This window comes from Pseudomonas sp. R38(2017) (genome assembly GCF_002112395.1).
GTDB lineage: Bacteria > Pseudomonadota > Gammaproteobacteria > Pseudomonadales > Pseudomonadaceae > Aquipseudomonas.
In genome coordinates this window covers 115,343-172,527 of the sequence record NZ_NEHN01000006.1, presented here as the reverse complement: position 1 = coordinate 172,527, position 57,185 = coordinate 115,343, and the positions used below count along the sequence as shown (strand labels likewise).

Annotated in this window: 55 protein-coding genes (2 of these 55 running past the window's edge); 17 read left to right on the top strand and 38 right to left on the bottom strand. The window is 60.8% G+C overall.

Annotated features, from left to right (window positions below; all coding sequences use genetic code 11):
- The 6 genes from odhB to sdhC all read right to left on the bottom strand — a co-directional run.
- On the bottom strand, nt 1-1,098 hold the 5' portion of the coding sequence (odhB, locus tag CAF87_RS16840; protein ID WP_085732275.1) for a 2-oxoglutarate dehydrogenase complex dihydrolipoyllysine-residue succinyltransferase. The gene continues 123 nt to the left of window position 1, outside the view; the window shows 1,098 of its 1,221 coding nt (coding positions 1-1,098); its start codon is at nt 1,096-1,098; its stop codon lies off the left edge, out of view.
- Nucleotides 1,099-1,140: 42 nt separating this feature from the next.
- A complete protein-coding gene (locus CAF87_RS16835; RefSeq protein WP_085732274.1) occupies nt 1,141-3,972 on the bottom strand; it encodes a 2-oxoglutarate dehydrogenase E1 component in 2,832 nt (943 codons plus the stop codon).
- A gap of 274 nt (nt 3,973-4,246) precedes the next feature.
- Complete coding sequence (locus CAF87_RS16830; protein WP_065260469.1) at nt 4,247-4,951, bottom strand: succinate dehydrogenase iron-sulfur subunit; 705 nt, start codon at nt 4,949-4,951, stop codon at nt 4,247-4,249.
- Between the two features lie 11 nt (nt 4,952-4,962).
- On the bottom strand, nt 4,963-6,735 hold the full coding sequence (sdhA, locus tag CAF87_RS16825) for a succinate dehydrogenase flavoprotein subunit (RefSeq protein ID WP_085710547.1): 1,773 nt from the start codon (nt 6,733-6,735) through the stop codon (nt 4,963-4,965).
- A 3-nt stretch (nt 6,736-6,738) separates the two neighbouring features.
- Nucleotides 6,739-7,107 (bottom strand): succinate dehydrogenase, hydrophobic membrane anchor protein, encoded by a 369-nt coding sequence (sdhD, locus tag CAF87_RS16820; protein ID WP_085710546.1) that lies wholly within the window; start codon nt 7,105-7,107, stop codon nt 6,739-6,741.
- Nucleotides 7,101-7,475, bottom strand: coding sequence for a succinate dehydrogenase, cytochrome b556 subunit (sdhC, locus tag CAF87_RS16815; protein WP_011333113.1), 375 nt, complete (start codon nt 7,473-7,475; stop codon nt 7,101-7,103). Before sdhC ends, sdhD begins: the two co-directional genes overlap by 7 nt.
- A gap of 364 nt (nt 7,476-7,839) precedes the next feature.
- Between sdhC and gltA the strand changes: the two genes are divergently transcribed.
- Nucleotides 7,840-9,129, top strand: coding sequence for a citrate synthase (gene gltA / locus CAF87_RS16810; RefSeq protein ID WP_007959044.1), 1,290 nt, complete (start codon nt 7,840-7,842; stop codon nt 9,127-9,129).
- 916 nt (nt 9,130-10,045) lie between these two features.
- Here gltA and CAF87_RS16805 read toward each other — a convergent pair.
- From CAF87_RS16805 to CAF87_RS16795, 3 genes are all read right to left on the bottom strand, one after another.
- Nucleotides 10,046-11,704: a cation acetate symporter gene (locus CAF87_RS16805; RefSeq protein WP_085733703.1), complete on the bottom strand. Its 1,659-nt coding sequence runs from the start codon at nt 11,702-11,704 to the stop codon at nt 10,046-10,048.
- Nucleotides 11,701-12,012, bottom strand: a complete 312-nt coding sequence (locus CAF87_RS16800; protein WP_085733704.1) for a DUF485 domain-containing protein — start codon at nt 12,010-12,012, stop codon at nt 11,701-11,703. The genes CAF87_RS16805 and CAF87_RS16800 overlap by 4 nt, the downstream gene beginning before the upstream one ends.
- A 230-nt stretch (nt 12,013-12,242) precedes the next feature.
- The gene (locus CAF87_RS16795) at nt 12,243-13,094 is read right to left on the bottom strand and encodes a glycine betaine ABC transporter substrate-binding protein (protein WP_085733705.1); all 852 of its coding nucleotides are present in this window, start codon (nt 13,092-13,094) and stop codon (nt 12,243-12,245) included.
- A gap of 287 nt (nt 13,095-13,381) precedes the next feature.
- Here CAF87_RS16795 and CAF87_RS16785 point away from each other — a divergent pair, with 287 nt between their 5' ends.
- Nucleotides 13,382-14,977 carry a beta (1-6) glucans synthase gene (locus CAF87_RS16785; protein ID WP_085733706.1) on the top strand — a complete coding sequence of 532 codons (1,596 nt, stop codon included), beginning with the start codon at nt 13,382-13,384 and terminating at the stop codon, nt 14,975-14,977.
- A 51-nt stretch (nt 14,978-15,028) separates the two neighbouring features.
- On the opposite strand, the gene CAF87_RS16780 is transcribed toward CAF87_RS16785, so the two are convergent.
- Complete coding sequence (locus CAF87_RS16780) at nt 15,029-15,400, bottom strand: hypothetical protein (protein ID WP_085733707.1); 372 nt, start codon at nt 15,398-15,400, stop codon at nt 15,029-15,031.
- 223 nt (nt 15,401-15,623) lie between these two features.
- Between CAF87_RS16780 and CAF87_RS16775 the strand changes: the two genes are divergently transcribed.
- Both CAF87_RS16775 and CAF87_RS16770 read left to right on the top strand, forming a co-directional pair.
- Complete coding sequence (locus tag CAF87_RS16775) at nt 15,624-16,922, top strand: serine/threonine protein kinase (RefSeq protein ID WP_085710535.1); 1,299 nt, start codon at nt 15,624-15,626, stop codon at nt 16,920-16,922.
- The gene (locus tag CAF87_RS16770) at nt 16,915-17,703 is read left to right on the top strand and encodes a VacJ family lipoprotein (protein WP_085733708.1); all 789 of its coding nucleotides are present in this window, start codon (nt 16,915-16,917) and stop codon (nt 17,701-17,703) included. The genes CAF87_RS16775 and CAF87_RS16770 overlap by 8 nt, the downstream gene beginning before the upstream one ends.
- A 64-nt stretch (nt 17,704-17,767) precedes the next feature.
- On the opposite strand, the gene CAF87_RS16765 is transcribed toward CAF87_RS16770, so the two are convergent.
- The gene (locus CAF87_RS16765; RefSeq protein ID WP_085733709.1) at nt 17,768-18,682 is read right to left on the bottom strand and encodes a DUF808 domain-containing protein; all 915 of its coding nucleotides are present in this window, start codon (nt 18,680-18,682) and stop codon (nt 17,768-17,770) included.
- A gap of 134 nt (nt 18,683-18,816) precedes the next feature.
- Here CAF87_RS16765 and CAF87_RS16760 point away from each other — a divergent pair, with 134 nt between their 5' ends.
- Complete coding sequence (locus tag CAF87_RS16760) at nt 18,817-19,422, top strand: TetR/AcrR family transcriptional regulator (protein ID WP_085733710.1); 606 nt, start codon at nt 18,817-18,819, stop codon at nt 19,420-19,422.
- Nucleotides 19,423-19,503: 81 nt separating this feature from the next.
- Here the strand turns inward: CAF87_RS16760 and CAF87_RS16755 are convergent, their stop codons facing one another.
- Nucleotides 19,504-20,574, bottom strand: a complete 1,071-nt coding sequence (locus CAF87_RS16755; protein ID WP_085733711.1) for an alpha/beta hydrolase-fold protein — start codon at nt 20,572-20,574, stop codon at nt 19,504-19,506.
- Nucleotides 20,575-20,669: 95 nt separating this feature from the next.
- Nucleotides 20,670-21,110: a heme-binding protein gene (locus CAF87_RS16750; RefSeq protein WP_085710524.1), complete on the bottom strand. Its 441-nt coding sequence runs from the start codon at nt 21,108-21,110 to the stop codon at nt 20,670-20,672.
- A gap of 281 nt (nt 21,111-21,391) precedes the next feature.
- Here CAF87_RS16750 and gcl point away from each other — a divergent pair, with 281 nt between their 5' ends.
- The 8 genes from gcl to CAF87_RS16710 all read left to right on the top strand — a co-directional run bounded on the left by gcl (nt 21,392) and on the right by CAF87_RS16710 (nt 30,734).
- On the top strand, nt 21,392-23,167 hold the full coding sequence (gene gcl / locus CAF87_RS16745; protein ID WP_085733712.1) for a glyoxylate carboligase: 1,776 nt from the start codon (nt 21,392-21,394) through the stop codon (nt 23,165-23,167).
- Between the two features lie 61 nt (nt 23,168-23,228).
- Entirely contained in the window at nt 23,229-24,011 is a 783-nt protein-coding gene (gene hyi, locus CAF87_RS16740) for a hydroxypyruvate isomerase (protein WP_085733713.1), read from the top strand.
- A 43-nt stretch (nt 24,012-24,054) separates the two neighbouring features.
- Nucleotides 24,055-24,948, top strand: coding sequence for a 2-hydroxy-3-oxopropionate reductase (locus CAF87_RS16735; RefSeq protein ID WP_085733714.1), 894 nt, complete (start codon nt 24,055-24,057; stop codon nt 24,946-24,948).
- Nucleotides 24,949-25,036: 88 nt separating this feature from the next.
- A complete protein-coding gene (locus CAF87_RS16730) occupies nt 25,037-26,311 on the top strand; it encodes a glycerate kinase (RefSeq protein WP_085733715.1) in 1,275 nt (424 codons plus the stop codon).
- A complete protein-coding gene (gene pyk, locus CAF87_RS16725) occupies nt 26,308-27,723 on the top strand; it encodes a pyruvate kinase (protein WP_085710519.1) in 1,416 nt (471 codons plus the stop codon). The genes CAF87_RS16730 and pyk overlap by 4 nt, the downstream gene beginning before the upstream one ends.
- 145 nt (nt 27,724-27,868) lie before the next feature.
- A complete protein-coding gene (locus CAF87_RS16720; protein WP_085733716.1) occupies nt 27,869-28,783 on the top strand; it encodes an urea transporter in 915 nt (304 codons plus the stop codon).
- Nucleotides 28,784-28,804: 21 nt separating this feature from the next.
- On the top strand, nt 28,805-29,629 hold the full coding sequence (locus tag CAF87_RS16715) for an ion transporter (RefSeq protein WP_085733717.1): 825 nt from the start codon (nt 28,805-28,807) through the stop codon (nt 29,627-29,629).
- Between the two features lie 106 nt (nt 29,630-29,735).
- Nucleotides 29,736-30,734: a sulfate ABC transporter substrate-binding protein gene (locus CAF87_RS16710; RefSeq protein ID WP_085733718.1), complete on the top strand. Its 999-nt coding sequence runs from the start codon at nt 29,736-29,738 to the stop codon at nt 30,732-30,734.
- A gap of 55 nt (nt 30,735-30,789) precedes the next feature.
- Here the strand turns inward: CAF87_RS16710 and CAF87_RS16705 are convergent, their stop codons facing one another.
- The gene (locus CAF87_RS16705) at nt 30,790-31,410 is read right to left on the bottom strand and encodes a DUF5666 domain-containing protein (RefSeq protein WP_085733719.1); all 621 of its coding nucleotides are present in this window, start codon (nt 31,408-31,410) and stop codon (nt 30,790-30,792) included.
- Between the two features lie 243 nt (nt 31,411-31,653).
- Here CAF87_RS16705 and CAF87_RS16700 point away from each other — a divergent pair, with 243 nt between their 5' ends.
- Entirely contained in the window at nt 31,654-32,841 is a 1,188-nt protein-coding gene (locus CAF87_RS16700; protein WP_085733720.1) for an MFS transporter, read from the top strand.
- A 70-nt stretch (nt 32,842-32,911) separates the two neighbouring features.
- Nucleotides 32,912-33,799, top strand: coding sequence for a LysR family transcriptional regulator (locus CAF87_RS16695; RefSeq protein ID WP_085733721.1), 888 nt, complete (start codon nt 32,912-32,914; stop codon nt 33,797-33,799).
- A 44-nt stretch (nt 33,800-33,843) separates the two neighbouring features.
- Here CAF87_RS16695 and CAF87_RS16690 read toward each other — a convergent pair whose 3' ends face one another.
- The 10 genes from CAF87_RS16690 to ccmA form a co-directional block, all read right to left on the bottom strand.
- Nucleotides 33,844-34,251, bottom strand: coding sequence for a hypothetical protein (locus CAF87_RS16690; RefSeq protein WP_085733722.1), 408 nt, complete (start codon nt 34,249-34,251; stop codon nt 33,844-33,846).
- Nucleotides 34,252-34,276: 25 nt separating this feature from the next.
- Entirely contained in the window at nt 34,277-35,476 is a 1,200-nt protein-coding gene (gene ccmI, locus CAF87_RS16685) for a c-type cytochrome biogenesis protein CcmI (RefSeq protein WP_085733723.1), read from the bottom strand.
- Nucleotides 35,473-35,943 (bottom strand): cytochrome c-type biogenesis protein, encoded by a 471-nt coding sequence (locus CAF87_RS16680; RefSeq protein ID WP_011333089.1) that lies wholly within the window; start codon nt 35,941-35,943, stop codon nt 35,473-35,475. Before CAF87_RS16680 ends, ccmI begins: the two co-directional genes overlap by 4 nt.
- Nucleotides 35,940-36,476, bottom strand: coding sequence for a DsbE family thiol:disulfide interchange protein (locus tag CAF87_RS16675; protein ID WP_007959246.1), 537 nt, complete (start codon nt 36,474-36,476; stop codon nt 35,940-35,942). Before CAF87_RS16675 ends, CAF87_RS16680 begins: the two co-directional genes overlap by 4 nt.
- Complete coding sequence (locus CAF87_RS16670) at nt 36,473-38,461, bottom strand: heme lyase CcmF/NrfE family subunit (RefSeq protein WP_085733724.1); 1,989 nt, start codon at nt 38,459-38,461, stop codon at nt 36,473-36,475. The genes CAF87_RS16675 and CAF87_RS16670 overlap by 4 nt, the downstream gene beginning before the upstream one ends.
- Nucleotides 38,462-38,464: 3 nt before the next feature.
- On the bottom strand, nt 38,465-38,920 hold the full coding sequence (gene ccmE / locus CAF87_RS16665) for a cytochrome c maturation protein CcmE (RefSeq protein WP_065261104.1): 456 nt from the start codon (nt 38,918-38,920) through the stop codon (nt 38,465-38,467).
- A complete protein-coding gene (gene ccmD / locus CAF87_RS16660; RefSeq protein ID WP_011333085.1) occupies nt 38,917-39,093 on the bottom strand; it encodes a heme exporter protein CcmD in 177 nt (58 codons plus the stop codon). The genes ccmE and ccmD overlap by 4 nt, the downstream gene beginning before the upstream one ends.
- Nucleotides 39,090-39,845 carry a heme ABC transporter permease gene (locus tag CAF87_RS16655; protein WP_085733725.1) on the bottom strand — a complete coding sequence of 252 codons (756 nt, stop codon included), beginning with the start codon at nt 39,843-39,845 and terminating at the stop codon, nt 39,090-39,092. Before CAF87_RS16655 ends, ccmD begins: the two co-directional genes overlap by 4 nt.
- A 78-nt stretch (nt 39,846-39,923) precedes the next feature.
- Nucleotides 39,924-40,592: a heme exporter protein CcmB gene (gene ccmB / locus CAF87_RS16650; protein ID WP_007959235.1), complete on the bottom strand. Its 669-nt coding sequence runs from the start codon at nt 40,590-40,592 to the stop codon at nt 39,924-39,926.
- Nucleotides 40,589-41,224: a cytochrome c biogenesis heme-transporting ATPase CcmA gene (gene ccmA, locus CAF87_RS16645; protein WP_085733726.1), complete on the bottom strand. Its 636-nt coding sequence runs from the start codon at nt 41,222-41,224 to the stop codon at nt 40,589-40,591. The genes ccmB and ccmA overlap by 4 nt, the downstream gene beginning before the upstream one ends.
- 197 nt (nt 41,225-41,421) lie before the next feature.
- Between ccmA and CAF87_RS16640 the strand changes: the two genes are divergently transcribed.
- On the top strand, nt 41,422-42,996 hold the full coding sequence (locus CAF87_RS16640) for a flagellar hook-length control protein FliK (RefSeq protein WP_085733727.1): 1,575 nt from the start codon (nt 41,422-41,424) through the stop codon (nt 42,994-42,996).
- Complete coding sequence (locus CAF87_RS16635; protein ID WP_085733728.1) at nt 42,993-43,322, top strand: EscU/YscU/HrcU family type III secretion system export apparatus switch protein; 330 nt, start codon at nt 42,993-42,995, stop codon at nt 43,320-43,322. Before CAF87_RS16640 ends, CAF87_RS16635 begins: the two co-directional genes overlap by 4 nt.
- A gap of 68 nt (nt 43,323-43,390) precedes the next feature.
- On the opposite strand, the gene CAF87_RS16630 is transcribed toward CAF87_RS16635, so the two are convergent.
- From CAF87_RS16630 to flhA, 14 genes are all read right to left on the bottom strand, one after another.
- Entirely contained in the window at nt 43,391-43,786 is a 396-nt protein-coding gene (locus tag CAF87_RS16630; RefSeq protein ID WP_085710496.1) for a DUF2802 domain-containing protein, read from the bottom strand.
- Entirely contained in the window at nt 43,787-44,272 is a 486-nt protein-coding gene (locus CAF87_RS16625; protein WP_007959223.1) for a chemotaxis protein CheW, read from the bottom strand.
- An 85-nt stretch (nt 44,273-44,357) separates the two neighbouring features.
- Entirely contained in the window at nt 44,358-45,311 is a 954-nt protein-coding gene (locus tag CAF87_RS16620; protein ID WP_085733729.1) for a CheW domain-containing protein, read from the bottom strand.
- A gap of 2 nt (nt 45,312-45,313) precedes the next feature.
- Nucleotides 45,314-46,102 carry a ParA family protein gene (locus CAF87_RS16615; RefSeq protein WP_007959220.1) on the bottom strand — a complete coding sequence of 263 codons (789 nt, stop codon included), beginning with the start codon at nt 46,100-46,102 and terminating at the stop codon, nt 45,314-45,316.
- A gap of 43 nt (nt 46,103-46,145) precedes the next feature.
- Nucleotides 46,146-47,036, bottom strand: coding sequence for a flagellar motor protein MotD (gene motD, locus CAF87_RS16610; RefSeq protein WP_085710492.1), 891 nt, complete (start codon nt 47,034-47,036; stop codon nt 46,146-46,148).
- A 12-nt stretch (nt 47,037-47,048) separates the two neighbouring features.
- Entirely contained in the window at nt 47,049-47,789 is a 741-nt protein-coding gene (locus CAF87_RS16605; RefSeq protein WP_085710490.1) for a flagellar motor protein, read from the bottom strand.
- Nucleotides 47,789-48,925 (bottom strand): chemotaxis response regulator protein-glutamate methylesterase, encoded by a 1,137-nt coding sequence (locus CAF87_RS16600; protein WP_085733730.1) that lies wholly within the window; start codon nt 48,923-48,925, stop codon nt 47,789-47,791. The genes CAF87_RS16605 and CAF87_RS16600 overlap by 1 nt, the downstream gene beginning before the upstream one ends.
- A 49-nt stretch (nt 48,926-48,974) precedes the next feature.
- The gene (locus CAF87_RS16595; protein WP_085733731.1) at nt 48,975-51,248 is read right to left on the bottom strand and encodes a chemotaxis protein CheA; all 2,274 of its coding nucleotides are present in this window, start codon (nt 51,246-51,248) and stop codon (nt 48,975-48,977) included.
- 37 nt (nt 51,249-51,285) lie between these two features.
- The gene (locus CAF87_RS16590) at nt 51,286-52,074 is read right to left on the bottom strand and encodes a protein phosphatase CheZ (protein ID WP_085733732.1); all 789 of its coding nucleotides are present in this window, start codon (nt 52,072-52,074) and stop codon (nt 51,286-51,288) included.
- A 17-nt stretch (nt 52,075-52,091) separates the two neighbouring features.
- Entirely contained in the window at nt 52,092-52,463 is a 372-nt protein-coding gene (locus CAF87_RS16585) for a chemotaxis response regulator CheY (RefSeq protein WP_003183998.1), read from the bottom strand.
- Between the two features lie 167 nt (nt 52,464-52,630).
- Nucleotides 52,631-53,371 (bottom strand): RNA polymerase sigma factor FliA, encoded by a 741-nt coding sequence (gene fliA, locus CAF87_RS16580; RefSeq protein ID WP_011333070.1) that lies wholly within the window; start codon nt 53,369-53,371, stop codon nt 52,631-52,633.
- On the bottom strand, nt 53,368-54,198 hold the full coding sequence (gene fleN, locus CAF87_RS16575) for a flagellar synthesis regulator FleN (protein ID WP_003222917.1): 831 nt from the start codon (nt 54,196-54,198) through the stop codon (nt 53,368-53,370). The genes fliA and fleN overlap by 4 nt, the downstream gene beginning before the upstream one ends.
- Nucleotides 54,199-54,311: 113 nt before the next feature.
- The gene (gene flhF / locus CAF87_RS16570) at nt 54,312-55,652 is read right to left on the bottom strand and encodes a flagellar biosynthesis protein FlhF (RefSeq protein ID WP_085710485.1); all 1,341 of its coding nucleotides are present in this window, start codon (nt 55,650-55,652) and stop codon (nt 54,312-54,314) included.
- Nucleotides 55,653-55,663: 11 nt separating this feature from the next.
- Nucleotides 55,664-57,185, bottom strand: partial view of a flagellar biosynthesis protein FlhA gene (gene flhA / locus CAF87_RS16565; protein ID WP_085733733.1) — the 3' portion only. It continues 608 nt past the right edge of the window; only the last 1,522 of its 2,130 coding nucleotides appear in the window; its start codon lies beyond the right edge, outside the window — the gene reads right to left on this strand; the stop codon is at nt 55,664-55,666.

Here is a 57,185-nt window from a genome sequence, read left to right as displayed (position 1 = left end):
ACGGATAACGACCTGACCGTTGATGGCCATCGGACGCTGGATGATGTTGTGCATGCCCAGAATCGCTGCCTGCGGCGGGTTGACGATCGGGGTCGACATCATCGAACCGAAGGTACCACCGTTGGTGATGGTGAAGGTACCACCGGTCATTTCGTCCATCGACAGTTTGCCGTCACGGGCTTTCTTGCCGAAGGTGGCGATGCCGCCTTCGATTTCAGCCAGGCTCATGTGTTCGGCGTTACGCAGAACCGGAACTACCAGGCCACGGTCGCTGGAAACAGCAACGCCGATGTCGGCATAACCGTGGTAAACGATGTCGTTGCCGTCGATCGAAGCGTTGACCGCCGGGAAGCGTTTCAGCGCTTCGGTGGCAGCCTTCACGAAGAACGACATGAAGCCCAGGCGTACGCCGTTGTGGGACTTCTCGAACAGATCCTTGTACTTCGAACGCAGGGCCATGACTTCGGTCATGTCGACTTCGTTGAAAGTGGTCAGCATCGCCATGTTCGACTGGGCTTCAACCAGACGCTTGGCAACGGTGGCACGAACGCGGGTCATCGGAACGCGCTTCTCGACGCGGTCGCCAGCAGCGAACACAGGAGCGGCAGCGGCCGGAGCAGCGGCCTTCGGCGCAGCAGCCGGAGCGGCTTTCTTGGCTTCAACAGCAGCAACCACGTCTTCCTTGGTCACACGGCCGTCTTTGCCAGTGCCCTTTACGGAAGCCAGGTTGATGCCGTTTTCTTCGGCCAGCTTGCGAGCAGCCGGAGCAGCGATCGCATCTTCGTCAGCGCCGGCAGCAGCCGGGGCAGCGGCAGCAGCGGCCGGAGCAGCAGCGGCAGCCGGAGCAGCGGCAGCAGCGCCGCCTTCAACGATGGAGCCCAGGACTTCGTCGGACAGGACGGTGTCGCCCTCGCCCTTGACGATCGCGCCCAGCACGCCGTCGGCGGTAGCCAGCACTTCCAGTACGACTTTGTCGGTTTCGATGTCGACGATCAGCTCGTCACGCTTGACGGCGTCGCCCGGTTGTTTGTGCCAGGTGGCAACGGTGCCATCGGCAACCGATTCCGGGAAAGTGGGGGCTTTGATCTCGATAGCCATTGTCTGTGGTTCCTTAAATTCGGTTTCAGGTGCGCGAAGGCGTTAAACGGTAAACGCGTCTTGCAGCAGTTTTTCCTGCTGCTCGGCGTGCATCGATGCGTAACCACATGCAGGTGCAGCAGAAGCCTCACGGCCCGCGTACTCGAGTACGAGAGATTTGTTGAGGTTGCTGATGCTGCGACGCAGGTGGTGCTGGCTGCAGTACCAGGCGCCCTGGTTCATCGGCTCTTCCTGGCACCAGACAGCCGCTTTGGCGTTGGTGTAAGGAGCCAGGACTTCTTTCAAGTCGTCCTCAGGGAATGGGTACAGCTGCTCGATACGCACGATGGCGATATCTTCGCGGCCTTCGGCACGGCGTTTTTCCAGCAGGTCGTAGTAGACCTTGCCGCTGCACAGAACCACGCGCTCGACCTTTTTCGGGTCCAGTGCATCGATTTCCGGGATAACGGTCTGGAACGAACCTTCGGCCAGATCTTCCAGCGTCGAGATTGCCAGTTTGTGACGCAGCAGCGACTTTGGAGTCAGCACTACCAGCGGCTTGCGCAGCGGGCGGATCACCTGACGGCGCAGCAAGTGGTAGATCTGGGCCGGCGTGGTCGGCATGCACACCTGAATGTTGTGCTCGGCGCACAGCTGCAGGTAACGCTCAAGACGCGCCGAGCTGTGCTCAGGGCCCTGGCCTTCGTAGCCGTGCGGCAGCAGCATGGTCAGACCGCAGAGACGGCCCCACTTGTGCTCGCCGCTGGTGATGAACTGGTCGATAACAACCTGTGCACCGTTGGCGAAGTCGCCGAACTGGGCTTCCCAGATCACCAGCGCGTTCGGCGTGGTGGTCGAGTAACCGTATTCAAACGCCAGTACCGCTTCTTCCGACAGGAACGAGTCGTACAGGTCGAAGCGTGGCTGACCTTCGTACAGGTGTTTCAGCGGAATATAGGTGCCGGCATCTTTCTGGTTGTGCAGAACAGCGTGACGGTGCGAGAACGTACCGCGGCCGATGTCCTGACCGGTCATGCGGATCGGGTGACCTTCGAATGCCAGGGTCGCGTACGCCATGGTTTCAGCGTAACCCCAGTTGATCGGCAGGCCGCCGGCTTGCATCTTCTGACGGTCTTCGTAGATCTTCGCGACCTGGCGCTGAACCACGAAGCCTTCTGGAATTTCCAGCAGCTTGGCGGACAGTTCCTGCAGGGTCTTCAGATCGAAGCGAGTGTCGTGACGCGCAGTCCAGGCGTGGCCCAGATACGGACGCCAGTCCACGAACAGCTCTTTGTTCGGCTCTTTGACCAGCGATTTCACTACGTGCAGACCGTTGTCCAGCGCGTTGCGGTATTCGTCGACTTTCGCCTGAACACGCTCTGCGTCCAGCACACCGGCCTGGGTCAGACGATCAGCGTACAGCTCACGGGTGGTGCGCTGCTTGGTGATCTGCTGATACATCAGAGGCTGGGTGCCGCTTGGCTCGTCGGCCTCGTTGTGGCCGCGACGACGGTAGCAGACCAGGTCGATCACTACGTCACGCTTGAACTGCATGCGGTAGTCGATGGCCAGCTGGGTCACGAACAATACGGCTTCCGGATCATCGCCATTCACATGGAGGATCGGCGCCTGGATCATCTTCGCAACGTCGGTGGCGTACTCGGTGGAACGCGAGTCCAGCGGGTTGCTGATGGTGAAACCGACCTGGTTGTTGATCACGATGTGCACGGTACCGCCGGTCTTGAAACCGCGGGTCTGCGACATCTGGAAGGTTTCCATCACCACGCCTTGACCGGCGAATGCCGCGTCACCGTGGATGGAGATCGGCAGCACCTTCTCGCCGGTCGCGTCGTTGCGACGGTCCTGGCGGGCACGCACCGAACCTTCAACCACCGGGGAAACGATTTCCAGGTGGGACGGGTTGAACGCCATGGCCAGGTGAACTTCACCGCCGGCGGTCATCACGTTGGACGAGAAGCCCTGGTGGTATTTAACGTCACCGGAACCCAGCTCGACCTTCTTCTTGCCTTCGAACTCGTCGAACAGCTCGCGCGGGTTCTTGCCGAAGGTGTTGACCAGCACGTTCAGACGGCCACGGTGGGCCATGCCGATGACGACTTCCTTGGTACCGTAGGAACCGGAACGCTGGATCAGTTCATCGAGCATCGGAATCAGGCTTTCGCCGCCTTCCAGACCGAAACGCTTGGTGCCCGGGTATTTGGTACCCAGGTATTTTTCCAGGCCTTCACCGGCAGTCACGCGCTCGAGCAGATGGCTCTTGATGTCGGCGGAGTATTCCGGACGGCCACGTACGCTTTCCAGACGCTGCTGGAACCACTGGCGCTGCTCGGAATCGGTGATGTGCGTAAATTCAGCGCCGATGGTGCGGCAATATGTCTGCTGCAACGCTTCGTGAATTTCGCGTAGGCTCGCTTCCTCTTTGCCGATGAACAGGTCGCCGGCACGGAAGGTCGTATCAAGATCGGCATTGGTCAAGCCGTAATGATTGATCGACAGGTCTGCAGGTGCAGGACGCTGCCACAGTCCCAGCGGGTCAAGCTGGGCTGCCTGGTGGCCACGCATACGGTAGGCCTGGATCAATCGCAGCACTTCAACTTGCTTCTTCTCGTGCTCACTGCTCACGCTGCCGGCGGAAACCGGTTGGGCGCGGCGCTGGTTCTTTGCCAGCAGCACGAAATGATCGCGAATTGTGGAGTGCGAAACATCGGTGGCAGAGCCGCCGTCGGCGGGCAGCTTCTGAAAGTAGGTGCGCCACTCTTCTGGCACAGCGTTAGGGTCGTGCAGGTAGAGCTCATAAAGCTCTTCCACATAGGCAGCGTTTCCACCTGAAAGGTAGGCGCTGTTCCACATGCGCTGCATCACGCTTTCTTGCATGCTTGGTCACCCTCGGTTAGGGGAACACCATCGGTGTCGACACCGAGCAAACTTGCAGAAGTCCGAATGCAGCGACCAAAACAAGCCACTTAGGATCACACTGATAGTCCGGGTACCAGCCCGGATGCCCCTGCTTGTCTCATTTCTTCAAAATAAGAGCCGCAGCTTATGGCTGCTGCTCTGGTTATAGCCATGGCGCGGGTTGAAGCCCGCGCCTAAGCCCTCTACGGGTACAGCGCTGCCGCTTTTTACAGCGGCAGTTACAGCTTCTGAATCACACGCCGCTCGAAAGCAGCATGTTACGGATGTGACCGATGGCCTTAGTCGGGTTCAGGCCTTTCGGACATACGTTGACGCAGTTCATGATGCCCCGGCAGCGGAAGACGCTGAACGGGTCATCGAGGGACGCCAGACGCTCGGATGTCTTGGTGTCACGGCTGTCTGCCAGGAAGCGGTACGCTTGCAGCAGTGCAGCTGGACCCAGGAATTTGTCCGGGTTCCACCAGAAGGACGGGCAAGAGGTCGAGCAGCAGGCGCACAGGATGCACTCGTACAGACCATCGAGTTTTTCACGCTCTTCAGGGGACTGCAGACGCTCGATGGCTGGAGCCGGCGTGTCGTTCTGCAGGAATGGCTTAACCTTCTCGTATTGCTTGTAGAAGATGCTCATATCGACGACCAGGTCACGGATAACCGGCAAACCTGGCAGAGGACGGATGACCAGCTTGTTACCTTTGACGACAGCGGACAGCGGCGTGATGCACGCCAGGCCGTTCTTGCCGTTGATGTTCATGCCGTCGGAGCCGCAGACACCTTCACGGCAGGAGCGACGATAGGAGAAACCTTCGTCCTGCTCTTTGATCAGGGCCAGCACGTCCAGCACCATCAGGTCCTTACCACCGGTATCGACCTGGAATTCCTGCATGAACGGCGCAGCGTCCTGATCAGGGTTGTAACGATAAACACTGACTTTCAACATGGCGGTCACCCTTAATAAGTCCGGACTTTTGGTTCGAAAGTCGGAACAGTCTTCGGCGAGAAGTTCACGGCACGCTTGGCGACACGTTTCTCACCCGGGAAGTACAGGGTGTGGCACAGCCAGTTTTCGTCGTCACGGTCTTCGAAGTCTTCACGGGCGTGAGCGCCGCGGGACTCTTTACGTACTTCGGCAGCAATGGCGGTAGCTTCAGCCACTTCCAGCAGGTTTTGCAGTTCCAGCGCTTCGATACGTGCAGTGTTGAACGCCTGCGACTTATCGTTGATCTTCACGTTGGCGATGCGCTTGCGCAGATCGGCCAGCTGGGCAATACCCTTCTGCATGTATTCGCCGGTACGGAATACACCGAAGTAGTTCTGCATGCAGCTTTGCAGCTCGCGACGCAGGGTAGCGACGTCTTCGCCGTCGGTACGGTTGTTCAGTGCGCTCAGGCGTGCCAGGGCAGCTTCGATGTTGGCTTCGGTGGCGTCATCGTATTCGATGCCGTCAGTCAGAGCTTTCTCGAGGTGCAGGCCGGCAGCGCGACCGAAGACCACCAGGTCGAGCAGCGAGTTGCCGCCCAGACGGTTGGCGCCGTGAACCGATACGCAAGCCACTTCACCTACGGCGAACAGACCAGGAATGATCTGGTCCACGCCTTCGGCGTTCTGGGTGATTGCCTGGCCGTGAATGTTGGTGGCAACGCCGCCCATCATGTAGTGGCAGGTCGGAACAACCGGAACCGGAGCAACCACCGGGTCAACGTGCGCGAAAGTCTTCGACAGTTCGCAGATGCCTGGCAGACGGCTGTGCAGCACTTCCTCGCCCAGGTGGTCGAGTTTGAGCATTACGTGGTCGCCATTCGGACCGCAACCGTTGCCGGCGATGATTTCTTTAACCATCGAGCGGGCAACCACGTCACGACCGGCAAGGTCTTTTGCGTTCGGAGCATAACGCTCCATGAAACGCTCGCCGTGCTTGTTGATCAGGTAACCACCTTCACCACGGCAACCTTCGGTAACCAGTACACCGGCGCCGGCGATGCCGGTCGGGTGGAACTGCCACATTTCAATGTCTTGTACCGGCACGCCAGCACGCAGAGCCATGCCGACGCCGTCACCAGTGTTGATCAGGGCGTTGGTGGTGGATGCGTAGATACGGCCTGCACCGCCGGTCGCCAGCACGGTGGCCTTGGCGCGGATGTAGGTGGTTTCACCGGTTTCGATACAGATTGCGATCACACCGACGAAGTCGCCTGCGTCGTTCTTGACCAGATCGACAGCGTAGTACTCGTTCAGGAACGTAGTACCGGCTTTCAGGTTGCCCTGATAAAGGGTGTGCAGCAGCGCGTGACCGGTACGGTCGGAAGCGGCGCAGGTACGGGCAGCCTGCCCGCCTTTACCGTAATCCTTCGACTGACCGCCGAACGGACGCTGATAGATACGACCGGTTTCGGTACGCGAAAACGGCAGACCCATGTGATCCAGCTCGAAAACGGCAGCCGGGCCTTCCTGACACATGTATTCGATAGCGTCCTGGTCACCGATGTAGTCGGAGCCCTTGACGGTATCGTACATGTGCCAGCGCCAGTCATCGTTCGGGTCGGCCGACGCGATGGCGCAGGTGATGCCGCCTTGGGCGGATACAGTGTGCGAACGGGTCGGGAAGACCTTGGTGATCACGGCAGTCTTGTGACCGCCCTGTGCCAGCTGCAGCGCAGCGCGCATGCCGGCACCGCCGCCACCAATGATGATGGCGTCGAAAGAAATCGTTGGAATGTTAGCCATGAATCAGATACCCCAGAGAATCTGCACACCCCAGACGAAGTAAGCGAACATCGCGACGCCGCATACTGCCTGGAAAAGGAAACGTACTGCAGTCGCGGACTTGCCCAGCGCCATCGGCGTCAGGTAGTCGGTCGCGATGGTCCACATGCCGACCCAGGCGTGAGCGCCCAGGGCAACCAGTGCCAGCAGACTGAAGATACGCATTCCGTTGTGGGCGAACAGGCCATGCCATTGTTCATAGCCGATGCCCGGGTGAGCGGCGAGGTAGCCGATCAGGAAAATGAAATAAGCCGCGAGAACGACCGCAGACACACGCTGTGCCATCCAGTCATAGAGGCCCGAACGCGAAAGGTTTGTAACGCTGGTTACCATATCCAAACTCCTGCCAGAACGATCAGCACCACGGAAACGGCGATGATCAGTTTCGAGCCCAGGCGGCCGCCTTCCAGCGTCTCACCGATGCCCATGTCCATGATCAAGTGGCGCACACCGGCAACCAGGTGATACAGCAGAGCGGACAGGAGGCCCCATGCTACGAACTTGGCCAGCGGGCTGGTCAAGCATGCCTTCACCTCGACATAACCTTCCTCGGAACCCAGGGATTTGCCCAATGCATAAAGCATGATGCCGAGGCCCAGGAAGAGGATGATGCCGGAAACACGGTGAAGAAACGACGTAACGCCGGTGATGGGGAGTTTGATGGTCCTTAGGTCTAGGTTTACAGGTCGTTGGCTTTTCACGGCTTTTTTTTCACACTGAAGAGCCCCTAACAATCAGGGCAAAGTTGTTGGGGAGTGCACTGGTCAGGTAACCACCACCCAGGGATGCGACCCCCAATGAAAGCAAGCCCAAAAGCCCTTGGCGGTCGGTCGCCGAGTATAGACAGTTAGGCTACTAATGACAACGCAATCGCCTACCTCCAATAGCTGATTGCACAAGTTGTATAAAAGGCGTAAATGGCAGGCAATTTCGAGGAAAAAGTGCGGTTAAAGCCTTCTGGAGCAAGACTTTAGGCAAATTGACATTCGAATTTATCTCACTATAGTGGTGCGGGCCCTGCGTGGGGGGTCTGTCTGATGATTTCAAGCATAAATAGGAGGCCACATGGCTGACAAAAAAGCGCAGTTGATCATCGAGGGCGCAGCCCCCGTCGAGCTGCCCATTTTAACCGGCACCGTTGGTCCCGATGTAATCGATGTTCGGGGCCTCACGGCCACGGGCCGCTTCACTTTCGACCCCGGTTTCATGTCGACCGCTTCCTGCGAATCGAAGATCACCTATATCGATGGCGACAACGGCATCCTGCTGCACCGCGGCTACCCGATCGAACAGCTGGCTGAAAAGTCGGACTACCTGGAAACCTGCTACCTGTTGCTGAACGGCGAACTGCCTACCGCAGAACAGAAGGCTCAGTTCGTCGGCACCGTGAAGAACCACACCATGGTTCACGAGCAGCTGAAAACCTTCTTCAACGGCTTCCGCCGTGACGCCCACCCGATGGCCGTCATGTGTGGTGTAGTCGGCGCCCTCTCGGCCTTCTACCACGACTCCCTCGACATCAATAACCCGCAGCATCGTGAAATCTCCGCGATCCGCCTGGTTGCCAAGATGCCGACCCTGGCCGCGATGGTTTACAAGTACTCCATGGGCCAACCCATGATGTACCCGCGCAACGATCTGTCGTACGCGGAAAACTTCCTGCACATGATGTTCAACACCCCGTGCGAGATCAAACCGATCAGCCCGGTACTCGCCAAGGCCATGGACCGGATCTTCATCCTCCACGCCGACCACGAGCAGAACGCTTCGACCTCCACCGTGCGTCTGGCGGGCTCCTCGGGTGCGAACCCGTTCGCCTGTATCGCCGCCGGTATCGCCGCACTCTGGGGCCCTGCCCACGGCGGTGCGAACGAAGCCGTGCTGACCATGCTCGATGAAATCGGCGATGTCTCGAACATCGACAAGTTCATCGCCAAGGCCAAGGACAAGAACGACCCGTTCAAGCTGATGGGCTTCGGTCACCGCGTCTACAAGAACCGCGACCCTCGCGCGACTGTCATGAAGCAGACCTGCGACGAAGTATTGAAAGAACTGGGCATCCAGAACGATCCGCAACTCGAACTGGCCATGCGCCTGGAAGAGATCGCCCTGACCGACCCGTACTTCATCGAGCGCTCGCTGTACCCGAACGTCGACTTCTACTCGGGGATCATCCTCAAGGCGATCGGCATTCCTACCAGCATGTTCACTGTGATCTTCGCCTTGGCACGTACTGTCGGCTGGATTTCGCACTGGAAGGAAATGCTCTCCAGCCCGTACAAGATTGGCCGTCCACGTCAGCTGTACACTGGTTATGAGTCGCGGGATATCACCAAGCTGGAAGACCGCAAATAAGAGCTGTCTTGCGATAGCGTCTTAAGCAGTATCGGAAACGGCCTCCATGAGAATGGGGGCCGTTTTTTGTTTGTTTCATCTCAGCGGCCTTTGGACCGACTGTTTTTTGTTGATTGGGTGTATATCCATTGCTTCGGGTGCTGCCGCTGGCGGTTTCGCTCTTACAGCGAGTCCCTTTTTCAAACGCCAAAAAGGAACCAAAAGGCTTTTGCCCCGGCGTACGGCACTTCGCTTAGGCTCAGTGTTCCCTCGCTACGGTGTCCATCAGGGGGCATCGCCTACGGTTTGCTTCGCTGCACCTCCTCTCGATGTATGCGGCTTCGCCGCACGGCGCTGCGCGCCTACCCCCTGATGGACACCTCCGCTCGGCCTGCCGAAGGGGCTGGAGATCAAAAGCAGATCCAGAGCCAGAGCAAAAGCCAGATCAAGAGCCCCTCTCCCTAGCCCTCTCAGCCAACCCCGCCGCAAAAGCCAAACACGCCCCGCCCCCCCCACTCAAAACGATGAGCGTTAGCTCGAGTACCGCTTTTGATCGCAGGGCCCGTCGGCAGGCTGAGTGGAGGGATTGATCCGGGGGTGGGAGCGCAGCGACCGTGCGGCGCAGCCGCATGCATCGAGAGGAGGTGCAGCGAAGCAAACCGTAGGCGATGCCCCCGGATCGATCCCGGAGCGAAGGAACCCGAGCCACAGCGAGGGCCGTACGTCAGGGTAAAGCCTTTTGGGTTACCTTTTCGGCGTTTGGAAAAGGTGACTCGCCGTAAGGGCGAAACCCTAAGAAGCCGTTACCGCAGCAACGGATATACACACAAACCAAAACCACCCAAAGAAAGTCCGATAACCGCCCACAAAAAAATGCCCCAATCTCTCGACCAGGGCATTTCCATCCAACTCAACCTACATATTCAACCTAGAAGCCTCAGTGCGAAACCGCCCCACTAGCCCCCAACCCAGTCTGCGAACGCACAAACTGCGGAAAGAACAGCGCACGCTCGTTCTCAGCCGCCGCCGACTTGTCGGTGACCGAGAAGAACCAGATGCCGATGAACGCAATGATCATCGAAAACAGCGCAGGATACTCGTAAGGGAAGATCGCCTTCTCGTTGTGCAGGATCTGGACCCAGATGGTCGGACCAAGAATCATCAGCCCCACCGCACTCACCAGCCCCAGCCAGCCACCAACCATCGCACCGCGAGTGGTCAGCTTCTTCCAGTACATCGAAAGCAGCAGCACCGGGAAGTTGCAGCTCGCCGCAATGGAGAACGCCAGGCCAACCATGAACGCAATGTTCTGGCTTTCGAACAGGATGCCCAGGCCGATAGCCAAGACGCCCAGCGCGACGGTGGTGATCTTCGAAACGCGGATTTCATCCTTCTCGTTGGCCTTGCCCTTCTTGATCACGCTGGCGTACAGGTCGTGAGACACCGCCGAAGCACCCGCCAGGGTCAGGCCGGCCACTACCGCCAGGATGGTCGCGAACGCCACCGCCGAGATGAAGCCGAGGAACACGCTGCCGCCCACGGCGTTCGCCAGGTGTACCGCCGCCATGTTGTTGCCGCCGAGCAGTGCGCCCGCCGCATCTTTAAAGGCCGGGTTGGTGCTGACCAGCAGGATCGCGCCGAAGCCGATGATGAAGGTCAGGATGTAGAAGTAGCCGATGAAACCGGTCGCATACAGCACGCTCTTACGGGCTTCTTTCGCGTCGCTCACGGTGAAGAAGCGCATCAGGATGTGCGGCAGGCCGGCGGTACCGAACATCAGTGCCAGCCCCAGGGAGAATGCCGAGATCGGGTCTTTTACCAGACCGCCCGGGCTCATGATCGCTTCACCCTTGGCGTGAACCTTGATGGCCTCGGAGAACAGGGTGTTGAAGTCGAAGTTGACATGCTTCATCACCATCAGCGCCATGAACGAGGCACCGGACAGCAACAGCACCGCCTTGATGATCTGCACCCAGGTGGTCGCCAGCATGCCGCCGAACAGCACGTACAGGCACATCAGGATACCGACCAGAATCACCGCAACGTGGTAGTCGAGACCGAACAGCAGCTGGATCAGCTTGCCGGCACCGACCATTTGCGCGATCAGGTAGAACGCCACCACCACCAGCGAACCGCAGGCAGACAGTGTGCGGATCTGGGTCTGCCCGAGGCGGTAGGACGCCACGTCGGCAAAGGTGTATTTACCCAGGTTACGCAGACGCTCGGCGATCAGGAACAGAATGATCGGCCAGCCCACCAGGAAGCCGATCGAGTAGATCAGGCCGTCGTAGCCGGAGGTGAACACCAGCGCGGAAATCCCCAGGAAGGATGCCGCCGACATGTAGTCACCGGCGATTGCCAGACCGTTCTGGAAACCGGTGATCTTGCCGCCCGCCGCATAGTAGTCGGCAGCCGACTTGTTGCGTTTGGACGCCCAGTAAGTGATGCACAGAGTCGCGCCGACGAACACCACGAACATGACGATCGCGGAAACGTTGAGCGGTTGTTTGTGGACTTCGCCAGTCAGGGCGTCAGCAGCCCAGGCGGCTGGAGCGAACGCTGCGATGCTCAAAAGAGCCAGTAGACGCCGGATCATTGCTGAGCCTCCTTGAGAATCGCATTGTTCAGGTCGTCGAACTCGCCATTGGCGCGGCGCACGTAGATACCGGTCAGGATGAAGGCCGAGACAATCAGCCCGACACCGATGGGGATGCCCCAGGTGATCGATGAACCGGCACTGATCTTGGTCCCGAGCAGTTGCGGCCCGTACGCGATCAGCAGAATGAAACCGGAGTAGAGCCCTAGCATGATCGCCGAGAGTATCCAGGCGAACCTTTCCCTTTTTTTCACCAGCTCCTTGAAGCGCGGGCTGTTCTGAATAGAGAGGTAAATGCTGTCGTTCATTGTTTTTATCCTCGCAGCACAGATTTTTATTTTTGGAACGTATCCACTGTATGCGGCTGCGAGCCGGCTTCCAGACGACCTTAGTAGTAGAACGCCATGGCGTTTTTGCCAATTTCCAGACCGCTCGAAAACGACCAACATCCCTTATAAAAAGAAGCGACATAAAAAAGGCCGCCCGGCGGTGATGCCGGGCGGCCCTGGGAAGCGCAGACTAGACGCTTCGACTTATATTACTTGGTCCATTCAGCCACGCGGTCCGGGTGTTTGGCGACCCAGTCCTTTGCGGCGGCTTCAGGTTTGGCACCGTCCTGAATCGCCAGCATGACCTGACCGATTTCGTCTTTGGAGGCCCACTGGAAGTTCTTCAGGAACTTCGCCACTTCCGGCGCCTTGGCCTCCAGCTCCTTGCTGCCGATGCTGTTCACGGTTTCAGCCGCGCCATACACACCTTTCGGGTCGTCGAGGAAGCGCAGTTTCCACTTGGCGAACATCCAGTGCGGCACCCAACCGGTCACGGCAATGGATTCGTTCTTTTTCTCGGCGCGGGTCAGCTCGGCGATCATGCCGGCGCCGGAACTGGCCTTGAGGGTGTAACCGGTCAAGCCGTAATCCTTGATCGCCTGGTCGGTCTTGAGCATCACGCCTGAGCCGGCGTCGATGCCGACGATGCGATTCTTGAAGCTGTCGTCGGTTTTCAGGTCTTCGATGGATTTGGCTTTGACGTACTCGGGCACGATCAGGCCGATTTTCGCGTCCTTGAAGTTCGGGCCGTAATCGACGACCAGATCCTTGTTCTTCGCCCAGTATTCGCCGTGAGTCACCGGCAGCCAGGCCGACAGCATGGCGTCGAGTTTGCCGGTGGCAACGCCCTGCCACATGATCCCGGTGGCGACAGCCTGGAGTTTCACGTCGTAGCCAAGTTTTTGTTTAATCACCTCGGCCGCCACATGGGTGGTCGCGACGCTGTCGGACCAGCCGTCAACGTAACCGATGTTCAGGGTCTGTTTTTCAGCGCTGGCGAAAGTGGAGCTCATCGCAAGCACCAGAGCGGCACCTGCGCCTAAAAGTCGTCGCATCTTCATCGTTACTTCCCCGAAATGCTGCGCCCGACGGATGCCGGGCATCGTCAACGTATTGTTATGGTGCACAGCGCCCCCATCACGCCTGACCGCAAACTCGTTCGAACATCAGCGGAGTACTGACGAGTCCGATCATCAACCTGACGCACACAGCGACCTGCTCTGTCAGCGACCTTGATACAACGAGAAACGACATCAGAAAGCCATTAACTGCAACCGGATAATTGGCGCCAGACAATCCGCCCGAACTTTGCATGTCAAACGCATGCGGGCCACCAACCCCTCTATAAATGCAGGTAACATGCGTCGCTTTGCAGCCACTCGGCCTGACCATGTCCGCATCCTCCCGCTTCCCTTTTCTTCCTTATCTGTTCGCCTGCCTGCTCGGCCTGTTTGCGCTTTGTGGCTTCTGGTACGGCCTCGGCAAACCGGTGATCCTGCCGGACGTCGCCACTCCGACCCACAAGTTGCAGTGCGCCTCCTACACCCCGTTCGACAAGGATCAGTCGCCGTTCGACGTACCGTTCAAACTGCGCCCGGAGCGCATGGACGCCGACCTCGCCCTGCTCGCCACCCGCTTCGAATGCATCCGCACCTATTCCATGACCGGCCTCGAAGCCCTGCCGGATCTGGCGCGCAAGCATGGTTTGAAGCTGATGATCGGCGCCTGGGTCAACAGCAACCCGGTCGACACCGAGAAAGAAGTCGATCTGCTGATCGCCTCGGCCAACGCCAACCCGGATGTGGTCAGCGCGGTGATCGTCGGCAACGAAGCCTTGCTGCGCAAGGAAGTCACCGGCGCGCAACTGGCGAAGCTGATCAACAAGGTCAAGAACCACATCAAGCAACCCGTGACCTACGCCGATGTCTGGGAGTTCTGGCTCAAGCACCCGGAAGTCGCACCGGCGGTGGATTTCCTGACCATTCACTTGCTGCCGTACTGGGAAGATGATCCTTCGAACATCGACGCCGCCCTGCAACACGTGGCCGATGTGCGTCAGGTGTTCGGCAACAAGTTTGCCCCCAAAGACGTGATGATTGGCGAAACCGGCTGGCCGAGCGAAGGCCGTCAGCGGGAGACCGCATTGCCGAGCCGGGTCAACGAAGCCAGGTTCATTCGTGGTTTTGTCACCCTCGCCGAACAGCAGGGCTGGCATTACAACCTGATCGAAGCTTTCGACCAGCCGTGGAAGCGCGGCAGCGAAGGTGCGGTCGGCGGTTACTGGGGGCTGTTCGATGCGGATCGCCAGGACAAAGGCGTGCTGGCCGGACCGGTGTCGAACGTGCCTGACTGGTCGCGCTGGCTGGCACTCGGCGGTCTGATCTTTGTCGGCACGTTGGTGCTTGGCGGCCGGGTTCGCACCACGGACTCAGCACTGGCACTGCCATTGCTCGGCGCCCTCGCCGCTTGCTCGATCGGTGCCTGGGCCAACCTCGCATGGCTGACCACGCGCTTCGCCAGCGAATGGGTGTGGGTCGGTCTGCTGACGGTGCTGAATCTGCTGGTGCTGGCCCATGCCGCACTCGCCTTGAGCGCCCGCAGCGGTTGGCGTGCGCGCGCCTTCAATGCCTTCGAACGACACGCCGGCTGGCTGGTTGCGGCGGCCGGTTTTGCAGCTGCGGTAATGGTGCTGGAGATGGTGTTCGATCCGCGCTATCGCAGCTTCGCGAGTGCGGCGTTCATTCTGCCGGCGCTGGTTTACCTGTGCCGTCCGGTGCCGGTGGCCCACCGGGAGATTGCCCTGCTGACCTTCATCATCGGGGCATGCATCGCGCCGCAGTTGTTCCGTGAAGGCTTGCAGAACCAGCAGGCCTGGGGCTGGGCGCTGGTCAGCGGGTTGATGGTGGCCGCATTGTGGCGCTGCCTGCGGGTTCTCAAAGTCTGACCTTCAGTCTCTGAAAGCATCGCGGGCGAGCCCGCGATGCAGCACGACCAGTCAGTTGACGACGCGGGACTCCCGAACCAATCGCAGCCCTGCAATCACCACCGCAAACACCGCCAGCGTGGTGTTGTACAACGCCAGCGCCGGAAACCCGAACACCAGCGCCAGCACCGCCAGCCACCACCCTGCCCGTCCCGGCACGACAAAACCGATCACCGCAGCTGCGACCGCCGCCCAGCCGAGCATCTGGAAATGAATCATCAGGCCCAGGTTCGAGCGCACCGAGCATTCCCAACGGCTCGCCTCGTCAACGCAGATGCCCACCCACTGCGCGTCCTCCATGAAGCCATAACGCGCGCCATAACTGGCGGCCAGCCATAACGGCAAAAGAACGAGCAGCAAAATCACGGGCAAGCGGCGGGACATGGAACACTCCAAACGATGAAATCGGCGGCCAGCTTAATCGCCTGCCAGCCGTGTGCAAGAACTAACAACTCTTAACTAGTCATTCGATCCGCGCAAAGTGTATCGTCCGGCTACTATTACCCCGAATTCCGTCTGATTGGTGCCGATGCATGGCACTTTGGCGCAAACCCAGTGGTCATAGCCTGCGAACCTCATTCGGCACCTTCCTTTAAGGGATTCACTCATGCTCCGATCCTTGCGCTTCGCCGCCCTGTTTGGCGGCCTTATTCTGAGTGCGTCCGCGCTGGCGGTGGATATCGACGCCGCCAGTTATGGCTACCCCCTGACCAACCCGTTCGAAGCGACCATCGCCACCACGCCACCGGACCTGCGTCCGGAGTTGCCGTCGGACGACGACATCAATCAGACCGACCGCAGCGTCACCCTGCGCCCGGAACGCGAGTTCATCCTGCCGGACAACTTCTGGGCAGTGAAAAAACTTACCTATCGCATCGCCACCCAGGACAAGGCAGCCCCGCTGATCTTCCTGATCGCCGGCACCGGCGCGCGTTATGACAGCAGCCTCAACGAATACCTGAAAAAGCTCTACTACAAAGCCGGCTACCACGTAGTGCAGCTGTCCTCCCCGACCAGTTTCGACTTCATGAGCGCCGCCTCGCGTTTCGCCACCCCCGGCGTGACCAAGGAAGACGCCGAAGACATGTACCGGGTAATGCAGGCCGTGCGTGCGCAGAACCCGAAAGTGCCGGTCACCGACTATTACCTGAGCGGCTACAGCCTCGGTGCGCTGGACGCAGCGTTCGTCGCCCACCTGGACGAAACCCGCCGCAGTTTCAACTTCAAGAAAGTCCTGCTGCTGAACCCGCCGGTCAACCTCTACACCTCGATCACCAACCTCGACAAGCTGGTGCAGACCGAGGTCAAGGGCATCAACAACAGCACCACGTTCTATGAACTGGTGCTGGCCAAGCTGACCCGCTACTTCCAGCAGAAAGGCTACATCGACCTCAACGATGCACTGCTCTATGACTTCCAGCAGTCCAAACAGCACCTGAGCAACGAGCAGATGGCGATGCTGATCGGCACCTCGTTCCGTTTCTCGGCGGCGGACATCGCCTTCACCTCGGACCTGATCAACCGTCGCGGCCTGATCACCCCGCCGAAATTCCCGATCACCGAAGGCACCAGCCTCACGCCGTTCCTCAAGCGTGCGCTGCAATGCGACTTCGACTGCTACCTGACCGAACAGGTGATCCCGATGTGGCGCGCCCGCACCGACGGCGGCAGCCTGTTGCAACTGATCGATCAGGTCAGCCTGTACGCCCTCAAGGACTACCTGCACGACAGCCCGAAAATCGCCGTGATGCACAACGCCGACGACGTGATCCTCGGCCCGGGCGACCTCGGCTTCCTGCGCAAAACCTTCGGCGATCGCCTGACGGTTTATCCACTGGGCGGCCATTGCGGCAACCTTAACTACCGCGTCAACAGCGACGCCATGCTGGAGTTCTTCCGTGGCTAAATATCTCCTGCTGTTTGCAGCGTTACTCTGTGCAGGCGTGGCCCAGGCCGACAACAGCAAAGCCAACGCACCGGTGGTGGTCGACAGTGACGGCTTCAAGGAGCCACTGTCCAAACTCAAATTCAACCCGGGGCTGGACCAGCGCGAATTCGAGCGTTCGACCCTCAACGCACTGAACGTGTATGACCCGTTGGAGTCGTGGAACCGCCGGGTCTACCACTTCAACTACCGCTTCGACCAATGGGTGTTCCTGCCGGTGGTCGATGGCTATCGCTATGTCACGCCCGGCTTCGTGCGCTCCGGTGTGAGCAACTTCTTCAACAACCTCGGCGACGTGCCGAATCTGGTCAACAGCCTGCTGCAGTTCAAGGGCAAGCGCTCGATGGAAACCACTGCGCGCCTGCTGCTCAACACCACCATCGGCATCGCCGGCCTGTGGGACCCGGCCACTGCCATGGGCCTGCCACGCCAGAGCGAAGACTTCGGCCAGACCCTGGGCTTCTATGGTGTGCCGGGCGGCGCCTACTTCGTGCTGCCGATCCTCGGCCCGTCGAACATCCGCGACACCGCCGGCCTGGCCGTGGACTACACCGCCGAATCGGCGATCAACTACCTGAACGTGTCGAAAGTCAGCGAAAACCACCCGGAAATCTGGGCGCTGCGGGCAGTCGACAAGCGTTATCAGACCCGCTTCCGCTACGGCCAGATGAACTCGCCGTTCGAGTACGAGAAGGTGCGCTACGTATACACCGAATCGCGCAAACTGCAGATCGCCGAATAAAAACGGCAGCCACAAAAAAGGCCATTCGATGGGAATCGAATGGCCTTTTTCATTGAGCCGTAAATCAGCCCTTCAGCGCTTTCCAGACTTTGCCGACGACCGACACAACAGCCAGCACCACCGCCCCCGCCACAACCCCTGCCACCCCATTGAGCAACACAGGCACTGCAAACCCGGCGCTGCCCGCCGCTGCGGCAACGCTCTCGATCCAGTGATGCACCACCGGTATGCCGTGAGTCAGGATGCCGCCGCCGACCAGAAACATCGCCGCCGTGCCGATCACCGACAGGCCTTTCATCATGTACGGAGCGGCGCGCAGGATCGCGTTGCCGATGCGTTTCGCCGCAGCGCCGGGCTTCTGCGTCAGCCACAGGCCGAGGTCATCGAGTTTGACGATACCGGCCACCAGTCCATAAACGCCCACGGTCATGACGATGGCAATGCCCGACATCACGATCACTTGCTGGGTCAGCGAAGCCTCGGCCACGGTGCCGAGGGTGATGGCGATGATTTCTGCCGAGAGGATGAAGTCGGTGCGGATCGCGCCTTTGATCTTGTCCTTCTCGTAGGCCACCAGATCGGTCGCAGGATCGGCCACCGCTTCGGTCAACTGCGTATGCTCGGCCTGAACTTCATCTTTGCCGTGCAACAGCGGATGGGCGAGTTTCTCGAAACCCTCGAAGCACAGGTAGGCGCCGCCGACCATCAACAGCGGCGTCACCAGCCACGGCACGAAGGCACTGATCGCCAGCGCCGACGGCACCAGGATCAACTTGTTGACGAACGAGCCCTTGGCCACCGCCCATACCACAGGAATTTCCCGTTCGGCGCGTACGCCTGAAACTTGCTGGGCATTAAGCGCCAGGTCATCGCCGAGTACCCCGGCGGTCTTCTTGGCGGCCATTTTGCTCATCAACGCCACATCATCCAGAACGGTGGCGATATCGTCGATCACCACCAGCAAACTGCTTCCTGCCATGAATCTTGTTTCCTTATGTGAATAATGCCGCGCAGCATACCGCGACTGCAGGCCACACGGGGCATTGTTGAGCGGTGCGCGAGGCCGGTGCTACCATGCGCAACCGCCAGTACAGGCAAGGAACCACCGGGTTTATGAGCACAATCCGCGAGCGTAACAAAGAACTGATCCTGCGTGCCGCCAGTGAAGAGTTTGCCGACAAGGGCTTCGCTGCGACCAAAACCAGCGACATCGCCGCCAAGGCGGGATTGCCCAAGCCCAACGTCTACTACTACTTCAAGTCCAAGGAAAACCTCTACCGCGAGGTTCTGGAAAGCATCATCGTACCGATCCTGCACGCCTCGACCCCGTTCAACCCGGATGGCGTACCGAGCGAAGTGCTGAGCGGCTACATCCGCTCGAAGATCCGCATCTCCCGCGACCTGCCGTTTGCCTCGAAGGTGTTCGCCAGCGAAATCATGCATGGCGCCCCGCACCTGAGCGCCGACCTGGTCGAGCAACTGAACAGCCAGGCCAAGCACAACATCGACTGCATCCAGAGCTGGATCGACCGCGGCCAGATCGCCCCGATCGACCCCAACCACCTGATGTTCAGCATCTGGGCCGCGACCCAGACCTACGCCGACTTCGACTGGCAGATCTCCGCCGTGACCGGTAAGGAAAAGCTCGACGAAGCCGACTATGAAGCGGCGGCGCAAACCATCATCCGGTTGGTGCTCAAGGGCTGCGAGCCGGACTGACAGCGCGAAACTCACGCAAAAAAAATCGCAGGCCTGGCCAAAGCATCCTGAAGACGTGGCCAGACCTGCGATTTTTTTGTTTCAGGCGTCGCTACCCATCAACCAGCGCAGCGCTTGCGGCAAGGAGGTGCTCCAGTAGTCCGGGAAGGAATGCCCGCCTTCATGGGTACGGGATTTGACTTCGTTGCCGTCACTGAACAGCTTGCGCAAGTCAGTGGCCATCTGCTGATTGCCCGCGCCTTCCATCTTGCCGTTGATCACAAACACTCTTTTGCCGTGCGCCTTGCTCACTGTCGGAGTCGGCTGCCGGCCGCCAGGTGAGAGCAACAGAGCACCGGCGTAGTCATCCGGATGTTGCGCCAGCAAGGCGCCCGCGTGTTGTGAACCTTGAGAGAAGCCCATCAGGTAGACGTGCTTGCGATCGATGCATTGCTGCGCCGCCAATTGGTTCAAGCCGTTCTGCACCGCTTTATGGGTACCCTCGAAGCCCGGGCCGATCCAGCGGAAGCTGTCGACCGCATTGATCATCTCTGTACCGTTGATGCCAAGGATAATGGCCCCGGTATCAGCGAGTGGCTGGTAGCTCTCGTCGAGCTCGCCGTTGATACCGTAGCCGTGCAACCAGACCACCACCGGTCGGCACGCCTTGGGCGCGGGAATATCCGCCGACGGATTGAGCACTGAAATGGCGCCGACCTTGCCGGGAGCGATTGTCTTGTAGCGCTGCTGCGCATTGGCCAATACGGTTTTGTAGGTGGCGGTCTCGCGCAGATCGGAAAAGTCCTCGTCGCCGGCCAGCAAAGGGCCGAACCACATGCCACGATCATCAGCCTCTTGCAGGAAGCGCAAGGCCAGTTTGTCATCGCCACGGCGGGCAAACAGCGCGGCGACCTGATAAGGCGCGAGCATTTGCTTGGGATCTTCGCGAGTGGCTGCCAGATAAACCGCAATGGCCTGCAAGGTATCGGTGTCTTCGAGCTTCTCGGCCCGCGCCATCAATTCAGAAACATCGTCGGCATTGATCAACGCGGTAACCACCGGGCTCAGCGCCTGGAATGCAATGTCTTCGGCGTCCAGCGGTTCGGCAGCGTGCAGAAAGGGAGTAATGAGGGTCATGGCCGTGGCCAGAGAAAAGCCAAGTAGCGTCTTCACGCTGATCTTCCTTGATACAAAAACGGGGCGGCAGTCTATCGACGCCCCCCCGATTCGTCATCACCTCAATACCAAACTGGGTGATTCAGTTCCCGTCAGGCCGCCACCCCCGCATCCGCCCGCAGATCCAAAGCTTCCACAGCCTTGATCGCCACTTGCTCATCGACATCCGACAGATCGCCGCTGATGCCGATCGCTCCCAGCACGTTCCCCGCCTGATCACGAATCAGCACACCACCCGGTGCTGGCACGACGCTGCCCTGCCCCATGCTGTTGAGCGCGGCGATGAACGCCGGGCGTTGTTGCGCGTCCAGCGCCAGCAGTCGTGAGCCCTTGCCCAGGGCGATGGCGCCCCAGGCTTTGCCGATGGCGATGTTCGGGCGCAGCAGGCTGGCGCCGTCTTCTCGTTGCAAGGTGACCAGATGGCCGCCGGTATCCAGTACTGCAATGGTCAGCGGCGCAGCGGAGATCGCCCGCCCTGCGCTGATGGCTTCGTTGACCAGGTTGACTGCGACTTTCAAGGTTAAAGCGCTCATGGTGCCGTCCTCATTTTGTTATTGGGAAAGCCGTTGGGCTGCGTTTTTTTGCTGCGCGCTTGCGTCGCAGCCCGATGCAACAAATAGAACACAATGAATTATTTTTTTGTATACAATAATTCTCGAAAAGCGCCTCATGCGACGAAAAGCCACAGCAGAAACGGCTTCCGACGAATGAAACAGCCGCTTGAGAAAATGGATTGACCTGCGCCGTCCGCCGTGAATACACTCTGCGCAAAGCCACTTGTATACAATTACAAAACGTAAAGAGGCACAAAACCATGAGCAAAATGAGAGCAATCGAAGCCGCCGTTCTGGTGATGCGCCGTGAAGGGGTCGATACCGCTTTTGGCATTCCGGGTGCTGCGATCAACCCGCTGTATTCCGCCCTGAAGAAAGTCGGTGGCATCGATCACGTCCTCGCTCGCCACGTTGAAGGCGCCTCGCACATGGCCGAGGGCTACACCCGCACCAAGGCCGGCAACATCGGCGTGTGCATCGGTACTTCCGGCCCGGCCGGTACCGACATGGTCACCGGTCTGTACAGCGCCTCCGCGGACTCGATCCCGATCCTCTGCATCACAGGGCAAGCCCCTCGCGCCCGTATGCACAAGGAAGACTTCCAGGCCGTCGACATCACCAGCATCGTCAAGCCAGTGACCAAGTGGGCGACCACCGTTCTGGAGCCGGGCCAGGTGCCTTACGCGTTCCAGAAAGCTTTCTATGAAATGCGCTCCGGCCGTCCTGGCCCGGTGCTGATCGACCTGCCGTTCGACGTGCAGATGGCTGAAATCGAATTCGACATCGACGCCTACCAGCCACTGCCGCTGGCCAAACCGAGCGCGACCCGCGTACAGGTTGAGAAAGCGCTGGCCTTGCTTGATCAGGCCGAGCGTCCATTGCTGGTAGCCGGTGGCGGCATCATCAACGCCGATGCCAGCGATCTGCTGGTGGAATTCGCCGAGCTGACCGGCATTCCGGTGATTCCGACCCTGATGGGCTGGGGCACCATTCCAGACGATCACCCGCTGATGGTCGGCATGGTCGGTCTGCAGACTTCGCACCGTTACGGCAACGCCACGATGCTGAAATCCGACGTGGTACTGGGCATCGGTAACCGTTGGGCCAACCGTCACACCGGTTCGGTCGACGTGTACACCGAAGGTCGCAAGTTCATTCACGTCGACATCGAAGGCACCCAGATCGGCCGCGTGTTCACCCCGGACCTGGGCATCGTTTCCGACGCTGCTGCCGCGCTGACCGTGTTCATCGAAGTCGCCCGTGAATGGCAAGCCGCCGGCAAGCTGAAAAACCGCAGCGCCTGGCTGCAGGATTGCCAGCAGCGCAAGGCCAGCCTGCAACGCAAGACCCACTTCGACAACGTGCCGGTCAAGCCGCAGCGCGTTTACGAAGAAATGAACCAGGTGTTCGGCAAGGACACCTGCTACGTCAGCACCATCGGTCTGTCGCAGATTGCCGGCGCGCAGTTCCTGCACGTCTACAAGCCGCGTCACTGGATCAACTGCGGCCAGGCAGGCCCGTTGGGCTGGACCATTCCAGCAGCGCTGGGCGTGGTGAAGGCCGATCCGAACCGTAAAGTCGTGGCCCTGTCGGGGGACTATGACTTCCAGTTCATGATCGAAGAACTGGCGGTCGGCGCCCAGTTCAATCTGCCGTACATCCACGTTGTGGTGAACAACTCGTACCTGGGTCTGATCCGTCAGGCACAGCGCGGGTTCGAAATGGACTACTGCGTGCAGCTGTCCTTCGATAACCTGAACGCGCCGGAACTCAACGGTTACGGTGTCGACCACGTCGCAGTCGCCGAAGGCCTGGGCTGCAAGGCCCTGCGTGTGTTCGAACCGGCTGACATCGCCCCTGCCCTGCGCAAGGCCGAAGAGCTGATCGAAGAGTTCAAGGTGCCGGTGATCGTCGAGATCATTCTGGAGCGTGTGACCAACATCTCCATGGGTACCGAGATCAACGCCGTCAACGAATTCGAAGACCTGGCGCTGGTCGGCAACGATGCGCCTACCGCGATTTCGCTGCTCGATTAAAACTGCTTGCCGTTCGTTCCCGCGCCGGGCGCGGGAACGATCACTCTAACGGGAGACCACCATGCCGCGTTTCGCAGCCAACCTGTCCATGCTGTTCACCGAACAGGATTTCCTTGCCCGTTTCGACGCCGCCGCCAAGGCGGGCTTCAGCGGTGTCGAGTACCTGTTCCCGTACGATTTCAGCTCTGCCGAAATCAAGGCCAAACTCGACGCCAACGGTCTGACCCAAGTGCTGTTCAACCTGCCAGCGGGTGACTGGGCCAAGGGCGAGCGCGGTATCGCGTGCCTGCCGGACCGGGTCGAAGAGTTCCGCGCCGGGGTCGATCTGGCCATCGCCTACGCACAGGTGCTGGGCAACACCCAGGTCAACTGCCTGGCCGGTATCCGTCCGCAGGGCGTGGACGATGCCACCGTTGAAAAGACCTTCGTCGCCAACCTCAAGTACGCCGCCGACAAGCTGCAAGCCGTCGGTATCAAACTGGTGATGGAAGCGATCAACACCCGCGACATTCCGGGCTTCTACCTGAACAACACGGCGCAGGCCCTGTCGATTCGCGAGCAGGTCGGCAGCGCCAATCTGTTCCTGCAATACGACATCTATCACATGCAAATCATGGAAGGCGATCTGGCCCGCACCCTGCAATCGCACCTGGGCGAGATCAACCATGTGCAGTTGGCCGACAACCCGGGCCGCAACGAGCCGGGCACTGGCGAGATCAACTATCGCTTCCTGTTCGAACACCTGGATCGCATCGGTTATCAGGGCTGGGTCGGCTGCGAGTACAAACCGCTGACCACCACTGAAGCGGGCCTCGGCTGGCTGAAGACCCACAACGCGATCTGACCCCCTATTTGCTTGAGCAAGACAAAAACAAGAGGAATTTCTCATGGCTAAAATCGGATTTATCGGCACCGGCATCATGGGCCACCCAATGGCTTCGAACCTGCAGAAAGCCGGTCACAGCCTGTTCCTGTCGGCACACCACGACGCCGCTCCTGCCGATCTGGTCGCCGCTGGCGCCGTCGCCCTGGCCAACCCGAAAGAAGTGGCCCAGGAAGCTGAATTCATCATCGTCATGGTGCCGGATACCCCGCAGGTCGACGACGTGCTGTTCCGCACCGACGGCGTCGCTGCCGGCATTGGCAAAGGCAAGGTCGTGATCGACATGAGCTCGATCTCGCCAACCGCCACCAAGGCTTTCGCCGCGAAGATCAACGAAAAAGGCGCGCAATACCTCGACGCTCCAGTGTCCGGTGGTGAAGTCGGTGCCAAGGCTGCGACCCTGAGCATCATGGTCGGCGGCGACGCCGATGCCTTCGAACGCGCACTGCCGCTGTTCCAGGCCATGGGCAAGAACATCACCCTGGTCGGCGGCAATGGCGACGGTCAGACCGCCAAGGTGGCGAACCAGATCATCGTTGCCCTGAACATTCAGGCCGTCGCCGAAGCCCTGCTGTTCGCTTCGAAAAACGGTGCCGATCCGGCCAAGGTGCGTGAAGCACTGATGGGCGGTTTCGCCTCCTCGAAGATCCTCGAAGTGCACGGCGAGCGCATGATCAAGGGCACCTTCGATCCGGGCTTCCGCATCAGCCTGCACCAGAAGGACCTGAACCTGGCCCTGCAAGGCGCCAAGGAGCTGAACATCAACCTGCCGAACACCGCCAACGCCCAGCAGGTGTTCAGCACCTGCGCGGCCATCGGCGGCAGCAACTGGGACCACTCGGCGCTGATCAAGGGCCTGGAACACATGGCCAACTTCTCGATTCGCGACAAGAAGTAAGCCCTGCCCCGCCCCCGGTGTGGAAGCAGCCCTGCTTCCACACTGGACCGAGTTGCCCTTCCAATAACAAGAATTCCGGGAGCCCGCCATGTCGGTCGATCCGCAACAACTGCTGCGCGAGCTGTTTGCCACAGCCATCGACGCGGCCCATCCGTACCAGGTCCTCGAAGCCCATCTGCCAGCCGACCGCACAGGTCGCGTGATCGTCATCGGCGCCGGCAAGGCTGCCGCTGCCATGGCGCAAGTGGTCGAGCGCTGCTGGGAAGGCGAAGTCTCGGGCCTTGTGGTGACCCGCTACGGTCACGGCGCCCCGTGCGAAAAAATCGAAGTGGTCGAAGCCGCGCATCCGGTCCCGGACGCTGCCGGTCTGGCCGTGGCCAAACGCGTGCTGGAACTGGTCAGCAACCTGACCGAAGACGACCGCGTGATCTTCCTGTTGTCCGGCGGCGGCTCTGCCCTGCTGGCGCTGCCGGCCGAAGGCATCACCCTGGCCGACAAACAGTCGATCAACAAAGCCCTGCTCAAATCCGGCGCGACCATCGGCGAGATGAACTGCGTGCGCAAGCACCTCTCGGCGATCAAGGGCGGACGCCTGGGCAAGGCTTGCTGGCCGGCGACTGTTTATACCTACGCGATTTCCGATGTACCGGGCGACCTCGCCACGGTCATCGCCTCCGGCCCGACCGTGGCCGACCCGAGCACCAGCGCCGAAGCACTGGCGATCATCAAGCGCTACGGTATCGAGATCCCGGCTTCCGTGCGTACCTGGCTGCAAAGCCCGGAATCGGAAACCGTCAAACCCGGCGATCCGAGCCTGGCCCGCAGTCACTTCCAGCTGATCGCCCGCCCTCAGCAATCGCTGGATGCGGCGGCAGTGAAATGCCGTCAGGCCGGTTTCAGCACGCTGATCCTCGGCGACCTGGAAGGCGAATCCCGGGAAGTGGCGAAAGTCCACGCCGGTATCGCGCGCCAGATCATTCATCACGGCCAGCCACTGGCGGCACCGTGCGTGATTCTCTCCGGCGGCGAAACCACCGTGACCGTGCGCGGCAATGGCCGTGGCGGACGCAACGCCGAATTCCTCCTCAGCCTCACCGACAGCCTCAAGGGCCAGCCCGGCGTCTATGCGCTGGCCGGTGACACCGACGGCATCGACGGCTCGGAAGACAACGCCGGCGCGATCATGACCCCGGACAGCTACGCCCGCGCCGCCGCCCTTGGGCTGAGCGCCAGCGACGAGCTGGATAACAACAACGGCTACGGCTACTTCGCGGCGCTCGATGCGCTGATCGTCACCGAGCCGACCCGCACCAACGTCAACGACTTCCGCGCCATTCTGATCCTCGAGAGTTCCAAATCATGACGCCTGACAAAAAGGTCAAAATCCTCGCCACCCTCGGGCCTGCCGTCGACGGCATCGAAGACATCCGCGAGCTGGTCGAGGCCGGAGTCAATATCTTCCGCCTCAACTTCAGCCACGGCGATCACGCCGACCACGCCAAGCGCTATCAGTGGATCCGCGAAGTCGAGCGCCAGCTCAACTATCCGCTCGGCATCCTGATGGACCTGCAAGGGCCGAAACTGCGGGTCGGCAAGTTCGCTGACGGCAAGGTTCAGTTGCATCGCGGTCAGGCCTTCCGCCTCGATCTGGACGCGACACCGGGCGACGAACGCCGGGTGAATCTGCCGCATCCGGAGATCATCGCGGCGCTGGAAGCCGGGATGGACCTGCTGCTCGATGACGGCAAACTGCGGCTGCGGGTCGTTACCAAATACAGCGATGCGATCGACACCACCGTGCTCAACGGCGGCGAGCTGTCGGACCGCAAAGGCGTGAACGTGCCGCAAGCGGTACTCGATCTGAGCCCGCTGACCACCAAGGATCGCCGCGACCTGAGCTTCGGCCTGGAGCTGGGTGTGGACTGGGTGGCGCTGTCGTTCGTGCAGCGTCCGCAAGACATCATCGAGGCCCGCGAGCTGATCGGCGACAAGGCGTTCCTGATGGCGAAAATCGAGAAGCCGTCGGCCGTCGAGCAACTGCGCGAGATCGCCGAACTGAGCGACGCGATCATGGTGGCTCGTGGTGACCTCGGCGTGGAAGTGCCGGCCGAAAGCGTGCCGCAGATCCAGAAAAACATCATCACCACCTGCCGTCAGCTCGGCAAACCGGTGGTGGTGGCGACGCAGATGCTCGAGTCGATGCGTTTCTCCCCGGCGCCGACCCGCGCTGAAGTCACCGACGTCGCCAACGCCGTGGCCGAAGGCGCCGATGCGGTGATGCTGTCGGCAGAAACCGCGTCCGGCGAATACCCGCTGGAAGCCGTGCAGATGATGAGCAAGATCATTCGCCAGGTGGAGAACGGTCCGGATTACCAGACCCAACTCGACGTCAGCCGGCCGAAAGCCGAAGCGACCGTGTCCGATGCGATCAGCTGTGCGATTCGCCGCATCAGCAACGTGCTGCCGGTGGCGGTGCTGGTCAACTACAGCGAGTCCGGCGCATCGAGTTTGCGTGCGGCGCGGGAGCGGCCGAAAGCGCCGATCCTCAACCTGACGCCGAACCTGCAGACCGCCCGCCGGCTGAGCGTGGCGTGGGGCATTCATTCGGTGGTCAATGATCGCCTGCGTCAGGTGGATGAAGTGTGCTCGACCGCGCTGGAAATCGCTCAGGCTCAAGGAATGGCCGAGCGTGGCGATACGTTGCTGATCACCGCGGGTGTGCCGTTTGGCCAGCCGGGATCGACTAATTCGCTGCGGATCGAAACATTGATTTAAGCAACACCTGTGTGGCGAGGGAGCGTGCTCCCGTCGCTCGGCATGACGGTTTCCACAAGAGACACCACATTCGCCGGGCATGAGCTCCCTCGCCACAGCTTCAAGCAAGACCTTTTGATTTTCCAACTGCCCAGATTCTCCAGACATGCCTGCCAACCATTTCAACACCCACTGCCCCGACTGGGCCGAGGCTTTGCTCAACGGTTTCAGTCAAATCTTCCTCCAGCGTCATCCGCTGTGTGGCCTGCTGTGCCTTTTGGCCATTTTATTCACCGCGCCGGTGCTGTTCGCCGGCGCGCTGCTCGGCGCGGTCGCCGGTTTGCTCACTGCGCAACGGCGCAACTACGCCAAGGCTGACCGCCAGGCCGGACTGTTCAGCTACAACGGCGTGCTGGTCGGCCTGTTGTTGAGCCTGTATTTCCCCTGGTCGCCGATGCTGCCACCGCTGATTCTGGCGGCCGGTGGCCTGAGCGCGATGATCACGCAGCAGTGGCTCAAACGCGCACGCCTCACCGAGTACCTGCCCGCCTACACTGCGCCGTTCGTATTGTTGAGCTGGGTGTTCCTGTGTTTCGCCGAGCCTTCGACACCGGTGCCGGCGCTTGAGCTGAACACCCTGAACCTGCTCGCTGCCGCCCTGAAAGGATTCGGTCAGGTGATGTTCCTCGACCATCCGTTGGCCGGTGGATTGATCGCCGCCGGGTTGCTGATCGCTGATCGCCGGGCGTTTGCCTGGGCGCTATTGGCATCGGCGATTGGCCTCGGTTCCAGCCTGTTGCACCACGAAAGCCAGATAGCGCTGCTGGGGCTGGGTGGCTACAACGCCGTGCTCGCCGCCCTCGCCTTCAGCGCCCAGCGCCAGCAACCGTGGCTGCCGCTGTTCGGCATTGGTCTGGCGCTGCTGCTGACGCCTCTGTTCAGTGCCATCGGTCTTGCGACCCTCACGGCACCGTTCATTCTCGCCTGCTGGCTGCTGCGCACCGGCATTCGCCTGATGCGCCAAGCGGAGATCAACGCCGCGCCTTGCACTAACGGGGAGAATCAACCTAGGCTGCGCTGATTGACGGCCAAGGCGATGTGCATGAACGGTAACAACACGTGGCGTGATCGCCTGTACGTGATCATTTTCCAGACCGATACGGTGGCTGGCCGCCGTTTCGACAAGACTTTGCTGCTGATCATCTTCGCCAGTCTGGTGACCGTGATCCTCGACAGCATCGATGAAGTTCACCAGAACTACGCCAATGTGCTGGCGTACATCGAATGGGGCTTCACGGTCATCTTCCTCGGCGAGTACCTGCTGCGCCTGTATTGCTCGCCCAAGCCGTTGCGCTACGCCTTCAGTTTCTATGGGCTGGTTGACCTGCTGGCGATCGTGCCGGGCATCCTCGCGTTGTATTACAGCGATGCCCAATACCTGCTGATCATCCGGGTGATCCGGATGCTGCGTATCTTCCGGGTACTCAAGCTCGGGCCGTACTTGAAACAGGCGCATTACCTGCTCGATGCCTTGCGCGGCAGCAAGCAGAAAATCCTCGTGTTTCTCCTCAGCGTCTGCACCCTGGTCACGGTGTTCGGCACCTTGATGTACGTAGTCGAAGGCCCGGAGCACGGCTTCACCAGTATTCCCAAAGGCATCTATTGGGCTATCGTGACCCTGACCACCGTGGGCTATGGCGACATCGTGCCGAGGACCATTCTGGGCCAGGTGATTTCGTCGCTGGTGATGATCACCGGTTATTCGATCATCGCCGTGCCCACCGGGATTTTCACCGCCGAACTGGCCACGGCGATGCGCGGCGGTCAGTTGCAGCACGACTGCCCGGTGTGCAAGAAAAACAGCCACGAACACGACGCGTCGTTTTGCTCCCGTTGTGGCAATGCGCTGTTCAAGAAAATGGAATAAGCAAAGTTCTTTTTAATCTTTAAGCGACTATGCGCGCCCCGCTATAGTCGCTGGCAAATGGCCTCATCTTTGTAAAAAAACACCCCTACAGAACAAGGAATGCGCAGTGAAAAAACTCTTTGGCGCCTCACTTCTCGCCGCGGGTCTCGCCTTCGGCAGCGTGGCTCAGGCCGCACCGACTCTGCTTAACGTTTCCTACGACGTGATGCGCGATTTCTACAAGGACTACAACGCTGCGTTCCAGAAACACTGGCAAGCCGAACACAAAGAGGACATCACCGTGCAGATGTCTTTCGGCGGCTCCAGCAAACAGGCGCGCTCGGTGATCGACGGCCTGCCGGCTGACGTCATTACCATGAACATGGCGACCGACATCAACGCCCTGGCCGACAACGGCAAACTGGTCCCGGAAAACTGGGTCACCCGTCTGCCGAACAACAGCGCACCATTCACCTCCGCGACCGTGTTTATCGTGCGCAAGGGCAACCCGAAAGCCCTGAAAGACTGGCCGGACCTGCTCAAGGACGGCGTGCAGGTGATCGTGCCAAACCCGAAAACCTCGGGCAACGGCCGCTATACCTATCTGTCCGCCTGGGGCTACGTGCTGAAAAACGGCGGTGACGAGAACAAGGCCAAAGACTTCGTCGGCAAGTTGTTCAAGCAAGCGCCAGTGCTGGACACCGGTGGCCGCGCCGCGACGACCACGTTCATGACCAACCAGATCGGCGACGTGCTGGTGACCTTCGAGAACGAAGCCGAAATGATCGCCCGCGAGTTCGGCCGCGACCAGTTCGAAGTCATCTACCCAAGCGTCTCCGCCGAAGCCGAGCCGCCTGTATCGGTGGTCGACAAAGTCGTCGAGAAGAAAGGCTCCCGCGCGGCGGCCGAAGAATACCTGAAGTACCTGTGGTCGCCGGAGGGCCAGGAAATCGCGGCCGCCAACTACCTGCGCCCACGTGACCCGGCGGTACTGGCCAAGTACACCGACCGCTTCCCGAAAGTCGACTTCCTGTCGGTCGAGAAAACCTTCGGCGATTGGCGCACCGTGCAGAAGACCCACTTCAACGATGGCGGGATCTTCGACCAGATCTACACCAACAAGTAAGACGTGAGCTGAAATGAAAAAGGCGACCTGAAGAGGTCGCCTTTTTTGTATGCGTTCACATGGGCGGTTTCACGCCATCCTTGCCGGCCGAGATCGATTGCGCAGTCAGCGTTCCGTCCGCACTCTGGGTCACGAAAGTGACGATCCTCACGCCAACCTTGAGCAGGTTGCGATCGCCCGGCGTCAGGTTGACGATTGGCACATCCTCCGGCACCAGGATCTTCTGCTGGCCGCCCTTGTAGTTGACGGTCAGCACCCGGCCGTTGCTCACCACCAGATCGCCGACGCTGCCATTGGTCATGCTGCTGTCCTTGGTCAGGTCGAACGGCCGGTGGCCATCGCCGCTGCCAGCCAACTCCGGAGGGAATACATGCACCTCCAGCGCTTTGAGCGTGCCATCCTCCTGAGGAATGGCTGCCGAGCCGATGTAGCTGCCGGGCTTGATGTCTTCGATATTGGCCAGGGTGACGGCGCGGACCTTGGTGTCCGGGGTCAACCGGACCACCACGTTTTCACCGCTGTTGACGTGAACCTTGAGCGAGTCGGGGCTGACCCCGGTGATTTCGCCGCGCACACCAATGCGCATCCCCGGGGCCTCACCGGCGTAGACGCTGCCGGCGCCAAGCACGCCGATCAATGCAAGAGTCATGGTGTGGCGAAACAGCTGACGAAACATCGCAATCCTCCGGTTGTTTTCAGGTGGAAATCCAATGACAACATAAGCACGCTATCGAACAAGATGTAAGTGAATGTATCATCACCCCTCCCCGGTCGGACGCAAGGTTCGCCGATGGATGACACCTCACCGGCTGGAATCTATTCCGCAACGGAATAACTGATATCGATCCAAGGCTTCTACCGCCGACCCGGTTCGTCCCTTAGTCTCACCGCATTCCTTTTCGCTGGATCGAGAAACCCTATGACCGCCACAACTCACGCAATGACCCGAGGCATGGTGCTGCTGTTCGCTTTCTGCTGCGGCGCCATCGTTGCCAACATCTACTACGCCCAGCCGATCATCGGCCTGATCGCGCCGGACATCGGCCTGACCGACACCATGGCCAGCTTCATCGTGTCGCTGACCCAGATCGGTTACGCACTGGGGCTGTTCTTCCTGGTGCCGCTGGCGGACCTGCTGGAAAACCGCCGTCTGATGATCATCACCACCGTGGTGGCGATTGCCAGTCTGCTGGGGGCGGCGTTTACCGATCAGCCCAATGTGTTCCTGATGATTTCGCTGCTGGTGGGCTTCAGCTCAGTGTCGGTGCAGATCCTGATTCCGCTGGCGGCGCATCTGGCGCCGGAGGAATCCCGTGGCCGTGTGGTCGGCGGAATCATGGGCGGTTTGTTACTGGGCATTCTGCTGGCGCGTCCGGTGTCGAGCGTCGTTGCCGACCATTTCGGCTGGCGGGCAATGTTCATGATCGCGGCGGCGTTGATGGCGGCAATCAGCATCGTGCTGGCACTGACCGTGCCCAAGCGCCAGCCGGATCACAGCGCTTCCTACGGCCAGTTGATCGGCTCGCTGTGGACGCTGCTGCGCCAGCAACCGGTGCTGCGTCAGCGGGCGTTCTACCAGGCCTGCATGTTCGCCACCTTCAGCTTGTTCTGGACCGCCGTGCCGCTGGAACTGGCGCGCAACCATGGCCTGTCCCAGAGTGAAATCGCGATCTTTGCCCTGGTCGGCGCCATCGGTGCGATTGCCGCCCCGATCAGCGGACGCCTGGCCGACGCCGGCCACACCCGCGTCGCCTCTCTGCTGGCCATGCTGTTCGCCAGCCTGAGTTTCCTGCCGGCCTTCATTCACCCGGCCTACAGCGTGATCGGCCTGGCCGTGACCGGCGTGGTGCTCGACTTCTGTGTGCAGATGAACATGGTGCTCGGCCAGCGCGCGGTCTACTCCCTCGACGCCAAAAGCCGCGGTCGCCTCAATGCGCTGTACATGACCAGCATCTTCGTCGGTGGCGCCTTCGGTTCGTCGGTGGCCAGTGCGGTGTACGAGCATGGCGGCTGGCTGTGGATCGTGATTGTTGGCAGTGCGTTTCCGCTGCTGGCGCTGGTGCGGTTTTTGAGTGTTTCGCAAAAGTCGGCGCTTGTGACGGCATAAGATCCGTAACGACTGTGATGGACTCATCACAGTCGTAATCCCCCTCAACAACACTTGCACGGGACCGCCGATGGACCGCCTCGCCGCCATGGAAACCTTTGTCTACGTCGTGGAAACCGGCTCGTTTTCCGCCGCCGCCCGGCGGCTGAATATCGGTCAGCCGGCCGTGTCGAAAACCATCGCCCAACTCGAAACCCGCCTCGGCGTACGCTTGCTGTTGCGTTCGACCCGAGGCCTGACGCCGACCGAGGCCGGGCTGGCCTTTTTCGAGCGGGCCAGGCGTGCGCTCGAAGAAGCCGACGAGGCCGACAACGCCGCTCGCGGCACCGCCAGCGGCCTGAGTGGCAACCTGCGCATCAGCACCGCCGTCACCTTCGGCCGGATGCATGTGGTTCCACACCTGGGGCCGTTCCTCGATCAGCACCCACAACTCAATGTCGATCTGCTGCTCGACGACCAGAACATCAACCTTGTGGAAGAAGGGATCGACGTCGCCCTGCGCCTGGGCCCGCTCAGCGACTCCGGCCTGACCGTGCGCAAGATTGCCGAATGCCGTCGCGTTGTGCTGGGCACGCCGGCCTACTTCGCCAGCCACGGTGAACCCACCGGCCCTGCCGATCTGACCCGACACCACGCCGTTATCTACAACCGTGGCGGTGGTGCGACCTGGCATTTCAACAAGGATGGCGAAGAACAGTCTGTGGCCGTCAATGGCCGCCTGCGCGTCAGCGCCGCCGAAGGGTTGCGTGAGGCGGTGCTGGCCCATCAAGGTCTGGGGCTGGGCTCGGAGTGGATGTTCGCACCGGAACTGGCCAGTGGCGTTGTTAAGGCTGTCCTGAGCGATTGGGTTTTGCCGAAGCAGGAGCTGTGGGCGGTGTTTCCGACGGGCAGGATGGCCAGCGCCAAGGCGCGGGCGTTTGTTGAGTATGTGCAGGGGTTGTTGGTGCGAGCGCTGTAAAAAACCAGACAGCAAAACGGCGATCCAAAGATCGCCGTTTTTCATTACTCCCCGAACTGCTTGCCCAGTCCCGCCGGCACGCCGTGGATGTTGGTTTCTTCCCACGGTCCGTTCGGGCTGATCGAGCGGCTCCAGCCGTTGTTCCAGCGGTAGTAGGTGCGCTGGCGGTAGAAGGTGTTGGGCTGGTCATCCAGTACGTACACGCCCAGTTTCTGATCCCAGTGGCTGTTGCCTCCCGGTGGCGGGGCGAAGCTTGCCGAGGTGCGGGGGGCGGATTTCGAGGGTTTGGCCGGAATGCCCGGTTTGCCCGGCGTCGGACTGGTGGACGGTGTCGGGCTGGGTTGTGACGGCGGTATCGGCGGGAGCCTTGTGGTCGACTCGGGTCGTTGCACCGCACATGCGCTCAAGCCCAGGGCCAGTGTGAGGACTGTGATTCGGGCGATGGCGTTCATGGCAGTGCTTTCCTGTTGGTTCCGGCTATTTGTCCGGGCTGTCGATGGTGAGTTTTTGTGGCGCGGTGGTGCTGCTGGCCAGAGGCCCGCTGCGACCTACCCACTCACCGGCGGTTGGCTGACCGGCACGGGAGACGCGCGCAACCAGTTGGACTTCAGGAAAGTTCGACAGTTTCAACTGCGGCATCATTGCATCGGCATCGCCCAGCTCGACGGTCACCGGCAGGTCGGCGACGGTCAGACGCTTGGCCGCCAGCGGTGCTGGAGGGCCAGATACTGCACGGGCGAAGATGAACACACTGTCACCCGGTTGCACCTTGCCCTTGAGCTCGCTGGCCAGATCGACGCTGACCTTGAGCAGCGCGGTTTTCGCCGCCGGAGCCTGGGCGACCTTACCGCCGCTGGCCTCAAGTTTTTCAGTAGCGCGGGCGATGCCGCCCTGCAGGGCTTCGCGGGATTTGTCATTCGCTGGCAGTTGCTCCAGCAGACGGTTCCAATAATCGATGGCTTGCTGATAGCGCTCGCCTTCGAACGCGGCGATCCCCAACAGGCCGAGGCTGGTGACTTCTTTCGGATCAGCCTTCAGTGCTTCGTCAGTCAGGGCCTGAATCTTGTCCGACCACTTCTTGCCATCGGCGAAGTACTGCGCCTGCGCCCACTGGCCGAGCAGTTCCGGCTGACGACCGGCCAGGTTGGCGGCGCGTTCGAACATCTTCGCCGCGTCCGCCGGACGATCCTGAGCCATGTAAGTACGACCGAGGAAGTACAGGCCTTCGGCGGAATCCGGTTGCGCGGCTACGGCGCGTTCCAGACGTTGGGTCATCTCTTCCATCGACTGCGGTGCCTGGGCGAATTCCCGGGTCAGTTCGACTTTGTCGGCGGCACCGAAATGCATATAGAGACCGAGGCCCAACACCGGCACCAGCACGGCTGCCAGCAATGGCAGTGGCTTGCCCAAACGCGAAACCCGCGCCGGCGCCGCACCTTCGGTGTCGGCCAGCAGTTCCCGCGCCGCTTCGGCACGGCCGCTGTCCATTTGCGCAGCGTCGAGAACGCCTTCGGCCTGCTGCGATTGCAACTCGGCGACACGCTCCTGATACAGCGCGACGTTCAGGGCAGTCCGATCCTCTTCACGCTGGGCGCGACGCTCACGCAGAACGGGGATCAGCAGAAAACTCAGGGCGACCAAAAGCAACAGCCCTGCGGCAAGCCAGAAATCAATCATTCTTGGTTTTTATCCAACAGTTGGTCGAGGCGCTGACGCTCTTCAGGGGACAGCGATTGCGGAGTCTCGGCGCGTTGCCCGCGACGGCGGCGGACGATCACGGCGATGACGACAAAACCGCCGAGCAGCAATCCCGCCGGGCCAAACCACAGCAGCGCAGTCTTGGCATTCAACGCCGGTTTGTAGCGGACGAAATCACCGTAGCGATCGACCATGAAGTCAATGATCTGCTGATTGTCCTTACCCTCGCCGAGCATGCGGAAAATCTCTTTGCGCAGGTCGGCGGCAATCGGCGCGTTGGAGTCGGCTATGTCCTGGTTCTGGCATTTGGGGCAGCGCAGTTCCTTGGTCAGCTCGCGGAAACGCTCGCGATCACCTTCTTTGGCGAACTCGTAGGTGTCGATGGCGGCGTGAGCTACACCGGCCAGACTCAAGCCCAACACCATGGCGGCTAAAAAACGCTTCATGGCTTGGCCTCGTCGACCAGCGCCTGATACTTGGCCGCCAGTTTTTCCCGCCAGACCTGCTCGTCAATCACGCCGACGTACTTGTCGCGGATGATGCCCTTGGCGTCGATGAAGAAGGTTTCCGGCGCGCCGTAGACACCGAGGTTCAGGCCCAGGGAGCCTTCGTCGTCGCGGATGTCCAGTTGATACGGATTGTGGAACTCGGCCAGCCACTTCAACGCATCGGCGTTGGTGTCCTTGTAGTTGATGCCGTAGATCACCACGCCACGCTCGGCGAGTTTGTTCAGCACCGGGTGCTCGACCCGGCAGGAAATGCACCAGGTGCCCCAGACGTTGACCAGTGCCGGTTTGCCGAGAATGTCAGCCTTGGTCAGGGTCTTGTCGCCCTGCACGGCCGGCAGGGAAAACTCCGGGAACGGTTTGTTGATCATCGCCGACGGTAGCTCCGCCGGATCCAGGTACAGACCGCGATAAAGGAATACGGCCACCAGCAGGAAAATCGCCAACGGCACCAGCATCAACCAACGTCTCATGCAGCGGCTCCTTCCATGCCCAGCGCTTCACGCACCTTGGCTTTGACCTTGACCCGGTAACGCCGGTCCAGCGCTGCCAGCATTCCGCCCAGACCGGTCAGCAGACCGCCGAACCAGATCCAGCGCACAAACGGTTTGACGTGCACCCGCACTGCCCAGGCGCCGTCGCCCAGTGGTTCACCCAAAGCAACGTAAAGGTCGCGGGTGAAACCGGCGTCGATCCCGGCTTCGGTCATCATCGAGCTCTGCACCGTGTACAGGCGTTTTTCCGGGTGTAGCACGCTGATTTCGCGGCCATCGCGGATCACCCGGATGGTGCCTTTGTCAGAGGTGAAGTTCGGGCCTTCAAAATGCTTGGCGCCTTCGAACACGAACTGGTAACCGGCCAGTTCCATCGACTCGCCCGGCGCCAGACGCAGGTCGCGCTCGGCACTGTTCTGACTCGACAACACCACGCCCAGGGCGCACACAGCGATACCGATGTGGGCCAGTTGCATGCCCCAGTAGCTACGAGTCAGGGTCGGCAGGCCTTTGATCAGGCCTTTGTGCCGGGTCTTGTCGAAGATGTCACGCACACCGGCCAGCAACACCCAGGCTGCGAGCAGGAAGGTTGCAATCACAGCCCAGTTGAAATCGCCGTAGGCGACACCGGCAACGACTGCCAGTGCAACACTGCCCAGCAGCACCGGGGTCAGCATGTTGGCCAGCCATTTCACCGGCGTGTCTTTCCAGCGCACGATCACACCGACCGCCATCACCACCATCAACAGCGCCATCAACGGAATGAACAGCGCGTTGAAGTACGGCGGGCCGACCGACAGTTTGGCGCCGCTGATCGCATCAAGAATCAGCGGATACAGCGTGCCGAGCAGGATCATCGACGCGGCCACCACCAGTACCAGGTTGTTGCCCAGCAGCAGCGTTTCCCGCGACCACAGGTTAAAACCGACCTGGCTCTTGACCACAGGTGCACGCAGCGCAAACAGGGTCAGCGAACCGCCGACCACGAACAGCAGGAAGATCAGAATGAACACACCACGCTCGGGATCCGAAGCAAACGCGTGCACCGACGTCAGTACACCGGAGCGTACGAGGAACGTCCCGAGCAGACTCAAGGAGAATGCGGCAATCGCCAGCAACACCGTCCAGCTCTTGAACACGCCACGTTTCTCGGTGACCGCCAGCGAGTGAATCAGCGCCGTGCCCACCAGCCAAGGCATGAAGGAGGCGTTTTCCACCGGGTCCCAGAACCACCAGCCGCCCCAGCCGAGTTCGTAGTAAGCCCACCACGAACCGAGGGTGATGCCGATGCCGAGGAAAGCCCAGGCAACGATGGTCCACGGACGTGACCAGCGCGCCCACGCGGCATCGAGACGACCACCGAGCAGTGCAGCGATGGCGAACGCGAAGGCCACGGAGAAACCGACATAACCCATGTACAGCATCGGCGGATGCACGATCAGGCCGATGTCTTGCAGCAACGGATTGAGATCACGACCGTCGGCCGGGATCTGCGGCAGGATCCGCGAAAACGGGTTTGACGTCAGGATCAGGAACAACAGGAAACCCGTGCTGATCATGCCCATCACCGCCAGCACGCGAGCAAGCATGACTTGCGGCAACTGCCGGGAGAACACCGAGACCGCAAAAGTCCAGCCACCAAGGATCAACGCCCACAGCAGCAGCGAACCTTCGTGGGCGCCCCACACGGCGCTGAATTTGTAGTACCAAGGCAGCGCGCTGTTGGAGTTCATCGCGACGTAGGCCACGGAGAAGTCGTCGGTCATGAACGCGTAGGTCAGAACGCCGAAGGCAAACAGCAAAAATGCGAACTGCCCCCACGCCGCCGGTTGGGCGAGGCCCATCCACAGACGGTCGCCGCGCCAGGCACCGAGCAACGGCACCACGGCCTGCACCAGCGCGAAACACAGCGCCAGGATCATGGCCAGATGGCCAAGCTCGGGAATGAAAATGGTGGACGTCATCGATCAACCCTCCTTCGCTTGGGTCGGCGCGGATTGACCGCTGTCCTTCAGGGCCTTGGTCACTTCCGGCGGCATGTATTTTTCGTCGTGCTTGGCCAGCACTTCATCGGCGACCACGACGCCATCGGCGTTGAGCTTGCCCAGTGCGACGATGCCCTGCCCTTCGCGGAACAGGTCCGGCAGGATGCCGCGATAGGTGATGGTCACGGACTTGTTGAAGTCGGTGACCACGAATTTGACGTCCAGGGAATCCGGGGAGCGTTGCAGCGAACCTTTCTCGACCATGCCGCCAGCGCGGATGCGGGTGTCCTGCGGCGCTTCGCCGTTGGCGATCTGGGTCGGGGTGTAAAACAGATTGATGTTCTGCTGCAGGGCGCTCAGGGCCAGGCCGACGGCAGCGCCGACCCCGACCAGAATCGCCAGAATGATGATCAGACGCTTTTTGCGCAGCGGATTCACTTGCCGTTCTCCCGGCGCAGACGACGCGCCTCTTGTTGCAGATAACGCTTGCGGGCCGCGATCGGCGCCGCCACGTTGAGGATCAGTACCGCCAGACAGATGCCGTAGGCCGACCAGACGTACAGGCCGTGATGGCCCATGGCGAGGAAGTCGCCGAATGACGCGAAACTCATCGAGCGGCCTCCAGGCTGTTCTGCACTTCTTCTTTGACCCAACTGGCGCGGGCTTCGCGCTTGAGCACTTCAAGACGCATGCGCAGCAACAGCACGGCGCCGAAGAAACAGTAGAAACCAAGCACCGTCAGCAGCAGCGGCAGCCACATTTCGGCGGGCATCGCCGGTTTTTCGGTCAGGGTAAAGGTCGCGCCCTGGTGCAGGGTGTTCCACCACTCCACCGAGTATTTGATGATCGGGATGTTGATCACGCCGACGATGGCCAGCACCGCGCAGGCCTTCGCGGCGCTGTCGCGGTTGCTGATGGCGTTGCCCAGGGCGATCACGCCGAAGTACAGGAACAGCAGAATCAACATCGAGGTCAGCCGCGCGTCCCAGACCCACCACGAACCCCAGGTCGGCTTGCCCCAGATCGCCCCGGTGACCAGCGCCACGGCGGTCATCCAGGCACCGATCGGTGCGGCGCATTGCAGGGCGACGTCGGCCAGTTTCATCTTCCACACCAACCCGACCACGCCGCACACCGCCAACATCACGTAGATCGACTGGGCGAGCATCGCGGCGGGTACGTGGATGTAGATGATGCGAAAGCTGTTGCCTTGCTGATAGTCCGGCGGCGCGAAGGCCAGGCCCCAGACGACGCCGACAGCGATCAGCAGCAACGCTGCAATGCTCAGCCACGGCAGGAACTTGCTGCTGATGCCGTAGAACCACTTGGGCGAGCCGAGCTTGTGAAACCAGGTCCAGTTCATACTGTTTCCATCACGGGTGCCGCTCATCGGTGTGAGCAGTCTCAGGGTCTTTGCTGGTTAAATTTTAACCAGACCTCATTATTCGCCGACGCTGATCTTCAGGCCAGCAGCTATTGCAAAAGGTGTCAGGGTTATCGCCAGGGCGGTCAGGCTGCCAAGCCACAACAGATAACCGATCGCCGGCATGCCCTGCAACGCTGCCTGCAAGGCGCCACTGCCGAGGATCAACACCGGGATGTACAACGGTAGAATCAACAGCGCGAGCAACAGGCCGCCGCGTTTCAGACCGACCGTCAGCGCCGCACCCACCGCGCCGAGCAAGCTCAGCACTGGTGTACCCAGCAACAACGAAAGCAGCAATACCGGCAGACACGCAGCCGGCAACCCAAGCATCAACGCCAGTAACGGCGAGAGCAAAACCAGTGCCAGCCCGGAAAAAAGCCAGTGTGCCAGCACCTTGGCCAACACCAGAAGTGGCAGGGGGTGCGGCGAAAGGACCCACTGTTCAAGGGATCCGTCTTCGAAATCACTGCGGAAAAGCCCGTCCAGCGAGAGCAGGACCGACAAAAGCGCCGCCACCCAGACTAACCCCGGGGACAAGTTTTGCAATACTTGAGTTTCCGGTCCGACGGCCAGCGGGAACAGCGCGATGACGATGGCGAAGAAAATCAGCGGATTGGCCAGCTCCGCCGGGCGGCGGAACAGCAGTCGGGATTCACGGGCAACCAGCAGGCCGAACACACTCATACTGCCCACTTCCCCAGATCGATGTCGCGATAACCGGCCGGCATCCGGCTCAGCGTATGGTGCGTAGTCAACACCACCAGACCGCCGCGTTCGCAGTGATTGGCCAGGTGTTCTTCGAGTTGCGCCACGCCTTGTTTGTCCAGCGCGGTGAACGGCTCATCGAGGATCCACAGTGGCGGGCTGTCCAGATACAACCGCGCCAGCGCCACGCGGCGCTGCTGACCGGCGGACAGGCTGTGGCAGGGAACATCCTCGAAACCGCGCAATCCAACCGCCGCCAACGCCTGCCAGATCGCGTCGCGTCCGGCGGGTTGATGCAGGGCGCAGAGCCAGGCGAGGTTTTCTTCCGGGGTCAGCAGGTCCTTGATCCCGGCGGCATGACCGATCCACAGCAGGTTGCGCGCCAGTTCGCTGCGTTGCTCGGCCAGGGGTTGACCGTTGAGCAGCACCTGACCGTCGGTCGGTTGCATCAGGCCGGCCAGCAGGCGCAAGAGACTGGTCTTGCCGCTGCCGTTGGGACCGCTGATCTGCACCATATCGCCACTGGCCAGTCTCAATTCGAGATTCTCGAAGAGCAGTCTGAGATCGCGCTCACAGGCGAGGCCGACGGTTTGCAGGACAGGGCTGGTCAAGGGTTCACGGGCCTTATACGGTTCAAGTCGGCTCTGGGGCGGCCGTTAAAGAGTTGCAGCATAAATGCAATGACGGCTCAATCCAGAGAGCTGGGTCAAACAATTGCTATGTTTTTTGAACGAACGGAAGGACGGGCGGCATTATACATGGCGTCCCCTGCTCTCCCGAGTGCATTTTCCTCAGGTTGTGTCCGCGTATGACAGGCGAAATGAACATCCTCCCGCTCCCGCCCACCACCCCGGCGACCGCTCGCCCGCAGGTCGGTGAGCTGCTCAAGCTGTTGACGCCGATGGACGGGCTGATTGCCGCCGGCCAGAGCGCCAAGGCCGAGGTGTTGGCGCTGAAACCGGCGGACCAGGCCTTTCAGGTGCTGCTCAAGGTCACCCTCGACGGCGGCCGTCAGACCACGGTGCAGGCGACCAGTCCCCTGCCGCTGCCGCAAGGCACCAATCTGGCCGTCACCCAGCCGTCGGCGGGCAATCTGGCGGTTACCGTGCAACAGGCCATCGCCACGGCTGTCGCCACCCTCACCCGCATCGATACCGCGCAATTGCCGGTCGGTACGCTGCTGCAAGGCAAGGTGCTGACGAATCAGGCGTTGCCGCAGGTGCCGGGGCAACCGACGGTGTTCCGCTCGACGGTCAGCCTGCTCAACACCGTGTTGAGTGGCAGCACCCTGAGCCTCGACAGCCCGCAGCCATTACGCATTGGCACCCTGCTGTCAGCGCTGGTACAGGATTCCCAGACCCTGAAATTCTTGCCGTTGAGCAGTCGTCAGGAACAACTGGCGGTCAGTCAGCAACTGGTCAGCCAGCAAAGTCGCCAGGGTTCGCTGGATGGCTTGCTGAAAATGCTCCAGAGCCTGCCGCCCGCCGACGATCAGACCTCCAGTGATCTGCGCGCTGCCGTGGACCGGCTGCTGGCCAACCTGCCGGACGTCGGGCAACTGACCACCCCCAAAGGCCTGGCCCAGGCGCTGCTCAACAGCGGCGCGTTTCTCGAAGCCAAATTGCTGGCCGGGCAAAACCCGACGCTGAATCCGGATATGAAAGGCGATCTGCTCAAGCTGATCGCGCAACTCACCCCCGGCCTGCCCGGCAATACCAATCTCAACGCCATCATTGCCGCCAACACCCTGGCCCAGGCGATGCCGAGCTTCGTGCGCAACGCCCTCGGCATGCTCGGCCAGGTCAGCGCCAAACCGGTGCCGGGCAGTTTTCCGCTGCCGGACCGGCTGCTGCAAAGCCTGGAAGGTGAAGGCGATCTGGAACACTTGCTGCGCCTCGCCGCTGCAGCTGTTTCACGCCTGCAAAGCCATCAACTGTCGAGCCTGGAACAGACCGGCGTGACCGACGACGGGCGCCTGCTCAGCACCTGGCAACTGGAAATCCCGATGCGCAACATGCAGGATATCGTGCCGTTGCAGGTCAAGTTCCAGCGCGAAGAAGCGCCACAAGAAGAAAGACAGAACGACCGCCGTGACAGCGAACGCGAAACCAAACAGCAACTGTGGCGCGTCGATCTGGCGTTCGACATGGAACCGCTGGGACCGATGCAGATTCAGGCGCAACTCATCAGCGGCAGCCTGTCGAGCCAGCTATGGGCCGAACGGCCATACACTGCCGACCTGATCGAATCCAATCTCGCCGCATTGCGTCAGCGCTTGCTGGATCGCGGGCTCAACGTCGGCGATCTCGACTGCCACCTCGGTACTCCGCCGCAAGGCATCCAAACCCGTCTCGAACACCGCTGGGTCGACGAAACCGCATGAACGATTCCACCGCTCCACGCCAGGCCATCGCCCTCAAGTACGACGGCAGCCACGCTCCGACCCTCACCGCCAAGGGCGACGATGAACTGGCCGAGGAAATCCTGCGGATTGCCCGCGACTGTGAAGTGCCGATCTACGAAAACGCCGAGCTGGTGAAGTTGCTGGCGCGCATGGAACTGGGCGATAGCATCCCGCAGGAGCTGTACCTGACGATTGCCGAGATCATCGCGTTTGCCTGGAACCTCAAGGGCAAGTTCCCGCAAGGACATGACCCGGAGGCACCGATGGTCGAGAAGGACATCACCGACCGCGGCGACGATTACTGAAGGCAAAAAAAATCGCAATCATCGACTGCGATTTTTTGATGCCACTTGCCGCTCGAAGCTCGAAACGCTCAGCTGCTTCTATGCAGCTTGCGCATCAACTCCGCCTCAGCCTGGGTCAACCCGCAGGACTGAGTCAACTCATCAACGCTTGCGCCCATCCCGACCAGTTTCGCCGCTTGAGCGAATGACAGGCTGGAAGGATCGCGCTGTTCGAGCTGGGTGATCTTGTCAGGGATCGGACTGACGACCGCGCGCAGCTCGTGCAGGGCTTCGCCCATGCGCACGTTGCCGTTCTGGTAATCGTCGACGCGCTTGGCCAGGTCCTTGATGCGCTGGTCACGCAGCGCATCGCCCTGGGCCTGTTGCGCAGCGATCACGCGCTGCGCCTTGATGTACGCCAGAAACATCGCCAGCGTGCCTGCCCAGAACAGGAACAGGACAATGACCGCTACCTCGAGAATCAATCAGATATTCTCCAGTTCCGACCATTCTTCTTCGCTCATCATCTTGTCCAGCTCGACCAGGATGAGCAACTCGTTGTTCTTGTTGCACACGCCCTGGATGAACTTGGCCGACTCTTCGTTACCGACGTTCGGTGCGGTTTCGATTTCCGACTGACGCAGGTAAACCACTTCAGCCACGCTGTCGACCATGATGCCAACTACTTGTTTGTCGGCTTCGATGATGACGATACGGGTGTTGTCGCTGATCTCGCCGCTCATCAGGCCGAAGCGCTGACGGGTGTCGATCACGGTCACCACGTTGCCGCGCAGGTTGATGATGCCCAGCACATAGCTTGGTGCACCCGGAACCGGAGCGATCTCGGTGTAGCGCAGGACTTCCTGAACGCGCATCACGTTGATGCCATAGGTTTCGTTGTCCAGCTTGAAGGTCACCCATTGCAGGATCGGATCTTCGGAACCCTTTGCCGCAGTAGCCTTGTCGTTCATACCCTAGCCCCTCGAAAAACCGCGCCTGGCGGTGTGTGTTCTGTGCGCCGCCATGCGTATGCCGGTGCTGTCTGTTATGTAAGTGTTATGTCGGTTTGTGGTTCGGCTTACTGCCGGACATGTGCTTTGCCCCACCGCTGGCGATCAGCTCGGCCAGTGCGGAGACATCGAGCAAGGCGCACATGTGTTCAATCACCGTGCCCGCGAGCCATGGCCGCTGACCCCGGTGACTTCTCCATTTGATTTCATTCGGATCCAGGCGCAACGAGCGGCTGACCTGATGCACCGCCAGCCCCCACTCGTAACCTTGTACCGAAATCACGTATTGCAGGCCCTGACGGAAGTCATCGCGATAGCGATCCGGCATGACCCAGCGTGCGGTGTCCAGCACCTTCAGGTTGCCGGCCTGGCTCGGCAGGATGCCGAGGAACCATTCCGGCTGACCGAACAGCGGCGTCAGCTCATGGCCGGCCAGCGAATAGATCGAGCCGAGGCACACCAGTGGCACCGCCAGGGTCAACCCGGCCACGTCGAACAGCAAGCATTCGAACGCTTCCGACGCCCAGGCAGGACGACCGTCGGTTTCTACCGGTGGCGGTGTATTGCTCGGTGGCAGATGCACCTCCACCAGCGGCGCAACCAGGGTCGGCTCGACCGGGGCTGGAACAGGCGCCTCAGGCTCGGGCTCGGGCGCCGCCGGAACCGGAGGCGTTTGCAGAAATTGTGTTTGCAGCAGCGGTGCCAGCGTCGAGACCACGCGCACCGACTCAGGCTCTTTGATCAACGTCGCAGGTGCCTTCGCCATCACAGCTGCAGGCGCTGCAACCGGGGTGACCGGCCGGGCGGCTTGCTGCGCATCGCGGGCCTGCTCTTCAAGCACGGCGGCCTGGAATTCATCGAGCGCCGCGGCGCTCTCGACCACCTCGACCGGCGTTGCGATTTCCTGCTCGACCTCGTCCGTCACCTCCTGCAGCAAGCCGTCCAGATAGGACTGCAGCGCCAGTTGCGGCTTCGATGTCAGCTTGATCGGCCGATTCATGCTCAGGCCACCTGCGGAACGAGTTGTTGCGCCAGCAGATGCTTGAGCAGCGCGCGGTAAGCCAACACACCACGGCTCTTGCCGTCGAACTGCGAAGGCGTGACACCGGCACGGCTGGCGTCGCGCAGACGGGTATCGACCGGGATGTAACCCTGCCAGATCTCGTCGGGGAATTTGTCGCGCAGCACGCGCAAGGTGCCCATCGACGCCTGGGTGCGGCGGTCGAACAGGGTCGGCACAATGCTGAACGGCAGCGCCTGTTTGCGCGAACGGTTGATCATCGCCAGGGTGTTGACCATGCGCTCCAGGCCTTTGACGGCCAGGTGTTCGGTCTGCACCGGAATCACCAGTTGCTGGCTCGCGGCGAGGGCGTTGACCATCAGCACACCGAGCAACGGCGGGCTGTCGATGATCGCGTAATCGAAGTCCTGCCACAGCTGCGCCAGACTCTTGGCGATCACCAGGCCCAGGCCACTCTGCCCCGGCGACTGACGCTCGAGGGTGGCCAGCGCGGTGCTGGACGGCAACAGGGAAATGCGCTCGTCGCTGGTGGACAGCAGCAACTGGCCCGGCAGGCCCTGCGGCACACTGCCCTTGTGCAGGAACAGGTCGTAGTTGCTGTGTTCCAGGCTGTCGGGGTCGTAACCGAAATAGCTGGTCATCGAGCCGTGCGGGTCGAGATCGACCACGACCACGCGTTTGCCCGCCTCTGCCAGCAAACCGGCTAAAGCGATGGAAGAAGTGGTTTTACCAACACCACCCTTTTGATTGGCGACTGCCCAGACTCTCATTCGGATTGTTCCTCCCGGCCGAGATGCTCGGCCGAGACATGGCTCAGCGTATTAATGCGGGCGACGGAGAATTGACGGCACTCTCGCGTCCCGGCGTCTTGACCGGGGTCGGTGCAGTTTGTGTGCCAGCACGCTTCAACGCAGCGTCCGGTGTTGCATTGGCGGTCCCGGTGCCGGTCAGGCTGCGGCGCACATCAAGATTGCGCGACACCACCAGCACCACGCGACGGTTCTTCGCCCGGCCTTCGGCAGTGGCGTTGTTGGCCACCGGCTGGAATTCGCCGTAACCCACCGAGGCCATTCGGCCAGGGTTGACGCCCTGCATCGCCAGCATGCGCACGATGCTCGCCGAACGCGCCGAAGACAGTTCCCAGTTGGTCGGGTACTGCGCGGTGCGGATCGGCTGGTCGTCGGTGAAGCCTTCGACGTGGATCGGGTTGTCAAACGGTTTGAGGATCGCCGCAACCTTGTCGATGATGTTGAACGCGATGTCGCTCGGCATCGCATCACCGCTGCCGAACAACAGGCTGGAGTTGAGTTCGATCTCGACCCACAGCTCGTTGCCGCGCACGGTCATCTGGTTGCTCGCGATCAGGTCGCCGAACGCGGCGCTGATATCGTCGGCGATGCTTTTCAGCGGATCGCTGGCCCCGGCGATGCCGGCATCGACCTGCTCACTGTCCTTGACCAGCGGCTTGGCCGGGGTCACGGTCTTCGGGCGTTCTTCACCGATCGGGATCGGCTTGAGCGAGCGGTCGGAGTCGGTGAAGACTCCGATCAACGCTTCGGAGATGACCTTGTACTTGCCTTCGTTGATCGACGAGATGGAGTACATCACCACGAAAAAGGCAAAGAGCAAGGTGATGAAGTCGGCGTAGGAAACCAGCCAACGTTCATGGTTTACGTGCTCTTCATGCTGGCGACGACGTGCCATGAGGTTAGTCCCTTAATCCATGAAGCCCTGAAGCTTCAACTCGATGGAGCGTGGGTTTTCACCTTCAGCGATCGACAAAATACCTTCCAACAACATTTCGCGATAACGCGACTGCCGCAACGCAATTGACTTGAGCTTGGCGGCGACCGGCAGCAACACCAGGTTGGCGCTGGCCACACCGTAGATGGTGGCGACGAATGCCACGGCGATGCCGTTGCCCAGTTGCGACGGATCGGCCAGGTTGCCCATCACGTGGATCAGGCCCATCACCGCACCGATGATACCGATGGTCGGCGCGTAGCCGCCCATGCTTTCAAAAACCTTGGCGGCTTCGATGTCGCGGGCTTCCTGGGTGTAGAAATCCACTTCGAGAATGCTGCGGATCGCTTCCGGCTCGGCGCCGTCGACCAGCAGTTGCAGGCCCTTGCGCGAGTAGGCGTCGGGTTCGGCATCCGCCACGCCTTCCAGGCCCAGCAGGCCTTCCTTGCGTGCGGTGAGGCTCCAGTTAACGACGCGGTCGATGCCGCCGGCCAGATCCACACGCGGCGGGAAAAAGATCCAGGCCAGAATCTGCATGGCACGCTTGAACGCGCTCATCGGCGATTGCAGCAAGGCGGCACCGATGGTCCCGCCGAGCACGATCAGCGCCGCCGGGCCGTTGGCCAGTGCGCCGAGGTGACCGCCTTCAAGGAAATTGCCGCCGATGATGGCGACAAACGCCATGATGATCCCGATAAGGCTTAGAACATCCATCAGATACACGCCTCGACGATGTGCTTGCCGATATCGTCCAGACCGTACACCGCATCCGCGAGGTCAGCCTTGACGATCGCCATCGGCATGCCGTAGATCACGCAACTGGCTTCATCCTGGGCCCAGACGGTGCTGCCGCCCTGTTTGAGCAGACGCGCGCCTTCGCGACCGTCGGCGCCCATGCCGGTCAACACGACCGCCAGAACTTTGTCGCTGTAGGATTTCGCCGCAGAACCGAAGGTGATGTCCACGCAAGGCTTGTAGTTCAGACGCTCATCGCCCGGCAGGATTTTCACTGCGCCACGGCCGTCGATCATCATCTGCTTGCCACCCGGTGCCAGCAGCGCCAGACCCGGACGCAGGATGTCGCCATCCTCGGCCTCCTTGACACTGATGCGGCACAGCTTGTCCAGACGCTCGGCGAAGGCCTTGGTGAAGGCTGCCGGCATATGCTGGATCAGCACGATCGGCGCCGGGAAGTTGGCCGGCAACTGGGTCAGAACCCGCTGCAGCGCAACCGGGCCACCGGTCGAGGTGCCGATCGCCACCAGCTTGTAGGCCTTGCGTTTCGGAGCAGGCGACGAAGCACTGGCAGCCGGAACGCGAGCCGGTGCAGGCGCAGGTGCCGGACGAGCCGGAGCACTGTGGCTGCCAAAACTCGACGGCGCTGCTGCCGGAGTCGGCGCAGGTGCAGGTGCAGCGGCAGGCGCCGGGGCACTGTAGGCACTGAAACGACGGTTACTGCGCGAGATGCTGTGAACCTTCTCGCACAGCAGTTGCTTGACCTTCTCCGGATTACGGGAGATGTCTTCGAAATTCTTCGGCAGGAAATCCACCGCGCCAGCATCCAGCGCATCCAGAGTTACCCGGGCACCTTCATGAGTCAGCGAGGAGAACATCAACACAGGGGTCGGGCAGCGCTGCATGATGTGCCGCACGGCCGTGATGCCGTCCATCATCGGCATCTCGTAGTCCATGGTGATCACGTCCGGCTTGAGGGCCAGGGCCTGATCGATCGCCTCTTTACCGTTGGTTGCCGTACCGACAACCTGGATGCTCGGATCCGCTGAAAGAATTTCCGAGACGCGGCGGCGGAAAAAACCCGAATCGTCCACCACCAGGACTTTGACTGCCATAAACACTCCATTAGGTGCAGCGGGACGTTGTCGCCCCGCTGCCCCGGATTCAAATACGCCGCGCGGCGTAACGCTTGAGCATGCTTGGAACATCGAGAATCAGCGCAATGCGGCCGTCACCGGTAATGGTGGCGCCGGACATGCCCGGGGTTCCCTGCAGCATTTTGCCCAATGGCTTGATGACCACTTCTTCCTGGCCGACCAGTTGATCGACGACGAAGCCGATCCGCTGGGTGCCCACCGAAAGGATCACCACATGGCCTTCGCGCTGCTCTTCGTGAGCGGCGGAGCTGACCAGCCAGCGCTTGAGGTAGAACAATGGCAGCGCCTTGTCCCGCACGATCACCACTTCCTGGCCATCCACCACGTTGGTGGTCGACAGGTCGAGGTGGAAGATTTCGTTGACGTTCACCAGCGGGAACGCGAACGCCTGGTTGCCGAGCATCACCATCAGGGTCGGCATGATCGCCAGCGTCAGCGGCACCTTGATGACGATTTTCGAGCCGGCGCCCTTGGTCGAGTAGATGTTGATCGAACCGTTGAGCTGGGAAATCTTGGTCTTCACCACGTCCATGCCGACACCGCGGCCGGACACGTCGGAGATCTCGGTCTTGGTCGAGAAGCCCGGGGCGAAGATCAGGTTGTAGCATTCGGTGTCGCTCAGGCGGTCGGCGGCATCCTTGTCCATCACACCGCGTTTCACGGCGATGGCGCGCAGGACGTTCGGGTCCATGCCTTTGCCGTCGTCGGAGATCGACAGCAGGATGTGGTCGCCTTCCTGTTCAGCAGCCAGGATCACCTTGCCGCCACGGGCCTTGCCCGAGGCTTCGCGTTCTTCCGGCGACTCGATGCCGTGGTCGACCGCGTTGCGCACCAAGTGGACCAGCGGGTCGGCCAGTGCCTCGACGAGGTTCTTGTCGAGGTCGGTCTCTTCACCCACCAGTTCCAGGTTGATTTCTTTCTTGAGCTGACGCGCGAGGTCGCGAACCAGTCGCGGGAAGCGGCCGAAGACTTTCTTGATCGGCTGCATCCGGGTCTTCATGACAGCGGTCTGCAAGTCGGCGGTGACCACGTCGAGGTTCGACACGGCCTTCTGCATCGACTCGTCGCCGCTGTTCAGGCCCAGGCGCACCAGACGGTTACGCACCAGTACCAGCTCGCCGACCATGTTCATGATTTCGTCGAGACGCGCGGTGTCCACACGCACGGTGGTCTCGGCTTCACTCGCCGGTTTTTCCGGTGGTGGCGTCGCCGGTGCACGGGCCGGAGCCGGTGCAGCAGCGGCAGCCGGTTTGGCCGGTTCGGCTTTAGGCTCAGGCGCTTTTGCAGCAGGTTTTGCTGCAGCGGCTGGTGTCTTCGCAGCCGGCGTCGCAACAGCCGAGGCATTGCCGGCAGTCACGACGGCTCCGGTGTTGACGTCAGTGAACTTGCCTTTGCCATGCAGATCGTCGAGCAGCGATTCAAACTCGTGGTCGGTGATCAGATCACTACCGGCCGCCGCCGCTGCCGGGGCAGCACTTGCATTCGCAGGGACGGAAGCAATGGCCGACTCCAGCGCATCGACGGCAAAGTTGCCCTTGCCGTGCAACTGATCGAGCAAGGCTTCGAATTCGTCGTCGGTAATGTCCGAGCTGTCGCCCGCCGCCGGAATCGCAGGCGCAGCGGCCGCCGGTGCCACGGCGTCGGCCGCGAACTGGCCCTTGCCGTGCAACTGGTCGAGCAGCGACTCGAATTCGGCATCGGTGATTTCATCGCTGGCCGCTTCGCTGGAGGCAGGCGCGGGGGCTTCGGCTTCGGCCTTGACGGCGTTCAGCGAGTCCAGCAACTGTTCAAATTCGTTATCGGTGATGTCGCCGGAGTCGCCGGTTTCGTTTTCAACGACCAGCTCTTCGATCATCTCGGCCACGGGCGAAGCCGGGGCTTCATCCGCCGATTGCGGTTCGGCCAGACGCGCCAGGGCGGCCAGCAGTTCCGGGGTTGCAGCGGTGATCGGGCTGCGATCGCGGACTTCGCTGAACATGCTGTTCACCGCGTCCAGCGCTTCGAGCACCACGTCCATCAGTTCTGCATCTACACGACGCTCACCCTTGCGCAGGATGTCGAACACGTTTTCGGCGATGTGACAGCACTCCACCAGCTCATTGAGCTGAAGGAAGCCGGCGCCCCCTTTTACAGTGTGGAAACCGCGAAAAATTGCGTTGAGCAGATCTGCGTCATCCGGGCGGCTTTCCAGCTCGACCAGTTGTTCGGACAGTTGCTCAAGAATCTCGCCGGCCTCAACCAGGAAATCCTGAAGGATCTCTTCATCGGCGCCGAAGCTCATTAATGGGGTGCTCCTACAGGTCTAAAAACCCAGAAAACTAAAATCCAAGGCTGGATAACAAATCGTCCACATCGTCCTGACCGGACACAACGTCTTCTCGTTTATCGGCATGAATCTGCGGACCTTCACCCTGCGAGAGATGTTTTTGTGGATCTTTTTCAGCGAGCATTGCAGCACGGTCATGTTCGATGCCCGCAAAGCGGTCCACCTGGCTGGCCATGAGCACGAGTTTGAGCAGATTGCTTTCGACTTCGGTGACCAACTGGGTCACGCGCTTGATCACTTGACCTGTGAGGTCCTGGTAATCCTGGGCCAGCAGAATGTCGTTGAGGTTGCTCGACACTGCGCGGTTGTCGGTGCTGCTGCGTGTCAGAAAACCGTCGACCCGACGCGCCAGCTCGCGGAACTCCTCAGCCCCGACTTCACGACGCATGAAGCGTCCCCAGTCGGCACTCAATGCCTGGGCTTCGTCAGCCAGACCATTGACCACCGGCGTGGCGCTTTCCACCAGGTCCATGGTGCGGTTGGCCGCCGCTTCGGTCAGCTTGACCACATAGCTCAGGCGCTCGGTCGCATCAGTGATCTGCGACACTTCCTCGGCCTGCGGCATGTGCGGGTCGATCTGGAAGTTGACGATTGCACTGTGCAGTTCGCGCGTGAGCTTGCCGACTTCCTGGTACAGGCCACGGTCACGGGTCTGATTGAGCTCATGGATCAGTTGCACAGCGTCGCCGAACCTGCCTTTTTCAAGGCTTTCGACCAGTTCGACCGCGTGTTTTTTCAGCGTCGACTCGAAGTCGCCCTGTGAAGATTCTTTATGCTCCATAGCTCCCCCGCGCGTCATCAGCCGATGCGTTCGAAAATCTTCTCGATTTTTTCTTTCAGCGCCTGAGCCGTGAAAGGTTTGACCACGTAGCCGTTAACACCGGCCTGGGCCGCTTCGATGATCTGCTCGCGCTTGGCTTCAGCAGTCACCATCAGCACTGGCAGGTGCTTGAGTTTTTCATCGGCGCGCACGTGACGCAGCAAGTCGATACCGGTCATGCCAGGCATGTTCCAGTCGGTCACCAGAAAGTCGATGCTGCCGCTGTTGAGTACCGGAATGGCAGTGGTGCCATCGTCGGCTTCAACGGTGTTGGTGAACCCGAGGTCACGCAACAGGTTCTTGATGATCCGCCGCATCGTTGAGAAGTCATCAACGATGAGGATTTTCATGTCTTTGTTCAATTCGACCTCCAAGCAGTCTTAAACGCGCCCAGCACCTGGACGCGCCATTTCAATCAATCCGGCAAAACACTCGATGACTGTCTGGAGCACAACAGAGCAAGACCGGTGCCGTTCACCACCGCACCAGCCTCGTTCGCAGCGTCCCCACACTGCCTTCAGCGCGCTCGCCACTCCCCCAAACGCCCCCGCAAGCGGGCCGCGCACTGGCTATGTAACTGGCTGACCCGCGATTCACTGACGCCAAGGACTTCACCGATTTCCTTGAGGTTCAGCTCTTCGTCGTAGTACAGCGCCAACACCAGTCGCTCACGCTCCGGCAAATTGGCAATCGCGTCCGCCAACGCAGCCTGGAAGCGCTCATCTTCCAGATCGCGCGACGGCTCAAGATGAGCACTGGCGCCATCCTCGTGCAGCCCTTCGTGTTCGCCGTCCTGCAACAGGTCGTCGAAACTGAACAGTCGGCTGCCCAGGGTGTCATTCAAAATCCCGTAGTAATCGTCGAGACTCAATTGGAGTTCGGCCGCAACCTCGTGATCTTTAGCGTCACGGCCGGTTTTAGCTTCAATCGAGCGAATCGCGTCGCTGACCATACGGGTGTTACGGTGAACCGAGCGTGGTGCCCAGTCCCCCTTGCGTACTTCATCGAGCATGGCGCCGCGGATCCGGATGCCCGCGTACGTTTCGAAACTGGCGCCTTTGCTGGCGTCGTATTTGGTCGAGACTTCGAGCAGGCCGATCATCCCGGCCTGGATCAGGTCTTCGACCTGCACACTGGCAGGCAATCGCGCCAGCAAGTGGTAAGCAATGCGTTTGACCAGTGGCGCGTAACGCTCGATCAGCTCGTACTGCGCGTCACGTGCCGACTTCTTGTAGAAATTCATACCGCTGGCGGTCATAGCACAGGTCCTGCCGTTTGCTGCACGAGGCGCTCGACGAAAAATTCGAGGTGGCCGCGCGGGTTGGCGGGCAGCGGCCAGGTGTCGACCTTCTGTGCGATCGCCTTGAACGCCAGTGCGCACTTGGAACGCGGGAAAGCTTCATAGACCGCACGCTGCTTCTGCACCGCCTTGCGCACGCTTTCGTCGTAAGGCACCGCGCCGACGTATTGTAGGGCGACGTCAAGGAAGCGATCCGTGACCTTGGTCAACTTGGCGAACAGATTGCGACCTTCCTGCGGGCTCTGGGCCATGTTGGCCAGGACGCGGAAGCGGTTCATGCCGTAATCGCGGTTCAGCAGTTTGATCAGCGCGTAGGCGTCGGTAATCGAGGTCGGCTCGTCGCAGACCACCAGCAACACTTCTTGCGCAGCGCGAACAAAACTGACTACCGAGTCACCGATACCCGCAGCGGTGTCGATCACCAACACATCGAGATTGTCGCCGATATCGCTGAACGCCTGGATCAGGCCGGCATGCTGGGCCGGACTCAGATGAACCATGCTCTGGGTGCCAGAAGCGGCCGGCACGATGCGGATCCCGCCGGGACCTTGCAACAGCACGTCGCGCAGCTCGCAGCGGCCCTCGATCACATCGGCCAGGGTACGTTTGGGCGTGAGGCCCAGCAGAACGTCGACGTTCGCCAGACCCAGGTCGGCGTCCAGCAGCATGACCCGACGGCCAAGCTCTGCCAGCGCCAGGGACAAGTTCACTGACACGTTAGTCTTGCCGACGCCACCTTTGCCGCCGGTCACCGCGATCACCTGTACGGGATGCATGCTGCCCATGTTATTTCTTTACCTTGTCTTGCATAGACGGAGGCCACATTACTGGCTGCGCGTTCACAACCGGAACAATGCGTGGCAGACCATCGATGTAGGTACAAAAACTGTTCATTACCTCAGCCAACCTGCTTGGTCGGGCTGTGGTAGATATCAGCGAACATGTCAGCCATGGCTTCTTCGCTGGGTTCTTCCTGCATTTGCACGCTGACGGCGCGGCTGACCAATTGATGACGGCGCGGCAGATGCAGATCATCCGGAATCCGGGGGCCATCGGTCAGGTAGGCGACCGGCAGTTCATGACTGATCGCCAGACTCAGCACTTCGCCAAGGCTGGCCGTCTCATCCAGTTTAGTCAGGATGCACCCGGCGAGCCCGCAACGCTTGTAACTGTGATAAGCGGCGGTTAGAACCTGTTTCTGGCTGGTGGTTGCCAGCACCAGATAATTTTTCGACCGAATGCCACGACCGGCCAGACTTTCCAGCTGCATGCGCAGTGCCGGATCGCTGGCCTGCAGGCCGGCGGTATCGATCAGCACCACGCGTTTGCGCAGCAGTGGATCCAGCGCCTGCACCAGGGACTGGCCCGGGTCGACGTGGGTCACCGACACATTGAGGATCCGGCCCAGGGTTTTCAGCTGTTCCTGAGCGCCGATGCGGAAGCTGTCCATGCTCACCAGCGCAATGTTCTGCGCGCCGTACTTGAGCACATAACGGGCAGCCAGCTTGGCCAGGGTGGTGGTCTTGCCCATGCCGGCCGGGCCGACCATGGCAATCACTCCGCCCTCTTCCAGCGGCTCGACTTCCGGCGTGGCAATCATCCGCGCCAGGTGCGCGAGCAACATGCGCCAGGCCTGACGAGGCTCTTCGATATCGCTGGTCAGCGCCAGCAGGTCGCGGGACAACGGACCGGACAGACCGATGCGCTGCAGACGACGATACAGATTGGCCTGGGCCGGACGGCTGCCTTGCAGCTGATTCCAGGCCAGGGTGCCGAGCTGCACTTCCATCAGTTCGCGCAGGCTGTTGAGTTCGAAACGCATCGAATCCAGCGCACGCGGATCGACGCCAGCGGCAGCCGGCGCAGGTGCCGGGGCTGGACGGGCCGGTGCGGCGTACGTCGGTTCTGTCAGAGGCTCGGCCGCCGTCAGCGGCAGGCCGGCGGTCAATGGCAAACCGGAGAACAACTGGCGATTGGTGTTGCCGTCGGCCTCACCACGCATGCTCAGCTCGGCCTGGGCGGTAACGATGCGCGACTGGGTCTTGCGCAGCTCGTCTTCGAGTTCCATGTTCGGAACCCGTGGCGCCAGAGCCGACAGTTTGTAATCCAGCGCCGCCGTCAGCTCGACGCCGCCGGCAATGCGGCGGTTGCCAATGATGGCGGCATCAGCGCCCAGCTCATCACGAACCAGCTTCATGGCCTGACGCATATCGGCGGCGAAAAAACGCTTAACTTGCATAAACCACTACCTCAGCCGTTGGGCCCTACTGTCGCAACGATGGTCACTTGCTTGTTGTCCGGAATTTCCTGGTAGGCCAGCACGTGCAGTCCTGGGACTGCCAGGCGGCCAAAGCGCGAGAGCATCGCGCGAACCGGGCCTGCTACCAACAGGATCACCGGCTGACCTTGCATTTCCTGACGCTGCGCCGCTTCGATGAGCGAACGCTGCAGCTTCTCGGCCATGCTTGGCTCCAGCAGAACGCCCTCTTCCGAGCCTTGTCCTGCCTTCTGCAGACTATTGAGCAATATTTGTTCCAACCTTGGCTCCAGCGTGATAACTGGCAGCTCGGACTCAGTCCCTACAATGCTTTGGACGATGGCGCGCGAAACGCCGACGCGCACGGCAGCCACCAGCGCGGCGGTATCTTGACTCTTCGCGGCGTTGTTGGCGATGGCTTCGGCAATGCTGCGGATATCGCGCACCGGCACGTGTTCGGCCAGCAGCGCCTGCAACACTTTCAGCAGCTGCGACAACGTGACCACACCCGGCACCAGCTCTTCAGCCAGTTTCGGCGAGCTCTTGGCCAGCAATTGCATGAGTTGCTGCACTTCCTCGTGACCGATCAACTCACTGGAGTGCTTGTACAGAATCTGGTTCAAGTGCGTGGCGACCACGGTACTGGCGTCCACCACGGTGTAACCGAGCGATTGCGCCTGGGAGCGCTGGCTGACTTCGATCCACACCGCCTCCAGGCCGAAAGCCGGATCTTTGGCGGTAATGCCGTTGAGCGTGCCGTAGACCTGCCCCGGGTTGATCGCCAGTTCGCGATCCGGGTAGATCTCGGCCTCGGCCAGGATCACGCCCATCAGGGTCAGGCGATAGGCGCTCGGCGCCAGGTCGAGGTTGTCGCGGATGTGCACGGTCGGCATCAGGAAGCCCAGATCCTGCGAGAGTTTCTTGCGCACGCCCTTGATCCGCGCCAGCAACTGGCCGCCCTGGTTGCGATCCACCAGCGGAATCAGGCGATAGCCAACTTCCAGGCCGATCATGTCGATTGGCGTCACGTCGTCCCAGCCCAGCTCCTTGGTTTCCATGGCCCGAGCCGGCGACGGCAGCAGTTCCTGCTGCCGCTTGACCTCTTCCAGCGCCTGCACCTTGGCCACGTTCTGCTTCTTCCAGAACAGGTAAGCGCCACCGGCAGCCAGGGCGGCCATGCTCAGGAACGAGAAGTGCGGCATCCCCGGCACCAGGCCCATGACCGCCATCAGACCGGCAGCCACCGCCAGCGCTTTCGGCGAGGCGAACATCTGGCGATTGATCTGCTTGCCCATGTCTTCCGAACCGGAAGCACGGGTCACCATGATCGCTGCCGCTGTAGATAACAACAGTGATGGCAATTGCGCCACTAAACCGTCACCAATGGTCAGCAAGGCGTAAACCTTGCCGGCGTCGGCGAAGGTCATGTTGTGCTGGAAGATACCGACGGCCATGCCGCCGATCAGGTTGATGAACAGAATCAACAGGCCGGCGATGGCGTCACCGCGGACGAAT

Coding starts and splice junctions, on each gene's coding strand:
- ccmB (WP_007959235.1), bottom strand. CDS start 40,592: ATGAGTGTGTTCGGCCTGCTGGTTGCCCGTGAATCCCGACTGCTGTTC.
- CAF87_RS16780 (WP_085733707.1), bottom strand. CDS start 15,400: ATGTCCCGCCGCTTGCCCGTGATTTTGCTGCTCGTTCTTTTGCCGTTA.
- sdhA (WP_085710547.1), bottom strand. CDS start 6,735: ATGGCTAACATTCCAACGATTTCTTTCGACGCCATCATCATTGGTGGC.
- CAF87_RS16800 (WP_085733704.1), bottom strand. CDS start 12,012: ATGAACGACAGCATTTACCTCTCTATTCAGAACAGCCCGCGCTTCAAG.
- CAF87_RS16735 (WP_085733714.1), top strand. CDS start 24,055: ATGGCTAAAATCGGATTTATCGGCACCGGCATCATGGGCCACCCAATG.
- fleN (WP_003222917.1), bottom strand. CDS start 54,198: ATGGGCAGCATGCATCCCGTACAGGTGATCGCGGTGACCGGCGGCAAA.
- CAF87_RS16775 (WP_085710535.1), top strand. CDS start 15,624: ATGCTCCGATCCTTGCGCTTCGCCGCCCTGTTTGGCGGCCTTATTCTG.
- CAF87_RS16695 (WP_085733721.1), top strand. CDS start 32,912: ATGGACCGCCTCGCCGCCATGGAAACCTTTGTCTACGTCGTGGAAACC.
- CAF87_RS16715 (WP_085733717.1), top strand. CDS start 28,805: ATGAACGGTAACAACACGTGGCGTGATCGCCTGTACGTGATCATTTTC.
- CAF87_RS16750 (WP_085710524.1), bottom strand. CDS start 21,110: ATGAGCGCTTTAACCTTGAAAGTCGCAGTCAACCTGGTCAACGAAGCC.
- CAF87_RS16730 (WP_085733715.1), top strand. CDS start 25,037: ATGTCGGTCGATCCGCAACAACTGCTGCGCGAGCTGTTTGCCACAGCC.
- CAF87_RS16670 (WP_085733724.1), bottom strand. CDS start 38,461: ATGACGTCCACCATTTTCATTCCCGAGCTTGGCCATCTGGCCATGATC.
- hyi (WP_085733713.1), top strand. CDS start 23,229: ATGCCGCGTTTCGCAGCCAACCTGTCCATGCTGTTCACCGAACAGGAT.
- CAF87_RS16600 (WP_085733730.1), bottom strand. CDS start 48,925: ATGGCAGTCAAAGTCCTGGTGGTGGACGATTCGGGTTTTTTCCGCCGC.
- CAF87_RS16705 (WP_085733719.1), bottom strand. CDS start 31,410: ATGTTTCGTCAGCTGTTTCGCCACACCATGACTCTTGCATTGATCGGC.
- CAF87_RS16655 (WP_085733725.1), bottom strand. CDS start 39,845: ATGAACTGGACCTGGTTTCACAAGCTCGGCTCGCCCAAGTGGTTCTAC.
- CAF87_RS16625 (WP_007959223.1), bottom strand. CDS start 44,272: ATGAACGACAAGGCTACTGCGGCAAAGGGTTCCGAAGATCCGATCCTG.
- ccmI (WP_085733723.1), bottom strand. CDS start 35,476: ATGATTGATTTCTGGCTTGCCGCAGGGCTGTTGCTTTTGGTCGCCCTG.
- CAF87_RS16690 (WP_085733722.1), bottom strand. CDS start 34,251: ATGAACGCCATCGCCCGAATCACAGTCCTCACACTGGCCCTGGGCTTG.
- CAF87_RS16585 (WP_003183998.1), bottom strand. CDS start 52,463: ATGAAAATCCTCATCGTTGATGACTTCTCAACGATGCGGCGGATCATC.
- CAF87_RS16680 (WP_011333089.1), bottom strand. CDS start 35,943: ATGAAGCGTTTTTTAGCCGCCATGGTGTTGGGCTTGAGTCTGGCCGGT.
- CAF87_RS16700 (WP_085733720.1), top strand. CDS start 31,654: ATGACCGCCACAACTCACGCAATGACCCGAGGCATGGTGCTGCTGTTC.
- sdhD (WP_085710546.1), bottom strand. CDS start 7,107: ATGGTAACCAGCGTTACAAACCTTTCGCGTTCGGGCCTCTATGACTGG.
- CAF87_RS16760 (WP_085733710.1), top strand. CDS start 18,817: ATGAGCACAATCCGCGAGCGTAACAAAGAACTGATCCTGCGTGCCGCC.
- CAF87_RS16635 (WP_085733728.1), top strand. CDS start 42,993: ATGAACGATTCCACCGCTCCACGCCAGGCCATCGCCCTCAAGTACGAC.
- CAF87_RS16620 (WP_085733729.1), bottom strand. CDS start 45,311: ATGAATCGGCCGATCAAGCTGACATCGAAGCCGCAACTGGCGCTGCAG.
- pyk (WP_085710519.1), top strand. CDS start 26,308: ATGACGCCTGACAAAAAGGTCAAAATCCTCGCCACCCTCGGGCCTGCC.
- fliA (WP_011333070.1), bottom strand. CDS start 53,371: ATGACCGCCAGCGGTATGAATTTCTACAAGAAGTCGGCACGTGACGCG.
- CAF87_RS16590 (WP_085733732.1), bottom strand. CDS start 52,074: ATGGAGCATAAAGAATCTTCACAGGGCGACTTCGAGTCGACGCTGAAA.
- CAF87_RS16720 (WP_085733716.1), top strand. CDS start 27,869: ATGCCTGCCAACCATTTCAACACCCACTGCCCCGACTGGGCCGAGGCT.
- CAF87_RS16595 (WP_085733731.1), bottom strand. CDS start 51,248: ATGAGCTTCGGCGCCGATGAAGAGATCCTTCAGGATTTCCTGGTTGAG.
- CAF87_RS16835 (WP_085732274.1), bottom strand. CDS start 3,972: ATGCAAGAAAGCGTGATGCAGCGCATGTGGAACAGCGCCTACCTTTCA.
- motD (WP_085710492.1), bottom strand. CDS start 47,036: ATGGCACGTCGTCGCCAGCATGAAGAGCACGTAAACCATGAACGTTGG.
- CAF87_RS16605 (WP_085710490.1), bottom strand. CDS start 47,789: ATGGATGTTCTAAGCCTTATCGGGATCATCATGGCGTTTGTCGCCATC.
- flhF (WP_085710485.1), bottom strand. CDS start 55,652: ATGCAAGTTAAGCGTTTTTTCGCCGCCGATATGCGTCAGGCCATGAAG.
- CAF87_RS16830 (WP_065260469.1), bottom strand. CDS start 4,951: ATGTTGAAAGTCAGTGTTTATCGTTACAACCCTGATCAGGACGCTGCG.
- CAF87_RS16785 (WP_085733706.1), top strand. CDS start 13,382: ATGCAGGTAACATGCGTCGCTTTGCAGCCACTCGGCCTGACCATGTCC.
- ccmD (WP_011333085.1), bottom strand. CDS start 39,093: ATGAGTTTCGCGTCATTCGGCGACTTCCTCGCCATGGGCCATCACGGC.
- CAF87_RS16795 (WP_085733705.1), bottom strand. CDS start 13,094: ATGAAGATGCGACGACTTTTAGGCGCAGGTGCCGCTCTGGTGCTTGCG.
- CAF87_RS16765 (WP_085733709.1), bottom strand. CDS start 18,682: ATGGCAGGAAGCAGTTTGCTGGTGGTGATCGACGATATCGCCACCGTT.
- gcl (WP_085733712.1), top strand. CDS start 21,392: ATGAGCAAAATGAGAGCAATCGAAGCCGCCGTTCTGGTGATGCGCCGT.
- CAF87_RS16805 (WP_085733703.1), bottom strand. CDS start 11,704: ATGATCCGGCGTCTACTGGCTCTTTTGAGCATCGCAGCGTTCGCTCCA.
- CAF87_RS16675 (WP_007959246.1), bottom strand. CDS start 36,476: ATGAGACGTTGGTTGATGCTGGTGCCGTTGGCGATTTTCCTGCTGGTG.
- gltA (WP_007959044.1), top strand. CDS start 7,840: ATGGCTGACAAAAAAGCGCAGTTGATCATCGAGGGCGCAGCCCCCGTC.
- CAF87_RS16615 (WP_007959220.1), bottom strand. CDS start 46,102: ATGAGAGTCTGGGCAGTCGCCAATCAAAAGGGTGGTGTTGGTAAAACC.
- CAF87_RS16640 (WP_085733727.1), top strand. CDS start 41,422: ATGACAGGCGAAATGAACATCCTCCCGCTCCCGCCCACCACCCCGGCG.